The organism is Rathayibacter agropyri (assembly GCF_013249015.1).
GTDB classification, from domain to species: Bacteria; Actinomycetota; Actinomycetes; order Actinomycetales; family Microbacteriaceae; genus Rathayibacter; species Rathayibacter agropyri.
Genome location: NZ_JABRPL010000001.1, coordinates 227082 through 284752 on the forward strand (window position 1 = coordinate 227082; position 57671 = coordinate 284752).

Genomic DNA, 57671 nt, shown 5'->3' on the forward strand with positions numbered 1-57671 from the left:
CGGCGCTAGCCCGTGCCGTCTCGTCGGCCGAGGCAGCCAGGGACGGCGAGTTGATGCACTCCCTCGGTGCCCTCGACGTCCTGCGCATGGAGGCGGCGCCCGAGGCCCTGCTCCGGCGCTGGCAGAACGAGCAGGAACAGTGCGATGCACTGGGCGAGCGCCTTGGGCGGCGCCTCATGCTCGGTGATCGCGCACACCAGGCGGTGAGCGGGCTGGGTGTCTCCCTGGTGACGGTCGTCGCGTGGCTCGACACGGCAGATTCCCTCGCTGTCGCGGTGATTCCGCTGCTCGCGGGCGTCGTCCTCGCCGGCGTCACTGCCGTTCTCGAGGTCGTGCCCTCGGCCGCGACGCTCCGGCAGGCGTGGGGCGTCCTTGATGACGTCCCGCCGATCACCCAGCGCGTCGAGCAGAGAGACGATGCGTTAGTTCCCGGAGCGCTGCGCTGTACCCGCGCCGTCTCCGCCCTGGGCGCCATCGCAATCGACCTCGATGTGGAGCCGGGGGAGCACCTGGTGATCACCGGTCGCAGCGGTGTCGGCAAGTCGACGCTCCTGCGAATGCTCGCCGGTGTGGACGTGCCCGCAGCCGGCCGTGTCGCTCGCGGACCAGGACTGGTCGGCTACGTCCCGCAGCGACCCCTCTTCCTGGACGGCACCGTCCGCGACGCGCTCGCCTTCGGGCGCGAGCTTGACGACGACGCGCTTGCCGTGGCGCTCAGGCTGGTCGAACTCGATGAGGTCGTGCGTTCACGCGGTGGTCTCGACGCCACCGTGGTGCACGGCGGTGCCAACTTCAGCGGAGGCGAGCGCCAACGCCTCGCTCTCGCTCGTGCGCTCGCGGGTGCGGCGCCGGTCCTCCTGCTCGATGAAGCTCTGAGCGCCGTCGAAGACGGGCTCGCTGCCCGCATCCTCGCCCGCTTGCGCGACCGCACCGTCGTCTCGGTTGCTCACCGCGTCACCGACGTCCCGGAGGCGCGCCTTCTCGTGCTCGACGGGGAGGGCCTGCACGAGGCCGCGGGTCGGTCAGGAGCCGCGCGGGTGGACGCGCGATGAGCGCCACGCGCGAGGCGCAGGGGTCGGTCTTGGCCCCTCACCTTCGCTCGGCCGCGCGCGACGTGCGCTGGACTCTCCTGCTGGCGGCGGCGGCGACTCTCGCCGCGACCCTCCTGACCGGCTCGGCTCTGCTGGCCGCGATCGTGCTGGTCCCGCAGGGGAGGCTCGCCGAGGCACTGACAGCGGCAAGTGTTCTCGTGCTCATCGGTGCGCTCGTTGGCATCGTCGCCGATCGGGCCGGACTCTCGGCGCAGCGGCGACTCCTCGCCCGGCTGGAGGAGTCGGTGTGGTCGGCGCTCCTGCGGCAACCTCTGCACTTCTTCACGTCGCGCTCGATCCGCGAACTGCTCGGTTACGCGGGCAGCATGAGCATGGTCCGTCGCCTCCTGGGCCCGCACTCACTCGAGGCGCTTCTGGCCAGCCTCTCGGTCGCGGCGATAACGATGATGCTCGCCGTCATCGATCCGTGGCTGGCCACGCGGGCGCTCATCGTTATGACGGGCATCGGTGCCGTCGCGCTCCAGCTCTTCCATCGTCAGCAGAAGCAGGACCTCGCAGTGATGCAGGAGGTGGAGTCGGCCCAGGCCACTCTCTACCCCGCCCTGATCGGACGCGACGAGGTCGAGGTCTTCCGGGCGCACAGCCACGTGCAGGCGCAGTGGCAGGCGAGCTTCACCCGCCAGAAGGACGCCGACCGTGCGGGCTTGCGTGTCGCCGACCCGGCGACCGCGGTGCTGCAGGCGACGCCGGCGATCTTCCTCGCTGTGCTCTGCCCGGCGGTCCTTGACTCGGGCGGGGGAGCGGTGGGGATCGGCACTCTGGCGATCCTCGCCGTCCAGCTGGGATCGGCGGTCGCGCGGCTCATTCCCGTGGTCCCTGCGCTCTTCTCGCTCGCGCTTGCCGACCGCCGCCTGCGGCCTGTCCTCGGCGGGGAGCGGCAGACCCGCACGACCGAGTCGGCCGCTGTGCCCCAGCCGCAGGCGGCGAGCGGTGCCGCCGGGCGTCTCGACCTGCAGGACCTCCACTTCCGTTTCCCCGGCGCTTCCACTCCGCTGCTCTGCGGCGCGAGCGCCAGCGTGGCCCCTGGCGAGATGGTCGCCGTCATCGGTCCGTCAGGATCGGGCAAGTCAACGCTCCTGCACCTGGTACTCGGCCTCGCATCACCCGAGGGCGGCGCTGTCCTCCTCGACGGTGTCGATGTTTGCCGACTTCCCGAGCAGGATCTGCGCCGGCGTCTCGCCGTCGTCGCGCAGGGCGGTGGACTCCTGCGCGGCACGCTCCGCGAGGCGGTGACCGGCTTCCGGGAGGGGATCGACGACGCGGCGATCCGACTCGCACTGCGTCGCGCCGGGTTGGATGACCTCGTCGCGAGCCTCCCGATGGGCCTGGAGACGAGGATCAGCGACGGTCGCAGCGGTTTCTCCGGGGGAGAGGAGCAGCGGATCCTGCTGGCGCGAGCACTGGTCGGCGCACCCTCCGTTCTGCTGCTCGATGAGGCGACGAGTGCCCTCGACCCGACGACGGAGGCCGAAGTGGTCGCGGCGGTCGCGGAACTCCAGGTGACGCGGATCGTGGTGGCCCACCGCCTCAGCACGATCCTGTGCGCCGATCAGGTGCTGCTCCTGCGCGACGGTCGTCTCCACTGCGTCGCCACCCGCGACCCGCACCGTCTCGCCTCGCTCGTCGCGTCGGCCTCCCGCCGCGATCTCGAACCCTGCCCCCTTCTCACCCCGCAAGGAGTCCGTCCATGACCGTCCCCGTCCTGCGTTTCCGCCGCGACGAGAGCATCACTCCCGTTCCCGGTGACGGCGTCTTCATCACCTCTGAGCGCGGCGCAAGTAAGCGACTGCACGGTACGGCCGTCTCAGCCGCGTTTCCCCTCCTGGATGGCACGCTCAGCCGCGCCCAGGTCGTGGATCGGCTCGGCGCAGTGCTGGGCGAGCGTGCGGCGCACCACGCCGTGGAAGCACTGCTGAACTCCGGCCACGTGATCGAGGCGGACCCGGGAATCGACAGCGCGCGCGCTGGCTACTTCGAGCAGCTGGGCTTCGACGCCGACGACGCAGTTCGCCGACTCGACGCCGCGACGCTCGACGTCCTCGCCCTCGGTCGTGCCGGTGAACTCGACATCGACGCCGCCCTTCGGGGGACGGGCCTGCCCGTCACCCGCCACCGCGAGCTGCGCGAGGTACCGGAGTCGGCTCGCTTCCTCCTGGTCGTGACCGACGATTATCAGCGTGCCGAGCTCAGGAGCATCAATCGCGAGGCATGTCGACGGGGCCTGCCGTGGATGCCGGTGCGTCCGTACGGTGAGTCGGCGTGGTTCGGCCCGATGGTCACCCCGGGTGAGACTGCGTGCTTCGAGTGCCTGCACGTGCGCCTGCACAGCAAGAATCTCTCCCAATCGTACTTCCGACAGCGAGGGGCGCTGTGCGGTGACCCGGTGCCCACTGCTCTCGGGCTCGCCTCCGGGACAACGGCGGCCCTCGCGCTCGCAGCGCACGCGGTTGCTGTCCGGCTGGCTCGTCCGGCCGAGGTGCCCACGGAGGATGCCCGCCGGGCGGGCGACGTCACGACCGTGGACCTGGGCACCCTGCGCTCCGTCCGCCACCGACTTGACCCACGTCCGCAGTGCGCCGTCTGCGGCGACAGCACCCTCCAGACCGACAGGATGGCCGCGCCCGTGCGGTTGCAGTCGCGAGCGGCCGTGACCACGGGCGATGGGGGCCATCGCGCGATGAGCCCGGAGGACTTCACCGCCCGCTACCGGCACTTCGTGAGTCCGATCACCGGGCCCGTCAGCCACCTCACCGAGATGCCGCGCCACGGCGAGGACCTTTTCGTCTATACGGCCGGTCAGAACTTCGCCGTCCCCATGCGGGGTCTCGCCGATCTCCGGGCGGGGCTGCGAAGCCTGAGCTGCGGCAAAGGCAAGTCACGCGCTCAGGCCGAGGCGAGCGCCCTTGGTGAGGCCATCGAGCGCTACTCCGGCCTCTTCCACGGCGACGAGCCGCGGGTACTCGCCCGCTGGAGCGAGCTCGGCCCCGACCGCGCTGTGCATCCCAACACGCTGCACCACTTCAGCGAGGCGCAGTTCCGCAACCGCGACGACTGGAACGCTCGCCCGTCGCACTTCCACTGGGTGGGCGATCAGCTCGACCCGGACGCACAGATCGAGTGGACGCCGGTGTATTCGCTCACCCGCGAGCGCCACATCCTTGTCCCCACCTCCGCACTGTTCTACGCCTTCCAGCCGGAGGCGAGCCCGTTCAACGCCTCATCGAACTCCAATGGCTGCGCAGCCGGCTCGTCGCTGGAGGACGCCGTGCTGCAGGGCTTCATGGAGCTAGTGGAGCGCGACGCGACCGCGATCTGGTGGTACAACCGCCTCCGCCGGCGCCGGATCGACCTCGACAGCTTCGATGATCCGTACGTCTCAGCGTGGCGGGAGCAGTACCGTCGGCTCGGACGGGAAGCCTGGGTACTCGACATCACGACCGACCTGGGCATCCCCACGGTCGTCGCCGTGAGTCGGCGGACGGACAAGCCGGCGCAGGACATCCTCTTCGCCCTCGGCAGCCACTTCGACCTGGGAATCGCCGTGGGACGCGCGCTCAGCGAGATGAACCAGTTCCTCTCGCCGGTGGCCGATATGCCGTCGGACGGCACTGGTAGCTACCGCTTCGATGACGTGGCGCAGGTGGAGTTCTGGAAGACCGCCACCATCGAGGACAACCCTTTCCTCGCGCCAGACGACTCCCTTCAGCCGGTCCGCTCTGGCGACTACGAGGACCTGTCGACCGGGGATCTCGCGGCGGACGTGCGAACCGCCCAGCGCATCGTCGAGGAGGCGGGGATGGAGATGCTTGTACTGGACCAGACCCGCGTCGACATCGGCCTGCCCGTGGTGAGGGTGATCGTCCCGGGTCTTCGCCACTTCTGGCCGAGGTTTGCGCCGGGACGGCTCTACGAGGTCCCCGTGCGGAGGGGATGGCTCGACTCGCCCACTCCCGAGGACGAGCTGAACCCGATCGGGATCTTCATCTGATGGGCACCTTCACCGCCCGCGCGCAGAGCGTCCCCACGTCGCCGATGGGCAGCCGCACTCGGTCCCTCGGCCTGCGACCGGGAGTCGCGTTCGCCGATTCGGGAGACGGTCGCCTCACGGTGAGCGTCCGCGGCACCCCGGTAGCCCGTCTGACGGGGCTCTCGTCGGCTCTGTCCCGAGCCCTCGCCGACCTCGACTCGGCCGCCACCTCGATCCTGGACGAGGAGTCACTCGCCGCCGAGTTCGCTCGTCTGCCGCAGATGGTCCGCGGATGTGTCCTCACCGCCGTCCGACTCGGGAACCGGACTCTGGCGCTCGCCGAGCCCCTGCGGGCGGGGGAGTCTCCGATCGAACCGGTGCCGCTCGAGCCGGCTGACCTCGTCCGTTCTAGCCCCTTTTCGTACAGCCATCGACAGAACGACGAGCTGCTTATGGAGTCGCCCGTCGCCGGGTCTCGCGTCATCGCCCTCGATGACGGCCTGGGCCTCCTCCTCGCCGCGACCGCGCGTGCCTCTCGCGTCGATGACCTCGAGGGGCGGCTCGCCTGCGTCCTCCCCGCCTCGGCCGCGCGCGAGATCCTGGAGCTGATGCTCGGCGCGGGCGTCCTTGAGGTGGCGGAGCGCACATCCGGGACGTTCCCCAGCGAGACCGACCCGGTGTTGCGCCAGTGGGACTTCCACGATCTGCTCTTTCACTCCCGGTCCCGGTTCGGCCGCACGGCGGAGCCGTTCGGCGGGATTTTTCCGCACACCGGTCGCATCGAGCCCCGGCCAGCCGTCCGGGAGCGCCATGCGGGGCCGCTCATCGATTTGCCGGCGCCGTCGTTCACCGACGTCCTCCAGCGCGATCCGTCTCTCCTCCTGGCAATGGAGACCCGACACTCCTGCAGGACATTCGGCGAGCAGCCGCTGACCCTGGATGAGCTCGGCGAGTTCCTGTTCCGGACCGCGCGGGTCTCGGCGGTCCGTGAGCCTGGCCCGGGCCTGCTCTACCAGGCGTCCCATCGCCCGTATCCCAGCGGAGGCTCGGCCTACGAGCTCGAGCTGTATCTCACCGTGCGTCGTGCGGCAGGTCTCGAGCCCGGTAGCTACCACTACGAGCCCGACGCGCACCGCCTTCGACGGCTCGATACCTCCGGGACCGATCGTGAAGCACTGCTCGCGGCCGCCTCGCTCTCGGCCGGGGGCACCGTGCAGCCGGACGTGCTCCTCACCATCACCTCGCGGTTCCAACGGTTGCAGTGGAAGTACCGCTCGATTGCCTACGCCGTCTCGCTCAAGCACGTCGGGGTGCTGTATCAGACGATGTATCTCGTCGCCTCAGCAATGAAGATCGGGGCGTGCGGTCTGGGCAGCGGCGACAGCGAGGCGTCGGTTCGGGCGTTCGGTCTCGATTACCTCGAGGAGTCGTCGGTCGGCGAGTTCCTCCTCGGCTCCGCTCCGAGCGCCTCCCGGTCGCTGCCGTCTCCGCGCGACGAGGAAGACGATCAGGGCTTCCCGGGCGCCGACTGGGGCATCAGGGCCGCTCGCGCCCGCGCCTGAGAGGTGCGCGCGCAGGGCCGCGGCTCAGAGCCAGCCGGCGGTTCGTGCTGCGGTGACGGCCTCGGAGCGGGTTGTCGCGTTCAGTTTCGTCATGGCGTTCGACAGGTAGTTGCGCACGGTGCCCTGACTGAGGTGCATCGCTGCCGCGATCGCTGCCGTCCGCCGGCCCGCGGCGACGTGCCGGAGTAGCTCGATCTCGCGCTCCGTAAGCGGGTTGGCTCCCGCGCGAAGCGCTTCTGCCGCGAGCTGCGGGTCGATCGCCGTGCCGCCGGCGGCGACGGTCCGGATCCCCTCGGTGAGGCGCGAGCCGGTGGTCGACTTGACCAGGTAGCCGTTCGCGCCGGCGCTGAGCGCTCGCGGCACGTGTCCATGACCGGGAAGGGCAGTCAGCAGGAGAATCGCGCAGTCGACCCCCGCCGCCCGCAGATCGGCCGTGGCCTCGATCCCGTTGCGGCCGGGCATCTCGACGTCGAGCAGCGCGACGTCGGGTCGTAGCCGGAGGGCCGCCTCGACGACGAGGTCGCCGCGCGTCACGCGTCCGACGATCTCGAAGTCCGGTTCGATGCCGAGCAGCACCTCGAACGCCTCCGCGACGAGGTCGATGTCCTCGGCGATGAGAATGCGCAACGTCCTCACGTCAGCTCTCCCGATCGATCCGAGTGGACGGGGGGAGTCGATGGGGGTGAGGTCCGCCCATCGACGCCGACCGCAGCTGAGGAACGCAAGCCGCTGATGCCGACGGGGAGCCGCGCGAGCACACGGAACGTCCCGGGCTCCGGACTGCCGGCCTCCAGCACGCCCCCGATCGCCTCCCAGCGCGAGCGGAGGCTTTGCAGCCCCGTCCCGCGCGTGTTCCTCGCCGTGTTGACCGGGCAACCGTCGTTCGCGATCGAGAGTTCGAGCACCCCGTCATCCTCGCTCACCCGAACCCAGCAGCGCCGAGGGCGTGAGTATTTCAGCATGTTGGTCACCGCCTCGCGCACGATCACGGCAGCCAGTCGCTGCGTCTCTGTGTCGCCAGCGCCGTCGATTCGGCTGTCCCAAGCGATCCCGACCTGCTCGCAGAGTTCCTGCGCGCAGCGCAGCTCGACGTGGAGGTCGGCGGAAACGGGTCCGTTAGTGAGTGAGCGCAGCGCCGCCTGACCCTCAGCCACGATCGCGCTTGACGCACGCAGCTGCACCGCAGCCTCGTCAGTGCTCCCGAGCTCGAGGAGGCGCAGCACGGCCTGCTCGCGCAACGAGACGGCGACAAGAGTGCGGCCAAGGATGTCGTGCAGATCCCTCGAGATCCGGTAGCGCTCCTCGTCGACCCTGAGTCGCGCCACCTCCTCGCGGGTGTAGACGAGGCCGTCGGTGACGACGGCGAGGCGAATGGGGATGTACATCGCGAAGACAGTGAGCACGGGCATCGTCACGAGCAGGCTCAGATCGTCGACCGACCAGTCGGGCGTGCTGAAGACCTCAAGGACGAGGTTCGTCAGGACTGCGCAGAGCGCGATCAGCCCCGGCCCACCGCCGTAGGCGAGAAAAACGCACGCGGCCCAGACGCAGCTCAGAGTCCAGTCCGCCATCCATCCGCTTGCGAGGACGAGGGGCCCAACGACGATCAGCGCCAGGAGGAGAGAAGTTGTGCGGGGAGCACCGGACGCTACTCTCACCGACGCGACGGTCACGATCGCCACCACGATGATGAGGCCGAGCTGCGCAGCGACGGAGGTTGGCGACGGAGGGGTACTCGGCTTGGTAGCAATGATCATCGACACGATGAGGAGGAAGACAGCGATCAGGACGCTGCCAACGAAGCTGACGCGCGATTCCGCCGACAGCCGTCGCCATCGGATCACTGGTGTTCCCTCAAGTTCGTGCACTCGTGCAGCATACGGAAGCAAAGCTCGCCTCCGGCCGTCAAGAGATGGCGACAGCATCACCGAGAGATGCTGTGACCAGATCAGAACTCGCCTCTCCCGTGTCGTTCCTGGTCAGGGGAGTCGATGCTGGTCGCGTCGTGTCCGTTTTTGACGTGTCGCGAGTGGTGGCGCACTGCGCTGTGAGGGGGGAGGGTCAGCGTTCGCGCCGACGACGAGCGAGATTGCGCACCAGTCCGATCGCGCCGGCGCAGACGCCGAGAGCAATTCCGGCCACGAAACCGAACTGGTTGAGGAAGGTGGAGATGTCCACGGTGAGGTCCTTTCCGATCGGGGACGAGCAGTCACCGCGTCCGCGGGTCCCACCGAAAGAAGGAGTTGAAGAGCATGAGCCCGAGTCCCGCCCAGACCCCCAGAAGCACGAGGGCATGCCAGGTCGAGCCGAAGCCCTCCATCACGCCCAGTTGCCCGCCGACCGAGGAGCCGGAGACGTCGTAGCCGAGGTAGGCCGTGCGCACGGTGTCCACGATCTCGGCCGAGGGAACGTAGGGCCTCACAGAGTCCAGGACTGGCGTGTCCGGCATCGTGGCGAACGCGCCGGAGAAGAAGAGCAGGGCCGCCAGCACGGGCGTGACGATCCACGTGGCGATCTCGCCCGAGGGCAGCAGTCCCGACACTCCGAAGGCGAGCATCGCGAGGGCAGTGAGCCCCACCAGTACGACCACGATGAGGAGCGGCCAATTGGCCGGCCACTCCACGCCGAGCCAGAGGCGTCCGGCGACGATAACCACTGTCACCTGCACGACCGCCGGGATCGCGCTAGAAATTGCCTCCCCGAGCAGCACTGCGTGCGCGGGGACGGGAGCGCAGCGCAGGCGTTTGTAGATGCGCTGCTCCCGCCTCCTGGCCGCCGAATTGATGACGTTGTAGACGACGAAGACGAGGGCGACGGCCAGGCCGCCTGAGAGCAGCCATGACCGCGCCGACACGCCCTCGATCCGCGCGTCGACGTCGGCGAGGGCGGCGGGAAGAAGCCCGAACGCGAGCGGCATGACTGCTCCTACCAGGGCGAAGGCGACGTCCTTCCAGTACACGCGCTGGCTGAGGGCCACGTGCGCGGCCAGGAGGCGGAGGGTGCGCATCGCGGGAAGGGCAGAGTGCGTCGCAGCAGGGGGGGTCATCAGTGTCCTCCGTCGTGGGGGTTGTCCTCGGTGGCCAGCGTGAGGAAGAGGTCTTCGAGCGAGGAATGCGAGACCGTGATCGCGTCCAACTCGAGGCTCAGCCGCGACGCGCGCTCGAGGAGCCGGGTGAGGTCGGCTTGTGGGCCGGTGCTTGCGAAGCTCACCGCGCTGCTCCCAGCGCTCGGGCGCACGTCAGCGGCGAATCCTCGCAGCAACTCCTCCAGCTGTGTGCCGAGGGCCCTCGTCTCGAAGGCGACCGTGCTGGTGCGGTGAGAAGCAAGCACCTCGGTCAGCGTGCCCTGCACGCGGATCGTGCCGCGGTGCATGATCGCCACGCGGTCGGCGAGCTGCTCTGCTTCGTCGAGGTAGTGGGTGGTCAGGATGACGGTGAGTCCCTCATCGACAAGCGAGCGCACGATCTCGAGCGAGCGGCGACGGCCCTCCGGATCCATGCCCGTCGTCGGCTCGTCGAGGAACAGCAGCTCGGGGTGGCCGAGCAGCGCGAGAGCGAGGTCGAGTCGACGGCGCTCGCCTCCAGAAAGCTGCTTCACCCGGACGCGCGCTCGGTGTTCGAGGCCGACGAGATCAAGCGACTCCCCGATCGTCCGCGAGCGAGGGTAGAAGCGCCGCCACGAGCCCACAGTCTGCGCCACCGTCAGGTCCTCGAAGAAGCCTGCGTCCTGCAGCATGATCCCCTGGCGTGGTGCGATGCGATCGTGGTCGACGAGCGGGTCGGCGCCGAGGACCCGGACCGAGCCCTGCGTCGGCGCCCTGAAGCCCTCCAGCACGTCCAGGGTTGTGGTCTTGCCCGCCCCATTCGTGCCGAGCAGGCCGAAAACCTCGCCCCGGCGGACCGAGAAATCGATACCGTCCACAGCGCGGGAGCGCCCGTACTCGACGACCAGTCCTGCGACGGTCACGGCGGTGTCCTCGTCGTCGGCATCGCCGATCAACGGAGGCGAGAGTGGATTCGACGCGATCATCAGCCCAGGTTGGCTGGACTGCCGGTCCTCGAGCAGAGTGGGGTATCACCGGTATGGCATGACAGTTGTCATCTCTCGCGGCGGACCCGAGGTGAGACGGCGCCGTCAGCCGCCTGCGATGCGTCACGGGAGATCGGCGTCAATCCGCCCCGCGGTACCGGTGGTGGGACTCGAACCCACACGCCCTCTCGGGCAGAGCATTTTGAGTGCCCCGCGTCTGCCATTCCGCCACACCGGCTCATCACGACCCTGCTGAGAATACCGTAGGCTTCCGTGCGTGACTGACCAGGAACCCTCGTCGACCGCGCCCCGTCGGGTCGTCGTCGCCGAAGACGAATCGCTCATCCGCCTCGACATCGTGGAAATCCTCCGCGATAACGGATTCGAGGTCGTCGGTGAGGCCGGAGACGGCGAGACCGCTGTGGCACTCGCTACCGAGCTTCGTCCAGACCTCGTCATCATGGACGTCAAGATGCCTCAGCTCGACGGCATCTCCGCTGCCGAGCGCCTCTCGAAGGCGCATATCGCGCCGGTCGTCCTGCTCACTGCTTTCAGCCAAAAAGAACTCGTCGAGCGCGCCAGCGAAGCCGGTGCCCTCGCCTACGTCGTCAAGCCGTTCACGCCCAGCGATCTGCTTCCCGCGATCGAGATCGCTCTCTCGCGCTACGCCCAGATCCTCACCCTCGAAGCCGAGGTCGCCGACATGGTTGAGCGCTTCGAGACCCGCAAGCTGGTTGATCGCGCGAAGGGCCTGCTCAACGAGAAGATGGGGCTCACCGAGCCCGAGGCGTTCCGCTGGATTCAGAAGGCGTCGATGGACCGCCGCCTCACCATGCACGACGTCGCCCAGGCGATCATCGAGCAGCTCAGCCCGAAGAAGGCGTAGCGCCCGTTCGTTCACGGCCAGAGGCGGGTGCGCTCCCACGGGGAGTCGCCCGCCTCCGATGTTCCCGCCCGGTATTCGAGGCGCACATGGTCCTGCTCGGGCGCGGCCGACCCCTGCCAGAACTCGATCCGCTCCGGCACCACGCGGTAGACGGCCCAGTCGCGGTCGAGGGTCGCGGGGGAGCAGCCGACGGCGACGCTCGTCTGCAGAGTCACGAGGCCGAAGTCCTGAGCGGTCCGCATCGGCTCGCTCTGACGACCGACGAGGAGCGCCGTGCGTGCGGCCTCGGACCGGCGGCGGAAGTCATCGGCCGACTCCCGCGCCGAGGCCCGTTCGACGGTGCCCTCGACGCGGACTTGCCGACCCTGCACGGGCCAAAAGAAAGTCAGGGCCGCATGCGGGTTCTCGGCCAGTGCGCGTCCCTTCGGGCTCGATGCGTGCGTCGAGAACGCCCAGCCGGTGGTGTCGATGTCGCGCAGCACGAGAATCCGCGCCGAGACAGTTCCGTCGCCGGCGGCCGTCGACAGGGTGGCACCGTGGGGGAGTAGCTGCCCGGCGTTCTTCGCCTCCTCGAGCCACTGCGCGAAGAGCTCGATCGGGTCGGCGGGCGCCCCCTCCGCATCGAAGTCGGGCAGCTCCCGCGGCAGGGACGGGAGGCTCTTGAGGAGATCACGAACAGTCATCGCACCAGTGTCACCCCTGCTCGGGACTGCATAGTACGTATCTTCTCTGTGCTTGACAGCGTTGACGGCTTGACAGCGCCGACGGTTGCCGCTGGCAGCGAGACCTCCGCCTCCCGGCGCGGAGGAGAAACCCGGCCCTAGGTGCTCTCGGGACGGACGACTTACCGATCGCGGAGAATGTTCGTGATTCGTACGGTCGAGAGGCGGCGGCCTGCCTCGTCGCGGACGACGATTTCGTGCGTGGTCAGCGTCGAGCCGAGGTGAATCGCGTCGCACGTCGCGACGACGAAGCCGGAGGCGATGGAGCGGCTGTGGCTCGCGTTCAGCTCGATCCCCATCGCGAATCGGCCAGCACCCGCGTGCACGTTCGCCGCGATCGAGCCCATCGACTCCGCCAGCACCACGTGAGCACCGCCGTGCAGAATCCCCACCGGCTGGCGGTTGCCCTCGACGGGCATCGACGCGACGGAGTGCTGGGGGCTCATCTCGTGCCAGACGATGCCCATTCGCTCGGCGAGTTCTCCCATGCCGCGACCGATCGCGGTGACCAGATCGAGGGCCGGCGGGCGGATCCAGAACGTCTCGCTGGGGGGCTGCTCGGTCACGGTACTCCTCGTCCTGGAGCCTCGGAGCCGGTGCGGCGGACGGTCGCGACCGGGCCCGATCCGGTGTCGGAGGCGCTGTGTAGTCTGGCCCTGTGTCAGATCCGGAACAGCCTACCCTCCTGCTCGTCGACGGCCATTCCCTGGCGTTCCGGGCGTTTTACGCGCTCCCGGTCGACAGCTTCCAGACCCGCGACGGCCAGCACACGAACGCCATTCACGGCTTCCTGTCGATGCTCATCCTGCTGCTGAAGAACGAGAAGCCCACGCACCTCGGCGTCGCGTTCGACATCTCGCGCTACTCGTTCCGCACGCGGGAGTACCCCGAGTACAAGGGCACTCGCGGAGAGACTCCGCCCGAGTTCAAGGGTCAGGTCCCTCTTCTCGAGGAGGCCCTGCACGCCATGAACATTCGCACGGTCTCGAAGGAAGACTTCGAGGCCGACGACATCCTCGCGACGCTTGCGCGCCAGGGTGCCGAGGCGGGCTTCCGGGTCCTCGTCGTCTCAGGCGACCGCGACACGATCCAGCTGGTCACCCCCGAGGTCACCCTGCTGTACCCCTCCACCCAGGGAGTGTCGCAGCTCACCCGCTACGACCGCGACAAGGTGTTCGAGAAGTACGGAGTCGAGCCGCACCAGTACCCCGAGATTGCGGCGCTCGTCGGCGAGACCAGCGACAACCTGCCCGGAGTGGACAAGGTTGGTCCGAAGACCGCGGCGAAGTGGGTCAACCAGTACGGCACTGTCGCCGACATCATCGCCCACGCCGAGGAGATCAAGGGGGTCGTGGGCGAGAAGCTCCGCGAACAGAAGGAGAACGCGCTCCGCAATCGTCGTCTCAACCGCCTCGTGACCGACGTCGAATTGCCGCTTGGCCCGCACGACCTCACTCGCCGTGCCATCGACCCCGACGCGGTGCGCGAGATCTTCAGCCGCCTCGAGTTCAAGACGCTCCAGGAGCGCGTGCTCACGATCGCCGCCGAGGAGGGGGTCGATGGAGCAGCCGCTGCTCTCGCGGGCGATGTGGTCACGACCGCTGCCCCTGCCGTGCGCACGCTGGTCGACGAGGAGCTGGCGCACTGGCTCGACCGTGTCTCGGCGCAGGGCTCGGCGCCGGTTGCGGTGCAGGTGCAGCTCGGCGCCGATGGGCTCGAGGGCGTCGGTCTCGCGGTAGAGAAGGAGACGGCGTTCGTGCCCTGGGCCGCCGAACGCCCCGACTACACCGCGCTGGAAGACTGGCTTGCAGGTCCGGCACCCAAGTACTTCGCCGATGCGAAGCCGCAGATCAAGGCGCTTCGCGGTGCCGGCCTGCCGGTGGGGGGTCTCGCCTTCGACACGCGGGTCGCCTCCTGGCTGCTCCAGCCCTCCGGCCACCCCGCGACCCTGGCCGGGCAGGTCTCGCAGCACCTCGACGAGACGATGGCACAGGGCGACCCGAATCAGCTCGTCCCCACGGTCGAGCCGATGGGCCCTGCCACCGAAGCGTGGTACGCATTCCGGCTGGTTGGCGCTCTCACCGAGCGGCTCGGCGAAGGAATGCTGTCGGTGCTTGTCGACATCGAGCTGCCAATCGTGCAGGTGCTCGCGACGATGGAGCTCTCCGGCGTCGCAATCGACGCCGATGTTCTGGAGCGCCTGCGCGGGGAGCTGACCATCACCTCCGCCGAACTCGCGAGCCGCGCCTTCGCCGAGATCGGGCACGAGATGAACCTCGGCTCACCGAAGCAACTCCAGCAGGTCCTCTTCGAGGAGCTTGATATGCCGCGCACCCGCGCGACCAAGACCGGCTACACGACCGATGCTTCCGCCCTCGCCGACCTCCAGGAATCGCATCCGCACCCGTTCCTCGGCCTGCTGCTTGAGCATCGCGATGCGACAAAACTCAAGCAAATCATTGAGACGCTCGAAAAATCGATCACCGACGACCACCGGATTCACACGACCTACGACCAGACCGGAACCGCGACGGGCCGCATCTCGTCCAACGACCCCAACCTGCAAAACATCCCCGTCCGCAGCGAGGTCGGTCGCCGCATCCGCACCGCCTTCGTGCACGGAGCCGACGCGAGCACCCTGCTCACCGCCGACTACTCACAGATCGAGATGCGGATCATGGCGCACCTTTCCGGCGACGCCGGGCTGATCGAGGCATTCCACAGCGGCGAGGACCTGCACCGTTTCGTCGGCTCGCGCATCTTTGGCGTGGAGCCGGGCGAGGTGACCTCGGCCATGCGCAACAAGGTGAAGGCGATGTCCTACGGCCTCGCCTACGGGCTGAGCGCGTTCGGCCTCTCCAAGCAGCTGCGCATCTCGAGCGCTGAGGCCAAGCAGTTGATGACCGACTACTTCGTCCGCTTCGGTGCCGTGCGCGACTACCTCCGCAGCGTCGTCGAGCAGGCGCGTGAGACGGGATACACCGAGACGATCTACGGGCGCCGCCGGCCCTTCCCCGACCTGCAGAGCGGCAATCGGGTCCTCCGCGACAACGCCGAGCGAGCGGCTCTAAACTCTCCCATCCAGGGGTCAGCGGCCGACATCATGAAGTTCGCGATGATCCGGATCCAGTCCGATCTCAACGAGCGCGGGCTCGGCTCGCGGATGCTCCTCCAGGTGCACGACGAGCTCATCTTCGACGTCGCTCCCGGCGAGGAGGAGTCGCTCGAGGGCATCGTCCGCGAGCGGATGGCGGGCGCCGCCGATCTGAGCGTGCCCCTCGAGGTACAGGTGGGCCACGGCGCGAACTGGGACGTGGCGGCCCACTGACCGGCATGCGGCCGCCCGAGGAGCGCGCGCCCCTGGCTAGGCTCGAAGGCATGAGCACCGACATCCCCCGCGAGCCCACCGCAGTCGACCGGGTCGCTGAACGCTGGGTCGACACGCTCGTCGACCTCGACCCGACCCTCGGCACGGCGATCGGTCGGCCCGAGGCGAACAGCCGTCTGGGCGACTACTCGCCTGCGGGTCTCGAACACGTACGCGCCGCCTCCGCCTCCGCCCTCGCCGATCTCGAGCGCGCCGAGCCCGTCGATGACGTCGACCGCGTGACGCTTGCCGACCTCGGCGCCGAGTTGCGCCTCTCCCTCGAGAGCCACGAGGCCGGACTGCCGTTGCGCGACGTGAACGTCATCGCCTCACCCACGCAGGAGGTGCGCGACGTCTTCGACCTGATGCCGACCGACGAGGTCGCCGACTGGGAGGCGGTCGCCGAGCGGATGCTCGCCGTACCCGCCGCGCTCGCGGGGCACGCCGAGACCCTGCGCGAGGGCATCCGTACCGGAGTCGTTCCGGCGCGCCGCCAGGTGCTGCTCGTCGCCGAGCAGGCCGAGAAGATCGGCGCACCCAGGGGTTTCTTCGCCGCGCTGGCCGCCGAGGCCGCGCCAGCTGCGGGCTCGCTGCCCGCGTCGCTCGCGCAGCGGCTGGAAGACGGCGCCCGCCGGGCCTGCACCGCGTACGCAGGGCTCGCCCGGTTCCTGCGCGCCGAACTCGCGCCCGTCGCCTCCGAGCAGGACGCCGTCGGGCGCGAACTCTACGCACTGCGCTCGCGCCATTTCCTCGGTGCGGTCGTCGACCTCGACGAGACGTACGAGTGGGGGATCGAGGAACTCGCTCGCATGACGGCCGAGCAGGAGGCGATCGCGCGCGAGATTCTGCCCGGCGCCTCCGTTGCCGAGGCGATCGCGCACCTCGACACCGATCCGTCACGCACCCTGCACGGTGTCGACGCGCTTCAGCAGTGGATGCAGGAGACGAGCGACCGGTCGGTCCGCGAACTCGCCGGCACCGCCTTCGAGATCCCGGAGGAGGTGCGCCGTCTCGAGTGCCGCATCGCACCCACGCAGGAGGGCGGCATCTACTACACCGGCCCGAGCGATGACTTCTCGCGTCCCGGTCGCATGTGGTGGTCGGTGCCGGCCGGCGTGACCGAATTCGCGACCTGGCGCGAGCTGACCACGGTCTACCACGAGGGCGTGCCGGGCCATCACCTGCAGATCGGGCAGGCCGTCTACAACCGCGCGCGGCTCAACACCTGGCGCCGGCAGCTGGCCGGCACGTCCGGGCACGCCGAGGGCTGGGCGCTCTACGCCGAGCGACTCATGGAGCGCTTTGGCTACCTCGATGACCCGGCCGACCGCTTCGGCATGCTCGACGGTCAGCGGATGCGCGCCGCCCGCGTCGTCGTCGACATCGGGGTGCACCTGCAGAAGCGGATGCCCGGCTCCGATCACCTCTGGACCGCGGACTCGGCGCTGGAGTTCATGCGCGCCAATGTGAACATGGATGACGCCTTCGTGCGCTTCGAGGTCAACCGCTACCTCGGCTGGCCGGGGCAGGCTCCGTCCTACAAGATCGGGCAGCGGATCTGGGAGCAGCTGCGCGACGACGCCGAGGTCCGCGAGGGGGCAGCGTTCTCGCTCGCAGGCTTTCACCGGCGCGCGCTCGACCTCGGTGGAGTGGGCCTGGACACTCTTCGGGCGAGCCTCGCAGGCTGAGGGCGCACGGGCGAGTGTCGGCAGATTGCCACGCACCTCCCGGGATGACTAAAGTTGGGGAGTCACATCCGTGGCGCCGCTGTGCCTGTAGCGCGCGAGGAGGACCGGTCCGCCGGCCCGACGAGCGTCACCCGTCACGCGGGAGGCACATCCCTCACCATCGCGGTGGTCACCGTGTACGCGTGCCATCAGGCCCGCCGGTAACCGCCGCCCGAGACTTATCCATCCTGGAGCATCCCTTAATGACAACCGCAACGACCGACAAGGCAACCAAGCAGGTCGCGATCAACGACATCGGGTCTGCTGAAGACTTTCTTGCCGCGGTCGAAAAGACTCTGAAGTTCTTCAACGACGGTGACCTCATCGAAGGCATCGTCGTGAAGATCGACCGCGACGAGGTCCTCCTCGACGTCGGGTACAAGACCGAGGGCGTCATCCCCTCGCGCGAACTCTCTATCAAGCACGACGTCGACCCCTCCGAGGTCGTCAACGTGGGTGACAGCGTCGAAGCCCTGGTTCTCCAGAAGGAGGACAAGGAGGGTCGCCTGATCCTCTCGAAGAAGCGTGCTCAGTACGAGCGTGCGTGGGGTGACGTCGAGAAGATCAAGGAGTCCGACGGCGTCGTCACCGGTTCGGTCATCGAGGTCGTCAAGGGCGGTCTCATCGTCGACATCGGCCTTCGCGGCTTCCTCCCGGCCTCGCTCATCGAGCTGCGCCGCGTCCGCGACCTCACGCCATACCTCGGCCAGGAGATCGAGGCGAAGATCCTCGAGCTCGACAAGAACCGCAACAACGTGGTCCTGTCGCGTCGCGCGCTCCTCGAGCAGACCCAGTCCGAGAGCCGCACGACGTTCCTGAACAACCTGCACAAGGGTCAGGTCCGCAAGGGCGTCGTGTCGTCGATCGTCAACTTCGGTGCGTTCGTCGACCTCGGTGGCGTCGACGGTCTCGTCCACGTCTCCGAGCTCTCCTGGAAGCACATCGAGCACGCCTCCGAGGTCGTCGAGGTGGGCCAGGAGGTCACCGTCGAGATCCTCGAGGTCGACCTCGACCGCGAGCGCGTGTCGCTCTCGCTCAAGGCGACCCAGGAGGACCCGTGGCAGGTCTTCGCCCGTACTCACGCGATCGGGCAGGTCGCGCCGGGCAAGGTCACGAAGCTGGTTCCGTTCGGTGCGTTCGTGCGCGTCGCGGATGGCATCGAGGGCCTCGTCCACATCTCCGAGCTGTCGGGCAAGCACGTCGAGCTTGCCGAGCAGGTTGTCTCGGTCGGTGAAGAGGTGTTCGTCAAGGTCATCGACATCGACCTCGATCGTCGCCGCATCTCCCTCTCGCTCAAGCAGGCGAACGAGGGTGTCGACCCGGAGAGCACCGAGTTCGACCCGGCTCTCTACGGCATGGCGACGGAGTACGACGACCAGGGGAACTACAAGTACCCCGAGGGCTTCGACCCCGAGACCAACGAGTGGCGCGAGGGCTTCGAGTCGCAGCGCGAAGCGTGGGAGCTGGAGTACGCCGCTGCACAGGCTCGCTGGGAGGCCCACAAGGCGCAGGTCGTCAAGTCGCAGGAAGAGGCGGCCACCGTCTCCGAGGGCGTCTCGGTCGGTACCGGCTTCACCGGTGAGTCCGCCGTCGGTGGCACGCTCGCCGATGACGAGTCGCTCGCCGCGCTCCGCGAGAAGCTGTCCTCGACCAATTGATCACGAGCACATCGCATCGAACGGCCGGTCCCTCGGGGCTGGCCGTTCGGCGTCTCCCGACCATGCCGTGTGCTGGATAGGGTGGCTCCGTGCACCTCGTCGCCCTCACCGGAGGCATCGCCTCGGGCAAATCCACCGTCGCCCGCAGACTCGCCGAGCACGGGGCCGTCGTCATCGACGCCGACCGGCTCGCGCGCGAAGCCGTCGAGCCGGGGGAGCCCGCGCTCGCGGCGATTGCTGAGCGGTTCGGCCCGACCGTCATCCGCCCAGACGGGGCGCTCGACCGCGCAGCACTCGGCGCGATCGTGTTCTCGGATGCGGCCGCGCGGGCGGATCTGAACGCGATTACCCATCCGGCGGTGACCCTCCTCTCGCAGCGCCTCTTCGCGGCGGCGGCGGAGGCCGACCCGGACGCCGTGGTGGTCTACGACGTCCCGCTCCTCGCTGAGGGCCGCGGCTCGGGGGAGTTCGACGAGGTCGTCGTTGTGCACGCCCCGCAGCAGGTCCGCGTTGAGCGCCTGGTCTCCTTACGCGGCATGACGGAGGAGGACGCGCGCGCCCGGGTCTCCTCGCAGGCGAGCGACGAGGAGCGTCTCGCCCTCGCCGACGTCGTGGTCGACTCCTCCGGCACCCTGGACGAGACGCTCATGCGCACCGACGCGCTCTGGGAGCACCTCGCACGCTGACCCCGTACGATTCGCAGGGCCTCGTGCGATGTGCAGGACTTCTGAGCGCGGGAGCGCTCTCCGCCGCATCCCCGTGACTGATGGACGCCGAAACCCCTGCAAACCGCGCAGTGTCGGGCCCGGGGAGCACCGTTCGCCGGGAGCGCACCGCGCCCGCAGTGTCGGTGGTCGCGGCTACGCTTCAGACCATGGAGCCAACCCGTGCCGTGCACCCGTTCGAGGTCGTCAGCGAGTACAAGCCGAGCGGTGACCAGCCCGCGGCGATCGCCGATCTGAGCGCTCGGATCAACGCTGGCGAGACCGACGTCGTTTTGCTGGGCGCCACTGGCACAGGCAAGTCGGCCACCACGGCCTGGCTGGTCGAGGCGGTTCAGCGCCCGACCCTCGTGCTGGCCCACAACAAGACGCTCGCCGCGCAGCTCGCCAACGAGTTCCGCGAACTCTTCCCGAACAACGCGGTCGAGTACTTCGTGTCGTACTACGACTACTACCAGCCAGAGGCCTACGTCCCGCAGACCGACACCTTCATCGAAAAGGACAGTTCCGTCAATGCCGAGGTGGAGCGCCTGCGGCACTCGACCACGAACTCGCTGCTGAGCCGCCGCGATGTGATCGTTGTCTCCACCGTCTCCTGCATCTACGGCCTCGGCCAGCCGGAGCAGTATCTCGAGGCGATGGTGGCACTACAGGTCGGCCAACGTGTCGACCGCGACCGTCTGATCCGCAAGTTCGTCTCTATGCAATACGCGCGCAACGACGTCGATTTTGCGCGCGGCACTTTCCGGGTGCGCGGTGACACGATCGAGATTATCCCGATGTACGAAGAACTCGCGATCCGCATCGAAATGTTTGGCGATGAGATCGAGGCGCTGTACACGCTGCATCCGCTCACCGGCGACATCGTGCGCAAGCTCGAGTCCGTGTCGGTGTTTCCCGGCTCGCACTACGTCGCCAGCCAGGACGTCATGCACCGCGCGATCGACACCATTCAGCAGGAACTTGAGGTGCGTCTCGCCGATCTCGAGAAGCAGAACAAGCTGCTCGAGGCCCAGCGGTTGCGGATGCGCACCACTTTCGACCTCGAGATGATGCAGCAGATTGGTTTCTGCTCCGGCATCGAAAACTACTCCCGCCATATCGACGGGCGTGAGTCTGGTGAGGCTCCGCACTGCCTGCTCGACTACTTCCCCGACGACTTCCTGGTCGTCATCGACGAGTCGCATGTCACCGTTCCGCAGATTGGCGCGATGTACGAGGGCGACGCCTCCCGCAAGCGGACGCTCGTCGAGCACGGCTTCCGCCTGCCCTCGGCGATGGACAACCGCCCGCTGAAGTGGGAGGAGTTCAAGGCCCGCGTCGGTCAGACCGTCTACCTCTCGGCGACGCCGGGTCGTTACGAAATGGGGATCGCCGATGGCATCGTCGAGCAGATCATCCGGCCCACGGGCCTCATTGACCCGGAGATTGTGGTCAAGCCGACCAAGGGCCAGATTGACGACCTGCTCGAGGAGATCACGCGCCGAACCGAGCGCGACGAGCGCGTCCTCGTCACCACGCTCACCAAGCGCATGGCGGAGGAACTCACCGACTTCCTCACCGAGGCCGGCGTCCGCGTGCGCTACCTCCACTCCGACGTCGACACCCTCCGCCGGGTCGAATTGCTCTCCGAGCTGCGCGCCGGCGTCTATGACGTCCTCGTGGGCATCAACCTGCTCCGGGAGGGACTCGACCTGCCCGAAGTCTCGCTCGTCGCGATCCTCGACGCCGACAAGGAGGGCTTCCTCCGCTCGTCCACGTCGCTCATCCAGACCATCGGCCGCGCGGCCCGCAACGTGTCGGGTGAGGTGCACATGTACGCCGACCGGGTCACCGACTCGATGCGCCTCGCAATTGACGAGACCGATCGCCGGCGCGAGAAGCAGGTCGCCTACAATCTCGATCACGGCATTGATCCGACGCCGCTGCGCAAGAAGATCGCCGACATCACCGATGCCCTCGCTCGCGAGGGGGCCGATACCGCGAAGCTCCTCGCGGGGCGCGACTCGAAGAAGAAGAGCCCCACGCCCAACCTGCGCCGACAGGGTCTGGCGGCCAACGGCGGCAACGATCTCGAGGCGATCATCGCCGACCTCAACGGGCAGATGCTCCAGGCCGCAGGAGAACTCAAGTTCGAACTGGCGGCGCGGCTGCGCGACGAGGTCCAGGAACTCAAGCGCGAACTCAGGCAGATGGAGAAGGCGGGCCACCTCTCGTGATTCACAGGGATAGGGGCTTCGCGATCAGCGGCCAGCGAACGCTCCGAGCGATGTCGGTGGTGCCGCATACACTTTCGGAGTGTCGATCCTGAACGCCGTTACGGACCCTTCCTCCACCCCCTCTCCCTCCTTCCACCGTTTCGTCTCCTCACTTGACGAGTCGGTATCGAAGCTGGTGGTGAGTGGCGCGCGGGTACACAACCTGCAAAACGTCGACCTCGAGATCCCGCGTGACTCGATGGTGGTCTTCACCGGCCTCTCGGGCTCCGGCAAGTCGTCCCTCGCGTTCGACACGATTTTCGCCGAGGGACAGCGGCGTTACGTCGAGTCCCTTTCCGCCTATGCCCGCCAGTTCCTCGGGCAGGTGGACCGGCCCGATGTCGACTTCATCGAGGGCCTCAGCCCCGCAGTCTCGATCGACCAGAAGTCAACAAACCGCAACCCGCGCTCCACCGTCGGCACGATCACCGAGATCTTCGACTACATGCGCCTGCTCTGGGCGCGCATTGGCGTGCCGCACTGCCCCATCTGCAGCGAGCGGATCTCGGCGCAGACGGTCCAGCAGATTGCCGACCAGCTGATGGAACTCGAGTCCGGCACCCGCTACCAGATCCTCAGTCCCGTCGTTTCACAAAAAAAGGGCGAGTTCGTCGACCTTTTCAAGGAGCTGACCGCCGGCGGCTACTCCCGTGCGATGGTCGACGGGACCCTCGTCCAGCTGAGCGACCCGCCCACGCTCAAAAAGCAGTACAAGCACGACATCTCGGTCGTGGTCGATCGCCTCGTCGCCGGCCCCGACATCCTCGGCCGCCTCACCGATTCCCTCGAGACCGCCCTGCGCCTCACCGACGGGATCGTGCAGATCAACTTCGTCGACGGCGAGGGCGAGGGCGCCTGGACCACCTACTCCGAGAAGCTGTCCTGCCCGAACAACCACCCCATCTCCTTGACCGAGATCGAGCCGCGCACATTCTCCTTCAATGCCCCGTTCGGCGCCTGCCCGGAATGCTCCGGTCTGGGCACCCGGATGTCCGTCGATGACGAGTTGCTGTTGGGCGACCCCGACCTCAGCATCGCGGAGGGCGTCATCATCCCCTGGACCACGCAGGGCAAGGGCCTCTTCCAGTACTACGAGAAGCTGCTCGACGGCCTCTCCCGTGACCTCGGCTTCTCGCTCGCGACACCCTGGAAGCGCCTCAGCACCGAGGTGCAGCAGGCCGTCCTCCACGGCGACAACTTCGAAGTCAAAGTCAAATGGAAGAACCGCTATGGCCGCGAGATGAGCTACACCTCCGGCTTCGAGGGCGTCGTGCCCTATATCGAACGCCAGTTCGTTCAGGCCGAGACCGATGTCCAGCGCACCCGCTGGTCCGAGTTCCTCCGCGAGGTCCCCTGTCCGGTCTGCAAGGGCTCCCGGCTCAAGCCCGAGGTTCTCGCCGTCCTGGTGCACGGCGCAAGCATCGCGGATGTCGCCGACCTCAGCCTCGGCGACGCACAGGACTTCATGAGCCGGCTCGAGCTGACCGACCGCGAGGCCCACATCGCGGCGCAGGTGCTCCGCGAGATCCGCGCCCGCATCGACTTCCTCATCGAGGTCGGCCTCAACTATCTGAACCTTTCGCGCGCCGCCGCTTCCCTCTCGGGCGGTGAGGCACAGCGCATCCGGCTGGCGACGCAGATCGGCTCCGGGCTCACCGGCGTGCTCTACGTCCTCGACGAGCCCAGCATCGGCCTGCACCAGCGAGACAACCGCCGCCTGATCGACACCCTGATCAAGCTGCGCGATCTCGGCAACACACTGATCGTCGTCGAGCACGACGAGGACACCATTCGCACGGCCGACTGGATCGTCGACATCGGCCCGGGTGCAGGCGTCAACGGCGGCAAGGTCGTGCACTCGGGCTCCTATGCGTCGCTGCTCGAGAACACGCACTCCCTCACCGGCGACTACGTCTCCGGCCGCAGGGCGATCGACGTGCCGAAGAAGCGCCGCACCATCGACCGCAAGCGGATGATCAAGGTCGTCGGCGCGAACGCCAACAATCTGCAGAAGGTCGACGCGGAGTTCCCGCTCGGCACGTTCGTCGCAGTTACCGGAGTGTCCGGATCGGGCAAGAGCACGCTTGTCAACGACATCCTTTACCGGGTGCTCGCCAACCAGCTCAACGGCGCTCGCAAGGTGCCGGGCAAGCACACCCGCGTCACCGGTCTCGAGAACCTCGACAAAATCGTCCATGTCGATCAGAATCCGATCGGCCGCACCCCCCGCTCCAACCCCGCCACCTACACCGGCGTCTTCGACCGCATCCGCACCCTCTTCGCCGAGACGACGGAGGCGAAGGCGCGCGGCTACCTGCCCGGCCGTTTCAGCTTCAACGTCAAGGGGGGCCGCTGCGAGGCGTGCTCGGGCGACGGCACCATCAAGATCGAGATGAACTTCTTGCCCGACGTCTACGTCGCGTGCGAGGTCTGCGGGGGAGCGCGCTACAACCGAGACACCCTGACCGTGCACTACAAGGGCAAGAACGTCGCCGAGGTGCTCGACATGCCGATCGCCGAGGCGGCCGACTTCTTCGAGCCGATCACCGCGATTCACCGGTTCCTGAAGACGCTGGTCGAGGTCGGCCTCGGCTACGTGCGCCTCGGTCAGAGCGCGACGACCCTCTCCGGCGGCGAGGCCCAGCGGGTCAAGCTCGCGACCGAGCTCCAGCGCCGCTCGAATGGACGCAGTGTCTACGTGCTCGACGAGCCGACCACGGGTCTGCACTTCGAGGATGTCCGCAAGCTGCTTCTCGTGCTGAACAGTCTGGTCGACAAGGGCAACACGGTGATCACCATTGAGCACAACCTCGACGTGATCAAGTCAGCCGACTGGCTGATCGACATGGGCCCTGAGGGCGGCGCGGGTGGTGGCCAGGTTGTTGCGGTCGGCACCCCCGAGCGCGTCGCCAAGGTCAAGGGCAGCCACACCGGCATGTTCCTCTCCGAGATCCTTCGCTGACCTCGGTGACAGGCGAGCGAGAGGCATGACGCAGACAGTCGACTTCCGACCGAAGCCGGGCGAAATCCCGACCCTTCCTGGCGTGTACCGCTTCAGGGATGCCCGGGGCCGGGTGCTCTATGTGGGCAAGGCGAAGAACCTCCGCGCACGGCTGAGCAACTACTTCGCTCCGCTGCCGAGCCTGCACGAGCGCACCCGGCGGATGGTCACGTCGGCGTCCGGTGTCGAGTGGACCGTCGTCGGCACTGACGTCGAGGCGCTCCAGCTTGAGTTCACGTGGATCAACGAGTTCGACCCGCCCTTCAACGTCAAGTTCCGCGACGACAAGTCGTACCCGTACATGGCGGTGACGCTCGGCGACGAGGCGCCGCGGGTGATGGTCACCCGCAACGCCAAGATCGGAAAGGCCCGCTACTTCGGCCCGTACCCGAAGATCTGGGCGATTCACGAGACGATCGACCTGATGATCAAGGCGTTCCCCATCAGGACCTGCAACGACTCCAACTACAAGCGCGCGATGCAGAGCGGCAAGCCCTGCTTCGCCTCCCAGATCGGGCGCTGCGGCGGGCCCTGCTCCCACCGCGTCACTTTCGCGGAGCACCGCGAGATGGTCGACCGCTTCGTCGCCTTCATGGGCAGCCACGACCGGCGCATGATCGGCGAACTCGACAAGGAGATGCGCGAGGCCGCGGCGGCGATGGAGTATGAGCGCGCGGGCAAGCTGCGCGATCAGATCGCCGCTCTCGATGCGGTGCTGGCCAAGAGCGCGGTCGTGCTCAAGGACAACGTCGATGTCGACCTCTACGCGATCGTGCACGACGAGCTCGCTGCCTCTGTGCAGCAGTTCCGCGTGCGTGGGGGCCGCATCCGCGGCGAGCGCGGCTGGGTCGTCGACAAGGAACTCGACATGAGCACCGCCGAGCTCGTCGACACCGCCCTTCAGGCGGCGTACGAGACCGGCGACATCCCGCCCCGCGAGGTCGTGGTGCCGGAGCTCCCGGAGGACACGGAGGCTCTCGAGGAGTGGTTGGGCGGGATTCGCGGGGCGAATGTGCGCTTGCGGGCCGCGCAGCGCGGTGACAAGGCGGCGCTGCTCGAGACGGCGACGCAGAACGCTCAGCACTCGCTCATGCTCTACAAGACCCGCCGCTCCGCTGACTTCACCGCGCGCACCCAGGCTCTGGAAGACATCCGCGACGCCCTCGGGATGAGCGAGGCGCCACTGCGGATGGAGTGCTACGACGTGTCGCATCTCAGCGGCACGAACATTGTCGCGTCGATGGTGGTCTTCGAGGACGGTCTCCCTCGAAAGGACCAGTACCGGCGGTTCTCGATCGCGGAGTCGACCGACGACACCGAGTCGCTGCACCAGGTCTTGACGCGGCGGCTCGCCTACCTGCGTGAGCCCGTCGAGCCGGCAGCGATCGACCCTGAGACCGGCGAGGCGAGGCGCCGCAAGTTTTCCTACCCGCCGCAGCTGCTCATCGTCGACGGCGGTCAACCGCAGGTCGCGGCGGCGCAGCGGGCGCTAGACGAGTCCGGTGTGACGGGCATTACGCTGTGCGGCATCGCCAAGCGGCTCGAAGAGATCTGGCTGCCCGACTCCGACTTCCCCGTGATCCTGCCGCGCAACAGCGACGCACTGTTCCTCTTCCAGCGGATCCGCGACGAGGCGCACCGGTTCGCCATCACGCATCAGCGACAGCGGCGCAAGCGCGACATCTCGTCGCAGCTGGCCGAGGTGCCGGGACTCGGTGGCACGCGCGTGCGCGACCTGCTCAAGCACTTCGGCTCGGTCACGCGGCTGCGCGAGGCCAGCGAGACCGAGATCGCCGAGGTCAAGGGGATCGGCCCGGCGCTAGCCGGAGCGATCCACGCCTACCTCCACGCCGACCGGTCGAGCGTCTGAGCCACGCTCTAGGCTGGAGGCCGTCCTCCCGGGAGGCCGGCGAGCGCCCGGCACCCATCGCGGACGACCTTGATCACCTACGTCACAAGCCAGACGCTTCGCACAGCAGACGAGCACGGAGAGCACATGAGCACGGAGAGCGAGCAGCAGGATGTGCTGATCGTCACGGGTATGTCCGGTGCGGGCCGGTCCACGGCCGCCAACGCGCTGGAGGATCTCGGCTGGTACGTGGTGGACAACCTGCCGCCGCAGATGCTGCGGCCGCTTGTCGACCTCGCGAAGCGCGCGGGCGACACACTGCCCAAGATCGCGGCGGTCGTCGACGTCCGCGGACGCGACTTCTTCGAGGACCTCGGCGAGATCGTCCGCGAACTCCGCGCCGGAGTCGACCTTCGGATGGTCTTCCTCGAGGCAACGGACGCGGTGCTCGTACGCCGCTTCGAGCAGGTGCGGCGGCCGCATCCGTTGCAGGGGCACGGCACCCTGCTCGACGGCATCACGGCGGAGCGCACGCGACTCGCGCAACTGCGCGAGTCCGCCGATATCGTGATCGACACCTCCGACCTCAACATTCACCAGCTGGCCACGAGCATCACCGACCGCTTTGCTGAAGCCGGCCGCGCCGGGCTTCAGGTCACCGTGATGAGCTTTGGCTTCAAGTACGGACTCCCGACCGATGTCGACATGGTCGCTGATGCGCGCTTTTTGCCCAACCCATACTGGATCCCGGAGTTGCGCCCGCACACGGGCCTCGACGAAGAGGTGAGAGACTACGTGCTGGCCCAGCAGGGCGCCGAGGAGTTCATCGACTTGTACTCGCACGCTCTGCGCCCCGTGCTCGACGGTTACCAGCGCGAGAACAAGCGCCACGCGACCATCGCCGTCGGCTGCACGGGAGGCAAGCACCGCTCCGTCGCGGTCGCCGGCCGCATCGCCGCCCGGCTCGCTGAGCTGCCGGGAGTTGCCATCAGCGTGGCGCACCGCGACCTCGGCCGAGAATGATCCCCGCGCGCTCCGCCGCGCACCCGACGTAAGGAAGACTCCGTGGCCCTCACCGCAGACGTCAAGGGCGAACTGGTCGCGATCGTCTCGCGCAAGAACACCGTCCGTGCCGCCGAATTGGCGACCATCCTCCGGTTCTCCGGCGGACTGCACATCATCTCCAATCGCCTCGCGGTCGAGGTCGAACTGGACTCCGCCCCGCTGGCGACGCGCGTCCGCCGCGACCTCGCCGAGCTCTATGGCGTCCGGAGCGACGGCAGCGTCGTCTCGGCCGGCGGCTCGCGTCGCACAACGAGCTGGCTCGTCCGGGTCGTCGAAGGCGGCGATACGCTCGCCCGCCAGACCGGCCTGCTCGATCAGCGAGGCCGCCCGGTGCGCGGCCTGCCCAACCGGCTCACGACGGGGTCGCGGGAGGAGTTGGCTGCTCTCTGGCGCGGTGCCTTCCTCGCTCAGGGTTCTCTGACTGACCCCGGGCGTTCCGCCGCGCTCGAGATCGTCTGCCCCGGCATCGAGGCGGCGATGGCGATCGTCGGAGCGGCCGGCCGCCTCGGTGTGCAGGCCAAGTCGCGGGAAGTACGTGGCGTGCACCGTGTCGTCATCCGCGACGGTGAGAGCATTAGCGCGATGCTCACGCTCATGGGAGCAACCGCGACGGTGGCAAGCTGGGAAGAGTTGCGCCAGCGCCGGGAGGTGCGGGCAACGGCGAACCGTCTCGTCAATTTCGACGACGCGAATCTCCGCCGGTCGGCGCAGGCCGCGGTCGCCGCCTGCGCTCGGGTCGAGCGGGCAATGGAGATCCTCGGCGACGACATTCCCGAGCACCTCCGCTACGCCGGGCGCCTGCGCCTGGCCCACCGCGACGCGAGCCTCGACGAGCTCGGCCACCACGCGGACCCGCCGATGACGAAGGACGCGGTCGCCGGTCGCATCCGCCGCCTCCTCGCCATGGCCGATAAGCGGGCCTCGGACCTTGACATCCCGGGCACCGACGCGAACCTGCCCGCTGAACTCCGCGACCTCTAGGGCCGGAGAGGAGGCATCCGACGAACGCTGAGCGTCGGCTGCGTGAAGAGGGCAAGCCCTCCGAACGCGCGAGGGGCCGCTCGCTAGACTGAACGGGTTGCTCAGGACACTCCCGGCCCTCCTCCGCCTCGCAGCGGACGCCGAGACGCCGGCGGGTCGCACGGGAACGACGACCACGAATAGGAGATCGCACATGGCTGACTACACGCTCGCCGAACTGCCCTACGACTACTCGGCCCTCGAGCCGAACATCAGTGGACGGATCATGGAGCTCCACCACGACAAGCACCACGCGACGTACGTAGCGGGGGCAAACACTGCCCTCACCGCGCTGCAGGAGGCTCGCGACGGCAACACCCTCGCGAACGTCAACAAGCTCCAGAAGGACCTGGCATTCAACCTCGCCGGTCACGTGAATCACACCGTGTTCTGGAACAACCTCTCGCCGGACGGCGGCGACAAGCCCGTCGGCGAGCTTGCCGCGGCCATCGACGACAATTTCGGGTCGTTCGACAAATTCCGCGCCCACTTCACCGCCTCCGCCCTCGGCATCCAGGGTTCAGGCTGGTCGATCCTCGCCTGGGATTCGCTCGGCGAGAAGCTCATCATCGAGCAGCTGTACGACCACCAGGGCAACCTCGCTGCGGCGACGGTCCCGGTCCTCCTGCTCGACATGTGGGAGCACGCCTTCTACCTCGACTACGTCAACGTGAAGGCCGACTACGTCACGGCATTCTGGAACATCGTGAACTGGGCCGACGTCTCCGCGCGCTTTGAAAAGGCCCGCGAGAGGACCTCGGGCCTACTGCTACTGTCGTAGCGATCTCGGCGTCCCGGGCCTCGAACCCGGGGCGCCCGGTTGCCGGCTTCCACCCCTCCACTGCACCGTCGAGGTGCCTTCCCTCATCAGGAGATATCTGTGTCCGTCAAGATCGGCATCAACGGCTTTGGCCGTATCGGCCGTAACTTCTTCCGCGCGGCCCTCGCCAAGGGCAGCGACCTCGAGATCGTCGCGGTCAACGACCTCACCGACAACAAGGCCCTCGCGCACCTCCTGAAGTACGACTCCATCACTGGGCGCCTCGACGCCACCGTCGAGCTCGATGGCGACCGTATCGTCGTCAACGGCAAGCCGATCATCGTTCTCGAGGAGCGCGACCCCGCCAACCTCCCGTGGGGCGAGCTGGGCGTCGATGTCGTCATCGAGTCGACGGGCCGTTTCACGAAGTCGGAGGATGCGCGCAAGCACATCACCGCTGGCGCCAAGAAGGTCATCGTCTCGGCTCCCGCGACCGGCAGCGATGTGGCGACCCTCGTCCTCGGCGTCAACGAGAACACCTACGACCCCTCGACGCACGACATCATCTCGAATGCGTCCTGCACGACGAACTGCCTCGCGCCGCTCGCCAAGGTGCTGCTCGACACCTTCGGCATCGAGCGCGGCCTGATGACCACGGTTCACGCCTACACCGCCGACCAGAACCTCCAGGACGGACCGCACAGCGACCTGCGTCGTGCCCGCGCCGCCGCCGTCAACATCATTCCGACCTCGACCGGTGCCGCCAAGGCTCTCGGCCTGGTCCTCCCTGAGCTCGTCGGCAAGCTCGACGGCTACGCCCTCCGCGTTCCGGTGCCGACCGGTTCGATCACCGACCTCACCGTCGAGCTGACCAAGCAGGCGACAGTCGAGGAGATCAACGCGGCGTACAAGGCCGCGGCCGAGGGCGACCTCAAGGGCATCCTCAAGTACACCGAGGACCCGATCGTCTCGAGCGACATCGTCACCGATCCGCACTCGTCCATCTTCGACGCGGGACTCACAAAGGTCATCGGCAACCAGGTCAAGGTCGCCTCCTGGTACGACAACGAGTGGGGCTACTCCAACCGCCTCGTCGATGTCGCCGAGTTCGTCGCCGGCAAGCTCTAAGGCTCGGCGCAGTGACGCTCCGCACCCTGGACTCGCTGGGCTCACTCGCCGGCACGCGCGTCGTCGTCCGCTGCGATCTGAACGTCCCTCTGAAGGACGGAACGATCACGGACGACGGCCGCGTGCGCGCGTCGGTGCCCACGCTCCAGCGTCTCGTCGCCGAGGGCGCCCGAGTTGTGGTCATCAGCCACCTCGGCCGTCCTGACGGGAAGCCTGAGGCGAAGTACAGCCTGGCTCCGATCGCAGCCCGCCTCGGCGAGCTTCTCGACGCCCCCGTCTCGTTCGCGGAGGAGACCGTCGGTGACTCCGCGTCCGAGGCCGTCGCGGCCCTCCAGGACGGCCAGGTCGTCGTGCTCGAGAATCTCCGCTTCAACGCCGGCGAGACGAGTAAGGACGAGGCCGAGCGCCGCGCCTTCGCCGAGAAACTGGCCGCCTTCGGTGAAGCCTTCGTCTCAGACGGCTTCGGTGTCGTGCACCGCAAGCAGGCAAGCGTCTACGAGCTAGCCCAGCTGCTCCCGAGCGCTGCCGGCACGCTGATCGCGGCCGAGCTTGAGGTGCTCGAGCGGCTGACCGAGAAGCCCGAGCGCCCCTACACGGTGGTCCTCGGCGGTTCGAAGGTCTCGGACAAGCTCGGCGTCATCGAGCACCTGCTGCCCAAGGTCGATTCGATCCTCATCGGCGGCGGCATGCTCTTCACCTTCCTCAAGGCTCAGGGCCACGAGGTTGGCGCGAGCCTTCTCGAGGCCGACCAGGTCGGCACTGTCCTCGGCTACCTGGCGAAGGCGGAGGAGCTCGGGGTCGAGATCGTCCTGCCGACGGACGTGGTCGTCGCCTCGTCGTTCGGCCCCGACGCCGAGCATCACATCGCCGCTGCCGACGCCATCGAGAGCACGCCATTCGCGGAGAAGGGGCTCGGCCTCGATATTGGACCGGACACCGCGAGGCGCTTCGCCGAGATCGTCGCGGCGTCGAAGACGGTGTTCTGGAACGGCCCCATGGGTGTCTTCGAGCTCGAGCCGTTCGCGGCCGGCACGAAGACTGTCGCCCAGGCGCTCACCGAGGTCGACGGGCTGAGCGTCGTCGGCGGAGGAGACTCCGCCGCCGCCGTGCGCGCCCTGGGCTTCGAGGACGACCAGTTCGGCCACATCTCAACGGGAGGCGGAGCGAGCCTCGAATTCCTCGAGGGCAAACGTCTCCCCGGACTGGAGGTCCTCGGATGGTAGAAAGCACCCCCGCCCGCATCCCGCTCATCGCGGGCAACTGGAAGATGAACCTGGACCACCTCCAGGCCATCGCGTTCGTCCAGAAGCTCGCATGGAGCCTGAAGGATGCCGACCACGACTTCGACTCGGTCGAGGTTGCGGTGTTTCCGCCGTTTACCGACCTCCGGCCGGTGCAGATCCTCGTTGACTCGGACAAGCTGCCGCTGAAATACGGAGCCCAGGACCTCTCCAAGTTTGACAGCGGTGCCTACACCGGTGAGATCTCCGGGCAGTTCCTGAAGCAGCTCGACTGCGACTACGTGATCGTCGGCCACTCGGAGCGTCGGACGCTCCACGGTGAGACGGACGCGGACATCGCTGCCAAGTCGGCCGCTGCGGTCAAGCACGGCGTCGCTCCGATCATCTGCGTCGGAGAGACGGCGGAGGACCTTGAGAAGCACGGTCCCTCTGCGGTGCCGGTCGCGCAGTTGAAGGAGGCCCTCACCGGCCTCCCGGCGGACGCCGACCTCGTGGTGGCGTACGAGCCGGTCTGGGCCATCGGCTCCGGCCAAGCGGCGACGCCAGACCAGGCCCAGCAGGTCTGCAAGGCGTTGCGCGACGTGATCGCCGACGTCCTCGGGGCCGAGACCGCGGCGAAGACGCGCGTGCTCTACGGCGGGTCGGTGAAGTCCGGCAATATCGCCGGTTTCATGCGTGAGCCCGACGTCGACGGTGCGCTCGTCGGAGGCGCGAGCCTCCAGGTCGACGAGTTCGCGGCAATCGCTCGATTCCGCAACCACGTCGGGGTCTGAGTTTCTGCGACGAAGGGGCGGGCACATCCGGGCCCGCCCCTTCGTCGTCCCCGCCGCTCCCTGCGCGGCGGGGCGCGGTTGGCTTTGCGACGGGGAGCGTTGTGCAGAGCGGGGTGCGGTCGGCTACGACGATCCGCTGGAACGCGGATCTCCTCCAAGGGGGCCGCAATTGCGCCGTCTAGGGTGGGACGACGGTCTCTCCACTGGCCGATCTAAGGTGGGGCTCTGTTCTATCGCTCAGGCAGGAGAGTAGCTTCCCGTCGGAGTCAGCTTCTCGCAGGATGCATGCCGGAGAGCGGACCCGGTGCCGCCAGCAGCGAACGCGGCCGCACTCCGTGCTACGTCGATGCACAGAGGTCGGTCCCGCCCCGTGTCCCAGGCTGCGCGGAGATCCGAGTCGACGACGTTGGACTGATTGATTTCGTGCCGGCTGCACAGGTAGAGGACGAAGTCCTGGATCCGTGCCCGACTCATGCTGCCGTCAAAGCGGAGGATCTCAGCGATGTCGACCGCGCTGGTTAGGACCTCTCCTGAGCCCGTGGAGGCGCTCCCGATCAGCATTTGCGTGGACATCGGCTCGTCAACACCGGAGAGACGGCGACCTGCATCAGCCGGAAGCTCGACTTGAGAACTTGCACAGCGGTTGATCTGTCCGGAGACTCGGAGCTTTGAGTCTGGGTCGATCCGCCACTGCGACACGTAGACCTTCCACACGCCGATGCCGGTCTCGGTCGCGACGGCATGAGTGATCTCTTGTGTCGTGTCGGGACTGGTGAGCTCGAACGTTCCGTTCGCTCCCGGTCCGGCACTACGGGTCTCATGCGCTGAGTGCGAGGTGCGCGAGAACGGGCCTCTGGTCACCAGTGCTCCGGAGGCGTCCGCCGTCGCCGCCAGCATCGAGTAGGACTCGTCGCGGACTCGGGCGACGGTGAAGACCGTCGTCGTGCGCTGGAAGCGGAGAGCCGACGCGAGGGTCAGCTGGTCCTTCCGCCCGCGTGAGAAACGGATCGCCGGTGCACCGGCCGGTCCGTTCGCGAGGAAGGCTGGCCGTCGAGACGCGTTCGTCTGGACGAGTGTCAGGGGCGATGTCGCTCCCGGCGTCACGGGCACCTCCGCGACGGGATCACCGTCGTTCAGGTCGAGATCGCTGGCGCGGAACCAGTGCGTCGGGTTGAAGTTCCTCGGCGCAGCGACCACCTTTGGGTGGCCACTGGTCATCGTGACCGAGTTTGACGCCCAGGACGTGCCGAAGTTGTTCCGCGCGAAGATCACATAGGAGCGGCCCGTCGTCGTGTGGGAGTTCCTGTCTACGAATCCCACGATCCCCGGCGTGAAGACCGCGATGTCCGGAGAGATGCTGGTTGCCTTCTCCGGCGAATCCGCGGAGTGCAGCACGTACTGCCAGATGGCGGAGCCGGCGTCGGAGGGCGGAGCATCCCAGGTGATGTTGTTCCCGGTGGAGAGGGATTCGGCCCTGAGGACCGGTCGGCCAAGATGCTTGTCGCGTATCGCGACGGTGGTTGCAGGGACGGGTATCTCCCAGACCTCCGCCCTGCTTGGCGCGTTAGGAAAAACGGGATAGATCCGCACGACGTTGTCGCGGTCGAGGCATTCTGCGTCGGTATAGGCCCCCGAGGTACCCGTGACCGTCGCGGCAGTCAGCAGCGTGCCGGGTCCGACTGTCGAATCGGTCCAGTCTCGTCCGTCCTTCGTGACGTATATATGGAGTGCGGCGTCGGCGGAGAAGGAGGTGGATCGGCCGTCGTCCGAGATCAGACCGTAGTTCTCCCTGCCGGCTCGGTGGTCGTGGTCGTCGTGCGTCGATGCCACGATGACGAGCGTTCCATCGAGAGCGGTGACGATGGACGGCAGCCCGGCGTGGTGATCGGACGACCAGGTGCCGGCGGCATCCTTGCTGCCCGGGTTGTAGAGGCACGTCCGAGTCGTTGTCTTCGTGGCAGGATCCCACACCGCGCGCCACAGAGAGCGGTAGTCGGCCCGCTCTGGTGCTCCAAGCGCGCGACCGGTGTCGGATGCGTCCGCCGGTCGACGCGCCCAAGTGGCGACCACCACTACACGGCCTTCCCCGGTGACTCCAATCCTCGCGCCGACGCTGTCGTGGTTCGCGTCGTCTCCGGCGGTCTCGTAGGCGGGCCCCTCGAAGATCGGGAGGACGTTGGTGGCCCTGCCGTCCGCCGTGGTCGGCCGGAAGAGTTCGGTGATCTCGCTGTCGTCCTGCGGGTTGCGCCAAGTCGTCCCGCCGTCGGTGCTGCGCGCAAAGCCGATGTCGCGGCGCGGGAAGCCGGACTGCTCGACATCTTTATTGACCCGGAACTCGGTTGCGCAGTACATGATCGACGACCCCGCAATCGCACCCGCGCTGAAGGCGATCTCGTGGCCGTACGCACCGACCTGCTGACCGTCCGAGGGGTGACTGCTCAGGCCGTCGTTGAGTCCGTAGCTGCCGGCCTTCGACGTGTCGTAACGTGTCGTCGCGCGATGCACGGGCTGGAAGATGCGGCGGCTCTCATCCCAGGTGTAGAGGAGGGCCTGGTAGTCGGTGCCGCGCACCAGCAGATAGGTGGTCCCCGTAATGGGATCGCGGAAAAACCGACGGTAGGACGATGCGGTTCGGCCTCCCGCCGGTGACGGAACCGGCGTGAACGGAGCCGATCCGTGCTGCTCGAGTGAGGAGAAGCACGACAGTGGCGTGTTCGCCCAAGTTGACGACTTCGACACGTTGGCCAGCATGTGGAGTGGAGGATGCACGAGCACCGTTCCCTGGTCGCTGATGGTCACGCTCGCGCCCCGGTGTCCGGGGTTCGCGCCGTCGAACTCCCACCCGTTCGATCCGTCGGCGGGCTGAATCACGCGATAGCTCGCCGTCGATCCGTTCTTGGGGAGGCGCCAGAGCCCGAGTTCGGTGCGCGGGTGTTTCAACTTCGCGTCCCGGACCGCCATCCACGACCTGTCGGGGATCGAATCGGCGATGAAAATTGAATCCGCGTCGGACCAGATAGGTGTATAGAGAGCGACGCTCTGGGGCAGTCGCATCCCATCGAGCGTTCGCTCGCTCGCGGCGACAGAGATGACCTTGGTCACTTCAACGGTGCTCGGCGTGGGAGCACCACCCGTCACCTCCTGCCGAAGAGGTTGCGCGGAGGCCGCAGATAATTGGCCGAACGCGCCGACGGCACCGAGCGCAGTAGCGGTGACGACTGAGCGTCGCGAGATTGAGCAGTCCATGAGTGAGACCTTTCCGGCTCGGACGTTAGCGTCCGCCTCAGGATCGACCAAGGGTGGCGCGATCTTCCGTCGTGAAGGGCTGTCTTTCCGGGTAACTGCGGCCGGGTCGGCCGAGCCCATACAGCGGCCCGGACATGGGACGACGGATTCCTCGGGGATTCGCAGCCGCCGTTATACTCGTCGGGGCGCGCAACGCGCCGGAACTTCGAAAGGTACCGCGTGGACATCCTCCAGGTCGTGCTCCAGGTCATCCTGGGCATCACGAGCCTCCTGCTCACCATGCTGATCCTGCTCCATAAGGGGCGCGGCGGCGGTCTGTCCGACATGTTCGGGGGCGGAGTCACCTCTAACCTCGGCGCCTCGGGCGTCGCGGAGCGCAACCTCAACCGCATCACCGTGATCCTCGGCCTCGTCTGGCTCGCCTGCATCGTGGTGCTCGGCCTCATCACCAAATTCACTACCGGAGCATAGGGGTACTCGCAATGGCATCAGGCGGCAGTGCAATCCGCGGTTCGCGCGTCGGCGCAGGACCCATGGGCGAGCAAGACCGAGGCTTTCACGCGGAGCGGGTCGCGGTCTCCTACTGGGACGCGCTCGGCAACGAGACGGTTCGCCACTTCTCGGCGGCCCTCCCCGAGGACGAGATCCCCGAGGTGATCGACTCCCCGCAGTCCGGTCTTCCGGCCGGACGCGACCGGGCGAACCCGCCGCAGGTTGCCAAGGCCGAGCCGTACAAGACGCACCTCGCGTACGTGAAGGAGCGGCGCACCGAGGCCGAGGCGGCTCAGCTCCTCGAAGAGGCGCTGCAGCAGTTGCGTGCCCGTCGGGGCACCGCGACCCCCTCGTGATCCGCAGCGATAGCGAAATGCCGGAAGGCCCGCCCCGTGGGGGACGGGCCTTCCGGCGTTTCTGAGCCGAACCTCAGTAACTCGGCGCGATGAGCGACTCAGGAACCTCTGCCGCCGCCTCCTGGTCGACGAAGAACACGGTGCGCTTGCGCCCGAAGGCGCCCGAGGCCGGGACCTCGTTGGTGTTGGCGCCCGCAAGCGCGAGGCCGAGTGCCGACGCCTTGTCAGCGCCCGCGAGCACCATCCAAACCCGGTCCGACTGGTTGATCAGCGGCAGCGTGAGGGTGAGCCGCTCGGGCGGCGGCTTGGGCGAGTTCCGCACGGCGAGGACTCCGGGGACCGTCGAGCGGATGGCGGAACGCTCGGGGAACAGGGAGGCGATGTGCCCGTCCGGTCCCACCCCGAGGAAGGTGATGTCAAATCGCGGATAGTCCCGACCCTCGCCTGCATGTGCGCGAAGCTCTGCGTCGTAGGCGGCCGCCGCGGCGTCGAGGTCGAGGCCCTCGTCGGACGCCGGGTAGCGGTGCACGTTCTCGTCGGGCACGCCGAGGACGGTGAAGAGGTCGCCGGCCTGGACGTCGTTGCGGTCTTCGTGGCCGCGGGGAGCCCAGCGTTCGTCACCCCACCAGAAGTGCACGCGCGACCAGTCGACGTTCCCGGCCGCCGACGAGGAGGCGATCTCGTGGAGGGTCGCCGCGCCCATCGTGCCGCCGGTGAGCACGACGTTCACCGAGCCGAGGTCGTCGAGGACATCGATCGTCTTCGTGAGGAACCGGGCGGCGACGGATCCGGCGAGCGTCTGCTTGTCGCGGTGGACCAGGACGCGGCGTTCGGTGGTCATCTGAAATCTCCTTCGGGTTCGGGGCCAATCGGCGGATCGGCGCCGTATCGGGAAGCGCTGGGCGGTGTGTCCGTCTCCGGGTGCCCCGCCCCTCGGGAGGCATCCGGTACCTCAGGAGGCGCTGCGGGCCTCGGACTTCTCGGTGAGCATGTCGACCCCGCGAGAGATCACTTCACCGTACAGGTCATCCGGGTCGAGTCGGCGCAGTTCCTCCGCCAGGCAGTCCCGGAGGCTACGGCGGGGGAGCGAGATGTCGTGCACCGGCTGATCGGGCTGGGTGAGCGTCGCGACATTGGGCACGGAACGCTCAAGCTCGATGACTCCGGAGTCACGGATCATCCGTACGCCGTGGATCCCACTCGAGCCCGTCGCGCTGATCGTCAACTCGTGGTCGACGGGGATGTCGAGCTCGAGTTGCAACCAGGCGGCGAGGAGGATCGTCGAGGGCGAGTCGGGTGCGCCCGAGACCTCGACGGCTGTGATCGGCTCGTACGGCGGCTGGTCGAGTACCGCGGCGAGCTGAGCACGCCAGAGCGTGAGCCGCGTCCAGGCGAAATCGGTGTCGCCGGGAGCGTAGGTGGAGGCGAGATGATGCAGCGCCTCCGCCGGGTTCGACTGTGCTGACGCGTCGGTGATGCGGCGGGTAGCGATGCGACCGATCGGCGAGCGGGAGGCGTTCTCGGGCGCGCTGGTGGGCCACCAGGCGACGACCGGGGCGTCGGGAAGCAAGAGCCCGGTGACCAGGCTCTCCTCATCCTCGGCGGCATCCCCGTAGGGGCGCAGGACGACGACTTCGCTTGCCCCGGCATCGCCGCCCACCCTGATCTGGGCATCCACTCGGGCGGTCGCGTCGACCGGGACCGTCGTGGTTCCGTCGTCCTTCGAGACGACGATGACGCGCATCGGGTGCTCTCGAGAAGCGTGGTTCGCAGCCTCGATCGCCTCCTCCTCGTGGCCACGGGAGGTCGCGATAATGAGGGTCAACACGCGGCCGAGGGCGACAGCTCCACCCTCCTCGCGGATTTTGACCAGGGTCTTCGAGACCTCGCTGGTCGTGGTGTCAGGCAGATCGACGATCACGGGCGCCTCCAGGTGCGGCCGTCGCGAGCGAGGAGCTCGTCGGCGGAATCGGGGCCCCAGGTTCCGGGGCGGTACTGCTCGGGCTGACCCTGAGTGGCCCAATACTCCTCGATCGGATCGAGGATCTTCCAGGACAGCTCAACCTCTTCGTGCCGCGGGAACAGCGGCGGCTCGCCGAGGAGGACGTCGAGGATGAGGCGCTCGTACGCCTCGGGGCTCGCCTCCGTGAAGGCGTGGCCGTAGCCGAAGTCCATCGTCACGTCGCGCACCTGCATGCCTGCGCCGGGAACCTTCGAGCCGAAACGCATGGTCACTCCCTCGTCGGGTTGCACGCGGATGACGAGTGCGTTGTGACCGAGCGATGTGGTCTGACTCTCGGCAAAGAGCTGCTTCGGCGCGCGCTTGAACACGACCGCGATCTCGGTGACCCGTCGGCCGAGCCGCTTGCCGGCGCGCAGGTAAAACGGCACACCCGCCCACCGGCGTGTGCCGATGTCGAGTCGCATCGCCGCGTAGGTCTCGGTCGTCGAGATCGGGCTCATGCCGTCCTCCTCGAGGAAGCCGGGAACCTTCTCGCCGCCCTGCCAGCCGCCGGCGTACTGACCCCGCGCGGTGGCCTTCGACAGATCGGCAGGGAGGCGGACGGCGGCGAGAACCTTCTCCTTCTCCGCGCGCAGGTCGGCAGCGTTGAACGAGATTGGCTCCTCCATCGCGGTGAGGGCGAGCAGCTGTAGGAGGTGGTTCTGAATGACGTCGCGCGCCGCTCCGATGCCGTCGTAGTACCCCGCACGACCGCCGACGCCAATGTCCTCGGCCATGGTGATCTGCACGTGGTCGACGTAGTTCGAGTTCCACAGGGGCTCATACATCATGTTGGCGAAGCGCAGCGCCAGAATGTTCTGGACCGTCTCCTTACCCAGGTAGTGGTCGATCCGAAAGACGGAGTCGGGCGGGAAAACCGATTCGACCACATCGTTGAGCTCTCGGGCGGTTGTGAGGTCGCTGCCGAAGGGCTTCTCGATGACGACGCGGCGCCACTGGCCGTCCTTCTGCTCGGCGAGGCCGGAGTTACGCAGCTGCTCGGTGACCTGCGGGAAGGACTTCGGCGGGATGGAGAGGTAGAACGCGAAGTTGCCATTGGTCCCACGCTCGCGGTCGAGGTCGTCGACCGTCGTCTTGAGGCGGGCGAACGCGTCCGGGTCGTCGAACTCGCCCTGCACGAAGCGGATGCCCTGCGCGAGCTGTGCCCAGACCTCCTCGTGGAACTCGGTTCGAGCGTGCTTTTTCACGGAGTCGTGGACGACCTGTTCGAAGTCCTGGTCATCCCAGTCACGCCGGGCGAAGCCGACGAGGGCGAAGCCGGGGGGCAGGAGGCCGCGGTTGGCGAGGTCGTACACCGCCGGCATGAGCTTCTTGCGGGAGAGATCACCGGTGACGCCAAAGATCACGAGCCCGCTGGGTCCGGCGATCCGGTTCAACCGGCGATCGAAGCTCAGCCTCAGCGGGTTGAACTCGGGGGAGATGTCCACAGACATGTGCAGTGTCCTTCTGTGTGCCGGGAGGACCGGCGCACTGCTCTCGAGGAGGGAGGGGGAGGAGGGGACCCGCCGGGACGTGGTCGGCTCCGCATCCGGGAGACGATGCGGGCGTGACCGCGTGCTCGCCGCTGCGTGTCGGAGACCGGGAGCGGCGAGCACGGCGGCTCAGGTGTTGAGAGCCTCGAAGAGCATCTCGAGGTCCGTGTCCGGATCCGTCAGCGTCAGAGTCAGCACCGGGCGGCCATGCTCGGCGAGCACGCTCGCGTCGCCCGCGGCCTGCGCGAGGATCAGCTGGCCGAAAGTGAAGGGACTCTCCGGGATCTCGAGATCGACGTCGGCGCGTTCGGTGATCTGGAGGAACACGCCCGTCGGCGCGCCACCCTTGTGATACTGGCCGGTCGAGTGGAGGAAGCGCGGGCCCCAGCCGAAGGTGACGGGGCGCTGCGCCTGTGCGGCGAGCAGGTCGCGGACGCCCTCGAGCTGCGGGAGCGCGAGGCGGTCGACGTAGGCCTGGATCGAGACGTAGCCGCCGTCGCTCAGCTGGGCGAGGAGGCGATCGACGGCTGCGGAGACGGTGGAGACACCCTCGGTCACGCTGGCGGTGCCGGTGACCTCGATGCCCGCGTCCGTGAACGCCGGGGCCTCGGGCGCGGGCCGCTTCTCGAGCAGGGCACGGGTCGCGATTTTGGCCGACTCGACGTCGGGCTGGTCGAAGGGGTTGATACCCAGCAGGCGGCCCGCGACCGCGACCGCGTATTCCCAGGTCAGCATCTGCGCGCCCAGCGAGCCCGAGAGGAGGATCTCGCCCTCGTGGCGGTCCCGCGGGAACAGGTGCAGCGCGGTGGCGTCCTCGACCAGACGGACGACCTGCACGTCAGGCAGGTTCTCCGAGAGTTCCGGAGCGAGGGTGCCAAGGACGACGGGGAGGATGCCCGTGCCGTCCTTGCCGGTCGACTCGGCGATGAGCTGCTCCGCCCAATCGGCGAAGCCGACGATGTCGGTCCCGTCGGCGACGATCGCGAGCTTGTCGCGGCGCGGGCTCGTTGCGGCGATCGCCGCTCCGAGGACCAGGCCCGGGTTCTCCGGGCTGTCGACGGCGAGCCCGAGCGAGGCCTCGGCGGCCTCGTCGAGGAGAGCCTCGATGTCGGCGCCGGCCAGCCCGGAGGGCACCAGTCCGAATGCTGAGAGCGCCGAGAAGCGCCCGCCGATGTTCGGGTCGGCGTTGAACACGCGGTATCCCGCGTCGCGGGAGGAGGAGTCCAGCGGCGACCCCGGGTCGGTCACGATGACGATGCGCTCGAGCGGGTCGATGCCTGCCTCGGTGAATGCCCTCTCGTAGGCCTTCTTTTGACTCGCGGTCTCGACGGTGGAGCCGGACTTCGACGAGATCACGACCACGGTCGAGGCGAGACGGTCGTTCAGGGCCGCGAGCACCTGCCCGGGAGCGGTGGAGTCGAGGACCGTGAGCTCGACGCCTGCGGTCCGGGTGATGACCTCGGGGGCGAGCGAGGAGCCGCCCATCCCGCCCAGCACGACGTGGTCGACGCCCTTGGCCTGAAGCTCCTTCCGGAGGGCGAGGATCTCGGGCACCAGCGGACGGGAGACCGTGGTCGACTCGGTCCATCCGAGGCGCTTCGCCGCCTCGTCCTCCGCAGCGGCGCCCCACAGCGTGGGCACCTGGGCGGTGATACCGGAGGCGACCTCGTCGGCGACGAGTTCAGGAACGATGCGATCGACGGCCTTCTCGGCGTCTCCGCTGACGTGGATCTGGATCGACATGATTAGGCCTGCTCCTTCGCGCCCTCGAGAGCCGCGGTGACGGTGTCGAGCAGCTCGTTCCAGGACACGACGAACTTCTCGACGCCCTCCTTTTCGAGCAGCTCCGTGACGTCGGCGTACGACACGCCCTGCGCCGCGACGGCGTCGAGGACGGCGTTTGCGTCGGCGTAGGAGCCGGTCACGGTGTCGCCGGTGATCGTGCCGTGGTCGAAGGTCGCCTCCAGGGTCTTCTCGGGCATCGTGTTGACGACGCCGGCTGCGACGAGCTCGGTCACGTAGAGGGTGTCGGGAAGATCCGCCGACTTCACGCCGGTCGAGGCCCAGAGCGGACGCTGGCGGTTGGCGCCGGACTCCTGCAGCAGCAGTGCGCGCTCGGTGGCGAACGCCTCCACGAACACCTCGTAGGCGAGCTGCGCGTTGGCCACACCCGCCTTGCTCTTCAGCGCACGGGCCTCGTCGGTGCCGACGGCGTCGAGCTGCTTGTCGATCTCGGTGTCGACGCGCGAGACGAAGAACGAGGCGACGGAGTGAATGGTCGACAGGTCGATGCCCGCCTCCTTGGCCTTTTCGAGGCCGGCCAGGTACGCGTTGATGACGGCGCGGTAGCGGGCGAGCGAGAAGATCAGGGTCACGTTGACCGAGATACCGGAGCCAATGACCTCGGTAATGGCCTCGAGCCCCTCGACGGTCGCCGGGATCTTGATCATCGCATTAGGGCGGTTGACCTTGGTCCAGAGCGCTCTAGCCTCTTCGATCGTGCCTTGCGCGTCGTGCGCGAGACCGGGCTCGACCTCGATCGAGACGCGGCCGTCGTAGCCGTTGGTGGCGTCGTAGATCGGGCGGAAGATATCGGCTGCCGCCGCGACGTCGTCGGTCGTGATCTCGAAGACGGCGTCGGTGACCGACGTGTCGGCAGCGGCCAGCTGGCGAACCTGCTCGTCGTACGACTCCCCGTTGGTCAGGGCCGCCGCGAAGATCGTGGGGTTGGTGGTGACTCCGACGACGTTCTTCTCGTCGATGAGCTTCTGCAGCCCGCCGGAGGAGATCCGGGAGCGCGAGAGGTCGTCGAGCCAGATGCTGACGCCGGCGGCGGAGAGGTCTGCGGTGGGGGTGTTCTCGGTCATGTCTCTTCTTCTTCTGGGTAGGTGGTGCGTGGCGTGGGAGGGAGCCGGGGCTCCGACGGCGAGGGCCGCGTCCGTGACGGACGCGGCCCTCGGGGTCAGGAAGCTGCGAGCGACTCCCGAGCGGCGGCCAGTGCCGCCTCGGTGGTAATCCCGAACTCGCGGAACAGGGTCTTGTAGTCGGCCGACGCGCCAAAGTGCTCGATCGAGACCGAGCGACCGGCGTCTCCGACATACCTCTCCCAGCCGAGGCTGAGGCCGGCCTCGATGGAGACGCGGGCCTTCACGGAGGAGGGCAGCACCTTCTCGCGGTACTCGGCGTCCTGCTCCTGGAACCATTCGAGCGAGGGGGCCGAGACGACGCGGGCGTTGATGCCCTCGCCCTTCAGGGTCTCGCGTGCCTCGACGGCGATCTGGACCTCCGAGCCGGTTGCAATGAAGATCACGTCCGGGGTGCCGTTCGGCGCCTCGGCCAGGATGTAGGCCCCGCGTGCGACGTTCGAGGCGGACGCGAACGTCTCGCCCTCGGCATCTCCCTCGCCGCGCTCGAACACCGGAATGTTCTGACGGGTGAGCGCCAGGCCGGCCGGGCCCTCGCGGCGCTCGAGAATGGTCTTCCAGGCGTAGGCCACCTCGTTGGCATCGCCGGGGCGGACGATGTCCAGGCCCGGAATCGCGCGGAGGGTCGACAGCTGCTCGATCGGCTGGTGTGTCGGGCCGTCCTCGCCGAGGGCCACGGAGTCGTGCGTCCAGACGTAGATCGTCGGCGCCTTCATCAGCGCGGCGAGACGGACCGCCGGGCGCATGTAGTCCGAGAAGATCAGGAACGTGCCGCCGAAGGGACGGGTGTTGCCGTGCAGGACGATGCCGTTCAGGATCGCGCCCATGGCGTGCTCGCGGATGCCGAAGTGCAGCACCCGGCCGCCCTTCGTGCCGGTCCACTCGTGCGTCGAGAACTCCGACGGGACGAACGAGCCCGCTCCCTCGATCGTCGTGTTGTTCGACTCCGCGAGGTCCGCCGAGCCGCCCCAGAGCTCGGGCACGACGCCGGCGAGAGCGTTGACGACCTTGCCGGACGCGGCGCGGGTCGACACCTCCTTGCCGGGTTCGAAGACGGGAAGCGCCTCCTGGACTCCCTCGGGCAGCCCACCCGAGAGCACCCGGTCGAGCAGCTGCTTCTTTTCCGGGTTCGCCGACGCCCACGCGTCGAACTGCTTGGTCCACGCAGTGTGCTGCGCCTGGCCGCGCTCGACAGCCTTGCGTGTGTGCTCGAGGACCTCGTCTGCCACGTCGAAGGTCTTCTCCGGGTCGAATCCGAGCACCTCCTTGAGGCCGCGGAGCTCGTCGGCGCCGAGTGCCGAACCGTGGATCTTGCCGGTGTTCTGCTTCTTTGGCGAGGGCCAGCCGATGATCGTGCGCAGGATGATGAGCGAGGGCTTGTCGGTCTCGCCCTTCGCGGCCTCGATCGCGGTGTACAGCTCCGCCACGTCCTCGTGGTACTCGCCGGTCTTCTTCCAGTCGACGACCTGGACGTGCCAGTCGTAGGCCTCATAGCGTGCCTTGACGTCCTCGGTGAAGGCGATGTTGGTGTCGTCCTCGATCGAGATCTGGTTGGAGTCGTAGAGAACGACCAGGTTGCCGAGCTGTTGGTGGCCCGCGAGCGAGGACGCCTCGCTGGTCACGCCCTCCTGCAGGTCGCCGTCACCGGCGATGACGTACACGAAGTGGTCGAAGGGTGAGGTGCCAGCGGCCGCCTCCGGGTCGAACAGGTCGCGCTCGAAGCGGGAGGCATAGGCGAAGCCGACGGCGGAGGCGAGGCCTTGGCCGAGCGGTCCGGTGGTGATCTCGACGCCGTCGGTATGGCCGTACTCAGGGTGTCCGGGGGTCTTCGAGCCCCAGGTGCGTAGCGCCTTGAGGTCGTCGAGCTCGAGGCCGTAGCCGCCCAGGTAGAACTGGACGTACTGGGTGAGCGACGAGTGGCCAACCGAGAGGATGAAGCGGTCGCGCCCGATCCAGGTCGCGTCCGAGGGGTCGCGGCGCATCACCTTCTGGAACAGGAGGTAGGCGGCCGGCGCGAGGCTCATGGCCGTTCCGGGGTGGCCGTTTCCGACCTTCTCGACCGCATCCGCGGCGAGAACCCTCGCCGTGTCGACTGCCTTCTCGTCAATGGATTCCCATTGCAGTTCTGACACTTGGTACTGACCCTTCTCGAGACGTGGGGCGTACGGGGACCGTCCGCCCTCTCGCATGGTGGAGCACGCCGCATGACGACGTCGACACGATGCTCCGGCGACGACCCTCTCGGCCTCGTGCCGATGATCATCGGGCGGACTCGGGCGCGTGCCGTGTGCTCTGGCGAGCGATGTCGAGTATACGGAGGGGGTACCCCACCGACCGGGGGTTGCGTGGTCGCATATGTCCGCTCCTGTTTGGACAAGCGTGCACGCGGGCCCTCCTCGCCAGCCCTCGCATTACACTCGTTCGGGATCGTGGATGTTAGAGGAGCAATGGACGTAGCCGTAGAGACCACCGCCGTCGAACGAGGCGGGCCGTCGCGGACGGTGCTCTCACGCAAGCTGAAGGCCTTCGTTGCCCTGACGAAGCCCCGGGTGATCGAGCTGCTCCTCGTCGTGACCGCTCCGACGATGATTCTGGCGCAGGGCGGTATCCCGGACCTGCTTCTCGTTGTCAACGTTCTGATCGGTGGAGCGTTGAGCGCGGGTTCCGCAGGAGCGTTCAACTGCTACTTCGACCGCGACATCGACCGGATCATGAAGCGGACGAAGAACCGTCCGCTCGTGACCGGCGAGATCTCGGACCGCTCGGCTCTCGTTTTCGCCAGCGCGATCGGCGTCTTGTCGATCCTCTGGCTCGGTCTCACCGCGAATTGGCTGTCGGCAGGCCTCTCTCTCGCAGCGATCCTGATTTACGTCGTCTTCTACACGCTCTTTCTCAAGCGCCGCACCCCGCAGAACATCGTGTGGGGCGGCATCGCCGGTTGCATGCCGGTCTTGATCGGCTGGGCGGCGGTCACGAACTCGCTCGACTGGGCGCCCGTCATCCTCTTCTCGGTGATCTTTCTGTGGACTCCGCCGCACTACTGGCCCCTCTCGATGAAGTATCGCGACGACTACCAGGCGGCCGGCGTGCCCATGCTCGCCGTCGTTCGAGGGCGCACCATCGTCGGTCTCCAGGTGATCCTTTACGCGTGGGCCACTGTTGCCTGCTCGCTCCTGCTGATCCCGGTCGCCGAGATGGGCATCCTGTACACGGTCGTCGCGCTGGCCGGGGGAGTGTGGTTCGTCGCCGAGACTCACCGGCTGTACAGCCTCGCGATTCGTCACGAGCACGTCTCGCCGATGCGCGTGTTCCACGGGTCGATCGGATATCTCACGTTGCTGTTCCTCGCCGTCGGCATCGATCCGCTGCTGCCCTTGTGATGGTGACGCCCTTCTCGCTCTTGGCCGAGCGCATCACCCTCGGGCCGCGCGCCCTGCGCTGGGGTTCGACCGCGGCGCTGGTGGCGAGCATCCTCATCATCTTTTTCGGCGGAGTCGTGCGACTCACCGGCTCGGGGCTCGGTTGCCCGACCTGGCCTGCGTGCGACGCGGGGTCGCTCACCTCGACGCCCGAGCTCGGGATTCACGGATTTATCGAGTTCACCAACAGAGCCTTCACCGGCGTCCTCATCGTCGCCGTCGGCTGGGCGATCACCGCCGCTCGCCTGCAGAAGCCGCGCGACCGCACCATGACGCGCCTCGCCTGGTCGCAGTTCTGGCTCGTCGTCGCGAACGCCCTCGCGGGCGGCGCGACCGTGCACTCCGGACTCAATCCGTACATCGTCGCCGGCCATTTCGTTCTCGCCATCGCGCTGCTCACGACCACGGCGCTGACATGGCACCGGGCGCACCGCTCGCAGTCGACCTCGTTTGAGCCGGGCGGGGTGACGCGTGGGACGAGCATCGTTCTGGTCGCGGTCACCCTGCTGGTGATCCTCGTCGGGACCCTTGTGACCGGGACGGGACCGCACGCGGGCGACTCGGCCGAGGTGCCGAGAATGCACTTTCACTGGGAGAGCGTGACCGTGGTTCACGGTGTGCTCGGCTCGGCCCTGGTGGTCCTCGGTGCGGTACTGCTGGCGCTGCTGACCCGCGCCGAGCAGTCCGAGCTCGCCCGCCGCAGGGTCGTGACCTTCCTCGTTGTGGTGCTTTTGCAGGCGGTCGTCGGCGTCGTGCAGTCGCTGACGGCGCTTCCGGAGACGCTGGTCGCCGTGCACCTGCTGGGCTCTGCGCTTGTCTGGGTCGGAGCCGTTCGCGTGCTGCTCGATGTCAACCCGGGGCTCTTCACCGTTCGCGCTCAGCGACGAGAGGCGGCGCGGGAGCTCCAGCCCGTCCGGTGATCGGCCGCGCGGCGCTCGGAGGAGCGCAGATGCTGGCGCAGCCGTAGCAGCGCACCGGGGAGTGCTCGCGCGGGGAGCCCGCGGTACAGCGCCGTGGCGAGCGGGCCGAAGCAGAGAGCGGTCTGTGGCGCGAGGCCGAGCGTGAGCAGAGCGGTCAGGAGGCGGAGGGGGAGCGGAGTCCAGTCGTCGTTCGTCATGATCCGATCCCATCACGGACCACCGACACTCGTATGGCCATGCGAGTCTGGCAGTGCATTAGCCACCTCTCCGGGCGACACCCAGCTGCAGAGGTTCCGCTGGGAGCTGCGGGACCGTAGAATGAGAAGCTGGTTCAGATCCAGCGTGTGGCGCGCTCGACCGCGCAGAGGGCGCGGGGATCGACTCCGATGGCCCGACGAAGCGCCGCAGCACACCTCCGGAATCCCAGGGACACTCATCACCCCTCCGCACATCACATCGATCGTGCGACCGGCCGGAGAGCACCCGCGGGTCATCCCCCGGGGGAATGACTCCGGGACCCGACCGGTTAGCAGTGGGTAGGAAACGAGGTACACATGTCAGACATCCTGATCGACCGCCCCGAGCTCGAGAGCCTGGGCGTCTACGAGTTCGGCTGGTCCGACTCGGACTCCGCCGGGGCCTCCGCACGACGCGGGATCTCGCCCGAGGTCGTCTCCGACATCTCAGCGCTCAAGAACGAGCCTGCTTGGATGCGTGACCGTCGCATGAAGGCGCTGAAGCTGTTCGAGCGCAAGCCGATGCCGACCTGGGGCGCCGACCTCTCGGACATCGACTTCGACAACATTAAGTACTTCGTCCGCTCGACCGAGAAGCAGGCCCAGACCTGGGACGACCTTCCGGATGACATCAAGAACACGTACGAGAAGCTCGGTATCCCCGAGGCGGAGCGCCAGCGCCTCGTCGGCGGCGTTGCGGCCCAGTACGAGTCCGAAGTCGTCTACCACCAGATCCGCGAGGACCTGGAGGAGCAGGGCGTCATTTTCATGGACACCGACACTGCGTTGCGCGAGCACCCCGAGATCTTCGAGGAGTATTTCGGCACCGTCATCCCCGCGGGCGACAACAAGTTCGCGGCGCTGAACACCGCGGTCTGGTCCGGCGGCTCGTTCGTCTACGTTCCCAAGGGCGTCCATGTCGACATCCCACTTCAGGCGTACTTCCGTATCAACACCGAGAACATGGGCCAGTTCGAGCGAACCCTGATCATCGCCGACGAGGACAGCTACGTCCACTACATCGAGGGTTGCACGGCGCCGATCTACAAGTCGGACTCGCTGCACTCGGCGGTCGTCGAGATCATCGTGAAGAAGAACGCCCGCGTGCGGTACACGACGATCCAAAACTGGTCGAACAACGTGTACAACCTCGTCACCAAGCGCGCGATCGCGCACGAGGGAGCGACGATGGAGTGGATCGACGGCAACATTGGCTCGAAGGTCACGATGAAATACCCGTCGATCTTCCTGGTCGGTGAGCACGCCAAGGGCGAGACTCTCTCGGTCGCGTTCGCGGGCCCCGGCCAGCACCAGGACGCCGGCGCGAAGATGGTGCACATGGCGCCGTACACGCAATCGTCTATCGTCTCGAAGTCGATCGCGCGCGGAGGCGGCCGGGCTGGCTACCGCGGCGAGGTCCGGGTGGATGCGAATGCGCACCACTCAGCCAACACCGTGCGCTGTGACGCGCTCCTGGTCGACACGATCTCGCGCTCCGATACCTACCCGGCGATCGATATTCGTGTCGACGACGTGCAACTCGGACACGAGGCCACCGTCTCGAAGGTCAGCGAGGAGCAGCTCTTTTACCTGATGTCGCGCGGCATGCCGGAGGACGAGGCCATGGCCATGATCGTCCGCGGCTTCATTGAGCCGATCGCGCGTGAACTGCCCATGGAGTACGCCCTCGAGCTGAACAAGCTCATCGAGATGGGGATGGAGGGCAGCGTCGGTTGACGTCTGCCTCCCCCCTCGAAGGGGCGTCCGGACGGGGCGCCCCGCACCCATCGAAAGGAACCACCGCCTGATGACGGTCCCCACGAGCGCCGCGACGACCCCCACGATCGACGGCGCGGCCGCCGCCGAGCGTCTGGGCATCAGCGCCCACTCCGACGGGGCGTTCACGCCTGTGCAGACACGCTCTGAGCGCTTCGCGTCGGCCGACGTCGCGGCCTTCGAGGCGGTCACCGGTCGTGAGATCGCCTGGAAACTGACGCCCGTCGCGCGTCTGGGCGACCTGATTGACGGCCCGCTCGACGGCTCGCCGACTCCGATAGAGCACACCGCCGTCGAGGGCATCGATGTCTCCTGGGTCGGCCGCGACGACGAGAGGATTGGCACGGCCGGTCTGCCCGAGGATCGCGCGGCAGCGAACGCGTGGTCGAGCTTTGAGCAGGCACTCGCCGTGCGCGTCACGGGCGAGGGGGAGAAGGTGGTGACCCTGGTTCGCTCCGATCTCGGTTCCGCTCCCCGCGCCGCGCACACGATCATCGAGGCAACCCCCTACGCGCGCGCCGTGGTCGTGCTGCAGAACGAGGGCGAGGCCACACTCGCTGAGAACGTCGAGATCCTCGTCGGCGAAGGTGCCCAGCTCACCGTTGTCACCGTGCAGGAGTGGGCGGACGACGCCCGACACCTGGCGAACCACTTCGTCCGAGTAGGGCGCGACGCGAAGGTGAAGCACATCGTGGTCACCCTCGGCGGCTCCATCGTGCGCGTGAATCCTTCCGCTCACCTCGTTGAGCGAGGTGCCGATGGCGAACTGTTCGGTCTGTACTTCGCCGACGGCGGCCAGCACCTCGAGCAGCAGGTCTACGTCGATCACGACGCCCCCGACACCCGTAGCCGCGTCACCTACAAGGGTGCACTGCAAGGCGAGGGCGCGCGCACCGTCTGGATTGGCGATGTGCTGATCCGCAACAGCGCAACCGGCACCGACAGCTACGAGCAGAACCGCAACCTGGTTCTCTCCGACGGCACGCGAGCAGACTCCATCCCGAACCTCGAGATCGAGACCGGAGACATCGCCGGGGCGGGCCACGCCTCGGCGACCGGCCGCTTTGACGACGAGCAGCTCTTCTACCTGCAGTCGCGCGGCATCCGCGAAGACGAGGCGCGTCGACTCGTCGTCCGCGGCTTCCTCAGCGAGATTGTGCAGCAGATCAAGATCACCGAGCTGGAGGACCGGCTGCAGCGTGCGATCGAGGCCGAGCTCGCCGGCAGCGCCGGCCAGACCGGGTCCGCGCGGAGGATTCCCGCATGAGCAACGCTGCGATGATCTGCTCGGTGTCCGAACTGATCCCCAACCAGGCCATCCGCGTCGAGGTTGATGGAGTAGCGATCGCGGTCGTACAGGACTCCGCCGGCGACATCCACGCGATCGGCGATACCTGCACGCACGGCGAAATTTCCCTGTCCGAGGGCTTTGTCGAGGGCGAGAGCCTCGAGTGCTGGGCGCACGGCTCCCAGTTCTCACTCCGCACCGGGGCCCCGCTGAACCTGCCGGCCTACGAGCCGGTTCCCGTCTTCGTTGTCGAGATCATCGACGGCGACGTCTACATCGACCCGACCGTCACAAAGGAAGTCTGAATGTCCGTTCTCCAGATCAGCGATCTCCACGTCAGCGTCGAGACCGAGCAGGGGACCAAGCAGATCTTGCGCGGCGTCGATCTCACTATCAACAAGGGTGAGATCCACGCGATCATGGGCCCCAACGGGTCCGGCAAGTCCACCCTTGCCTACACGATTGCCGGGCACCCGAAGTATCACGTCGATGGCGGCTCCATCACGCTCGACGGCGTCGAGGTGCTCGAGATGACCGTCGACGAGCGCGCTCGCGCCGGCCTCTTCCTCGCCATGCAATACCCGGTCGAGATACCGGGAGTGACCAACACCAACTTCCTCCGAACAGCCAAGACTGCGATCGACGGCGAGGCGCCCGCCATTCGCCACTGGACGAAGGACGTCAAGACTGCGATGGCGAACCTCCGCATGGACCCGTCTTTCGCGGCGCGTAACGTCAACGAGGGCTTTTCGGGCGGCGAGAAGAAGCGCAACGAGATCCTCCAGCTGGAGTTGCTCGCGCCGAAGTTCGCCGTGCTGGACGAGACCGACTCCGGACTCGACGTCGATGCGCTCAAGATCGTCTCTGAGGGTGTCAACCGCGCTCACCAGAGCACCGGACTCGGTGTGCTGCTGATCACGCACTACACGCGAATCCTGCGCTACATCCAGCCCGATTTCGTGCACGTCTTCGTCGCCGGACGCGTCGCAGAGCAGGGCGGCAAGGAACTCGCGACGCGACTCGAGGACGAGGGCTACGACCGCTTCCTTACCTCGGCGACGGTGTAACCGTGGCCGTCACCACACTCGATCCCAAGCTTTTCGACCAGGTCGAGGAGGCGCTCAAGGACGTCATGGATCCGGAGCTCGGCGTGAACGTCGTCGACCTGGGCCTCATTTACGACCTGGGCTGGGACGACGAGAACGACGCCCTCGTCATCCACATGACGCTCACTTCTGCGGGTTGCCCTCTGACCGACGTGCTTGAGGAGCAGACTGCGGAGTCGCTCGACGGCATTGTCGAAGCTTTTCGGATTAATTGGGTGTGGATGCCTCCGTGGGGTCCCGACCGGATCACGGAGGACGGCCGCGACATGATGCGTGCCCTCGGCTTCTCCATCTGAGCACGACCCGACGAACGTCGAAGGGCCGGGAGGAATCGTCCTCCCGGCCCTTCGACGTTCGTGAGGTGGCTGCTCAGCGGCGTCGCTCAGCGAGCGCGTCGGCCCCACGCCATGCGACAGGAAGGAGGACCGCGGCGATGACCGCTTTGACCGCCCCACCGAGGAGGAACGGGTAGAACCCGCCGACGAGGGTCGCCTCGATATCGCTCGGGTAACCGAGGGCGTGCAGGCTCACGGCGAGCCAGGGCAGGCCGACGGCGAACACGACCAGCGAGCCCCCCGCGAAGGTTGCCAGCGCCTTCGGGAACCGGCGCTCCCACGACCGCTCGGACAGCCAGCCGACGACTCCGGCGGCGACCACAAAGCCCACGATATAGCCGAAGCTCGGCGATGCGGCGGCTGCGAAGCCAGTGAGATGCCCGCCGTCGCTCTGCGGAGCGTAGACGGGAAGGCCGACGAGGCCGAGGACGAGGTAGAGAGCGAGGGACGATGCACCGCGCATCGCGCCGAGCGCAGAGCCAACGAGCAGCACCGCGAGTGTCTGCCCAGTAATCGGCACCGGCCACATGGGCACCGTGACTTGCGCCAGGCCCGCGGTCAACGCGGCACCCCCGAGCACGAGAGCCAGGTCGGTCGTGAGGGAGCGTGCGACGATCCGGTCGGCGAGGACCGGCCGGGACAGACCGAGCGTGAGTGTGGACATGGGTCCTCCAGAGACCGGGCCGCCGGGGCGACGAGGAGCGAGAGCGTCGAGCGGGACCGGAACTCTGTCTGCCCGGCGGCGCAGCATTTATACTATGGGGCTGCTGTCTCGCAGCCCCTTCCCTCACTCCTCCCGAACCGAACGCCATTTCTTGGCGGGAACGGACAGAACTGTGCTCAGCGTGCACGACCTCGAACTCCGAGTCGGCGCCCGACTCCTGATGGAGAATGTCTCCTTCCGGGTCAGCGACGGCGACAAGGTCGGCCTCGTCGGCCGCAACGGAGCAGGGAAGACGACGCTGACGAAGGTGCTCGCGGGCGACGTCATCGCCTCGAAGGGCACGGTCGACCGCGGCGGCGAGATCGGCTACCTGCCGCAGGATCCGCGCTCGGGCGACCCGGAGGAGCTCGCGCGGACGCGCATTCTGGACGCGCGGGGGCTCGGCCAGCTCGTCCTCGGCATGCAGGAGGCGACGATTGCCATGTCGAGCAGCGACACCGCCGTCAGCGAGGCCGGGATGAAGAAGTACGGCAACCTCACCGACCGCTTCCTCGCCCTGGGCGGGTATGCGGCGGAGGCGGAGGCTGCGTCAATCGCGAGCAACCTCAATTTGCCGGACCGTATCCTCGACCAGCCGCTGAAGACGCTCTCCGGTGGTCAGCGTCGCCGGATCGAGCTGGCCCGGATCCTGTTCTCGGACGCGAGCACACTCATCCTCGATGAGCCGACGAACCACCTGGACGCCGACTCCGTTGTGTGGCTCCGCGAGTTTTTGAAGAACTACCGCGGCGGCTTCATTGTGATTAGTCACGACATCGAGCTCGTCGGCGAGACCGTGAACCGCGTGTTCTACCTCGACGCCAACCGCCAAGTCATCGACGTCTACAACATGAACTGGAAGAACTACCAGCGACAGCGCGCCGCTGACGAGGAGCGCCGTAAGAAGGAGCGCGCCAACGTGGAGAAAAAGGCCGGGGCCCTGCAGCTCCAGGCCGCCCGCTTCGGTGCCAAGGCCTCGAAGGCCGCCGCCGCGCACCAGATGGTGGCGCGTGCCGAGAAGATGCTCAGCGGCCTTGAGGAGGTGCGCGCGGTCGACCGCGTCGCCAAGCTACGCTTCCCGACTCCGATGGCCTGCGGCCGCACGCCATTGCACGCCGAGAACCTCTCGAAGAGCTACGGCTCCCTCGAGATCTTCACCGCTGTCGATCTCGCGATTGACCGGGGCTCGAAGGTCGTCATCCTCGGGCTCAACGGTGCGGGAAAGACGACGCTGTTACGCATCCTCGGTGGAGTCGATCAGCCGGATACCGGCGTGATCGAGGCGGGCCACGGCCTCCGCATCGGCTATTACGCGCAGGAGCACGAGACCATCGACGTCAAGCGCTCGGTGCTCGAGAACATGGTCTCGGCCAGCCCGAACCTCACCGAGACCGAGGCGCGCCGCGTGCTGGGCTCGTTCCTGTTCACGGGAGATGACTCCCACAAGCCGGCGGGCGTGCTCTCGGGCGGCGAGAAGACGCGGCTCGCTCTGGCGATGATCGTCGTCTCGGGCGCGAATGTGCTGCTGCTCGACGAGCCCACCAACAACCTCGACCCGGCGAGCCGCGAAGAGATCCTCGACGCTCTTGCACACTACGAGGGAGCGGTCGTCCTGGTTAGTCACGACGAAGGTGCCGTCGAGGCGCTGAACCCGGAGCGCGTCCTGATCATGCCCGAGGGCACTGAGGACCACTGGGCGGCCGACTACCTGGACCTCATCACGTTGGCCTAGCAGTACTGCCCTGCGGTGAATCGCGGTGGCCGCGCGGGCGCGGAGTGAGGGTAGTGGCCGATCCGCGGGGAGCGCTGGCCCGCTGACTCCGATGCGTCGCGCAGGGAAGATGGCGCTCTGCCGATGAGGTTCGGGCAGGCGCCGTCGCGGCGCCGCGCTGCCGTCGCCGCGTCCGGTGAGGACGCGAGGGACTCTCGGTCAGTGCCGGAGCGACACCGAGCGCGACATGGGCATGATCGGCCCCGACGGCGCTGCAGCACGTGCGGGGATCGGCTCATGACGGGGAAGTTCACGGCTTTCGCGCCCGAGCGCGCCCGCCGTCCTAGGTGAAGACGCCTCTGTCGCCCCTCAGCATCGGCGTGCCAACTCGATACGTATACATCTTAACTTGACTCACTCTGTGGTCTGGGTACGCTCTCGTCGTTCGATAGTTAGACGCACATGAAAATTAGCGAGAGGCGGCAGCGTCATGAGTCGAGATCCCCGTGCAGGCCGCCCGCAACGAACCGCTCCACTCGCAGACCGGCTCAGAACTCTGACGTCGGGACGGCGCACCATCAACTTCCATGCGCTCCCACTACGCGGCGTTCGACGGTCACTGCCGCCGGAACTGGATGATCGCTACGCCGCGCTGCTCGACGGGGGCACGAGTGATGTGAGCTTCTCTGGTCGTGCTCTCGATTCGTTCTTCGCTCCGGTCGGCCCGCTCGCGGCTGCTCAGGAGGCGGCGGCCGTCGCCTTCGGCGCAGACTCCACCTACTTCGTCACCGGAGGCACGACCCAGTCGAACCGCATCGCGCTGGATGCACTCGGCGGGCCGGGATCCCGGCTGTTGCTCGATGGCTCCTCCCATCAATCGATGACCTTCGCCTCGACGGCTCTCGGAATGGAGGTGACGACGGTGAACGAGGTTCAGCGTGGCTCCGTCATGAGCCCGGATCTGGACAGCATCGCCGAGCAGCTGCGATCCGCTTATCGCGCGGGGCGCCCGTTCACCATCGTTGCCATCACTGCCTCGTCCTACGACGGTCGCATCCTGCGGTTCGATCATGTTCTGCCCCGACTCATGGAAGCGTCCCCGGGGACGGCGATCCTCATCGATTCTGCCTGGACAGCCATCCATTCGTTCCACAAGGACGTCGTCCAGTACACAGCGTTACGCGCGGCGCGGGATCTCCGACTGCGGGGAGCCACACTTCCTCGGATCATCGTCACCATGTCCGCGCACAAGTCCATGTGCGCTCTGCGGCAGGGCTCCTATCTCCACGCTCTCGGTACCGAGGTCGACCCGAGCATCCGACGGGCGGTCTTCACGAATCACACCACCTCGCCCTCCTGGACAATGCTCGCGTCTCTTGATCTGGCACGCCTGCATGCGGAGATGGTGGGGCAGGCCGCCGTGTCGTCCGCCATTCGGCTCCGCGAAGATTTCGCGTCCTCGATCCGGACGGATCCCCTTCTCCAGCAGGTGATCCGCAATGCCAACACGGTCGATGAATCGTCCGGCGTCTTCTTCACCGATCCGATGCGGATGACTCTGGACGTCAGTGATCTGGGCGAGTCCGGTCGAATTCGACAGCGGCTCTTCGACGAGTTCGGGATCTACATCGCGCGCTGCAGCCCCGCCGGTCTCACCCTCCACTTTCACATCGGAGTGGACGCGTCCGATGTCGCTGCTCTGCTCGGGGCGTTGCATTCGCTGGCTCGCGAGCGACGGATGGCGGCACAAAGCGAGATCAGCCGCTTCGCGATCGGATCCCTCGTCGACTGCCATGTCATCCCTTACCCGCCCGGCGTTCCTATCGCGGGCCCGGGTGATGTCTGGACCAGCGCGCACGATCGGACGCTGCGCGAGGAAGGCAGCGCCGGAGCCGAGATCTTCTACATCCCCACCCGTGATGTCAGGGGAAATATCGAATGATCACTCTCGACGTCATCCGCCGCCATGCCCGCGCCATGCCGACTGCCATCGCCCTGGAGCATGCGGACACTCGGCTTACCTGGCGGGATTACGCCGCAGAGGTCGAACGGATCCTCCCGTGGGTCGACGCTCAGCTGCACTCCGACCTCGACGTTGTCGCTGTCGAATCCGACGTCAGTGCCGCCGTCTTCGTTTGTACGAGTGCGGTGGCCACTCTGGGGGTCCCCTGGGTCGCGCTCGACCCCGCTCAGTCGCCGGCAGTCAGGGAGGAGCAGCTGCGGGCGGTCGAACCGACGATGCTCCTCCGTACCCTTGACGAGCGGCTGGTCATCACGACCAGCGCCGGAGCGGTGAAGTACGCGGACATCCCGACTCTGACGGGGACGCCGATATCGCGCCAGCGAGATTTCCGAGCCATCGGGTTCACCTCGGGCACGACCGGCACGCCCAAGCTGGTACTTCGCGACACACCCAGCGAGAAGCGACGCACTGCGATGTTCATCGCGCGATTCGGCTTCAACAGGACCGACCGGTTCCTTCTCTGCCTTCCGCTCTCGCACGCTTCTAGTCACGGCTGGGCCAGAACCTTTCTCACGGCCGGGTCCTCGGTCGTCATCGAGCAGCCGGATTCGACCGCGGTGGCGACTCAGATCACGGAGAACGCGATCACCGCCACGCTCCTCGTGCCGCCGATGCTCACGCAGGTCCTGGCGGAACTGGCGAGTCGCAGTCACGGCCAGCGCCTGCGCTCCAGCCTGCGTTTCCTCCTGACCGGAGGGCGACATGTTCCAGCCACGCTCGTTGGACAGGTGCACAGCGCCCTCGGCCCCGTCCTGCACTCCTACTACGGCACGACCGAGACCGGCGTGAACGTC

At 67.5% G+C, this 57671-nt stretch carries 45 protein-coding genes and 1 tRNA gene (2 of these 46 cut by a window edge); 30 read left to right on the forward strand and 16 right to left on the reverse strand.

All coding sequences use genetic code 11. The annotated features are described in order from the left end of the window. The 4 genes in view from HRF29_RS01105 to HRF29_RS01120 are tightly spaced (each overlapping or abutting the next) and all read left to right on the forward strand, a layout consistent with a single transcriptional unit that may run on beyond the window. Positions 1-1052, forward strand: the 3' portion of a protein-coding gene (locus HRF29_RS01105; protein WP_173243402.1) for a cysteine peptidase family C39 domain-containing protein. Its footprint begins 952 nt before the window's first position; only the last 1052 of its 2004 coding nucleotides appear in the window; the start codon falls outside the window, past its left edge; it ends in the stop codon at positions 1050-1052. Then, the gene (locus HRF29_RS01110; RefSeq protein ID WP_173243405.1) at positions 1049-2803 is read left to right on the forward strand and encodes an ATP-binding cassette domain-containing protein; all 1755 of its coding nucleotides are present in this window, start codon (positions 1049-1051) and stop codon (positions 2801-2803) included. The genes HRF29_RS01105 and HRF29_RS01110 overlap by 4 nt, the downstream gene beginning before the upstream one ends. Next, on the forward strand, positions 2800-5100 hold the full coding sequence (locus HRF29_RS01115; protein WP_173243408.1) for a TOMM precursor leader peptide-binding protein: 2301 nt from the start codon (positions 2800-2802) through the stop codon (positions 5098-5100). Before HRF29_RS01110 ends, HRF29_RS01115 begins: the two co-directional genes overlap by 4 nt. Next, complete coding sequence (locus HRF29_RS01120; protein WP_173243411.1) at positions 5100-6641, forward strand: SagB/ThcOx family dehydrogenase; 1542 nt, start codon at positions 5100-5102, stop codon at positions 6639-6641. Before HRF29_RS01115 ends, HRF29_RS01120 begins: the two co-directional genes overlap by 1 nt. A gap of 24 nt (positions 6642-6665) precedes the next feature. On the opposite strand, the gene HRF29_RS01125 is transcribed toward HRF29_RS01120, so the two are convergent. The 5 genes from HRF29_RS01125 to HRF29_RS01145 form a co-directional block, all read right to left on the reverse strand. Beyond that, a complete protein-coding gene (locus tag HRF29_RS01125) occupies positions 6666-7277 on the reverse strand; it encodes a response regulator (protein ID WP_173243414.1) in 612 nt (203 codons plus the stop codon). Next, entirely contained in the window at positions 7274-8485 is a 1212-nt protein-coding gene (locus HRF29_RS15250; protein WP_173243418.1) for a histidine kinase, read from the reverse strand. Before HRF29_RS15250 ends, HRF29_RS01125 begins: the two co-directional genes overlap by 4 nt. Positions 8486-8850: 365 nt before the next feature. After that, a complete protein-coding gene (locus tag HRF29_RS01135) occupies positions 8851-9687 on the reverse strand; it encodes an ABC transporter permease (RefSeq protein ID WP_173243421.1) in 837 nt (278 codons plus the stop codon). Beyond that, a complete protein-coding gene (locus HRF29_RS01140; RefSeq protein WP_173243424.1) occupies positions 9687-10670 on the reverse strand; it encodes an ABC transporter ATP-binding protein in 984 nt (327 codons plus the stop codon). Before HRF29_RS01140 ends, HRF29_RS01135 begins: the two co-directional genes overlap by 1 nt. A 155-nt stretch (positions 10671-10825) precedes the next feature. Beyond that, a tRNA-Leu gene (locus HRF29_RS01145) sits at positions 10826-10908 on the reverse strand. Between the two features lie 39 nt (positions 10909-10947). Between HRF29_RS01145 and HRF29_RS01150 the strand changes: the two genes are divergently transcribed. Next, entirely contained in the window at positions 10948-11556 is a 609-nt protein-coding gene (locus HRF29_RS01150) for a response regulator (protein WP_173243428.1), read from the forward strand. Between the two features lie 11 nt (positions 11557-11567). Here HRF29_RS01150 and HRF29_RS01155 read toward each other — a convergent pair whose 3' ends face one another. Then, positions 11568-12239, reverse strand: coding sequence for a pyridoxine/pyridoxamine 5'-phosphate oxidase (locus HRF29_RS01155; protein ID WP_173243431.1), 672 nt, complete (start codon positions 12237-12239; stop codon positions 11568-11570). Between the two features lie 161 nt (positions 12240-12400). Beyond that, positions 12401-12766, reverse strand: a complete 366-nt coding sequence (locus HRF29_RS01160; RefSeq protein ID WP_173245797.1) for a PaaI family thioesterase — start codon at positions 12764-12766, stop codon at positions 12401-12403. 170 nt (positions 12767-12936) lie between these two features. Between HRF29_RS01160 and polA the strand changes: the two genes are divergently transcribed. The 13 genes from polA to tpiA all read left to right on the forward strand — a co-directional run bounded on the left by polA (position 12937) and on the right by tpiA (position 32847). Further along, complete coding sequence (gene polA / locus HRF29_RS01165) at positions 12937-15606, forward strand: DNA polymerase I (protein WP_173243434.1); 2670 nt, start codon at positions 12937-12939, stop codon at positions 15604-15606. 50 nt (positions 15607-15656) lie between these two features. Then, positions 15657-17333, forward strand: a complete 1677-nt coding sequence (locus tag HRF29_RS01170; RefSeq protein WP_173243438.1) for a DUF885 domain-containing protein — start codon at positions 15657-15659, stop codon at positions 17331-17333. A gap of 242 nt (positions 17334-17575) precedes the next feature. Then, on the forward strand, positions 17576-19030 hold the full coding sequence (gene rpsA / locus HRF29_RS01175) for a 30S ribosomal protein S1 (RefSeq protein WP_173243440.1): 1455 nt from the start codon (positions 17576-17578) through the stop codon (positions 19028-19030). Positions 19031-19119: 89 nt separating this feature from the next. Beyond that, on the forward strand, positions 19120-19716 hold the full coding sequence (gene coaE / locus HRF29_RS01180) for a dephospho-CoA kinase (RefSeq protein ID WP_173243443.1): 597 nt from the start codon (positions 19120-19122) through the stop codon (positions 19714-19716). 188 nt (positions 19717-19904) lie between these two features. Continuing rightward, a complete protein-coding gene (gene uvrB / locus HRF29_RS01185) occupies positions 19905-21971 on the forward strand; it encodes an excinuclease ABC subunit UvrB (RefSeq protein ID WP_173243446.1) in 2067 nt (688 codons plus the stop codon). A gap of 175 nt (positions 21972-22146) precedes the next feature. Beyond that, positions 22147-24972, forward strand: a complete 2826-nt coding sequence (gene uvrA / locus HRF29_RS01190; protein ID WP_343043656.1) for an excinuclease ABC subunit UvrA — start codon at positions 22147-22149, stop codon at positions 24970-24972. Positions 24973-24997: 25 nt separating this feature from the next. Then, a complete protein-coding gene (gene uvrC, locus HRF29_RS01195; protein WP_173243449.1) occupies positions 24998-26881 on the forward strand; it encodes an excinuclease ABC subunit UvrC in 1884 nt (627 codons plus the stop codon). A 126-nt stretch (positions 26882-27007) separates the two neighbouring features. Then, entirely contained in the window at positions 27008-27883 is an 876-nt protein-coding gene (rapZ, locus tag HRF29_RS01200; protein WP_173243452.1) for an RNase adapter RapZ, read from the forward strand. A 42-nt stretch (positions 27884-27925) separates the two neighbouring features. Next, complete coding sequence (whiA, locus tag HRF29_RS01205) at positions 27926-28906, forward strand: DNA-binding protein WhiA (RefSeq protein ID WP_173243454.1); 981 nt, start codon at positions 27926-27928, stop codon at positions 28904-28906. 193 nt (positions 28907-29099) lie between these two features. Next, positions 29100-29726 (forward strand): superoxide dismutase, encoded by a 627-nt coding sequence (locus tag HRF29_RS01210; RefSeq protein ID WP_173243457.1) that lies wholly within the window; start codon positions 29100-29102, stop codon positions 29724-29726. Between the two features lie 99 nt (positions 29727-29825). Then, positions 29826-30833, forward strand: a complete 1008-nt coding sequence (gene gap / locus HRF29_RS01215; protein WP_173243460.1) for a type I glyceraldehyde-3-phosphate dehydrogenase — start codon at positions 29826-29828, stop codon at positions 30831-30833. 11 nt (positions 30834-30844) lie between these two features. Then, entirely contained in the window at positions 30845-32056 is a 1212-nt protein-coding gene (locus HRF29_RS01220; protein WP_173243463.1) for a phosphoglycerate kinase, read from the forward strand. After that, entirely contained in the window at positions 32050-32847 is a 798-nt protein-coding gene (gene tpiA, locus HRF29_RS01225) for a triose-phosphate isomerase (protein WP_173243467.1), read from the forward strand. The genes HRF29_RS01220 and tpiA overlap by 7 nt, the downstream gene beginning before the upstream one ends. A gap of 237 nt (positions 32848-33084) precedes the next feature. Here the strand turns inward: tpiA and HRF29_RS01230 are convergent, their stop codons facing one another. Next, positions 33085-36093, reverse strand: coding sequence for a hypothetical protein (locus HRF29_RS01230; RefSeq protein ID WP_173243470.1), 3009 nt, complete (start codon positions 36091-36093; stop codon positions 33085-33087). 219 nt (positions 36094-36312) lie between these two features. Between HRF29_RS01230 and secG the strand changes: the two genes are divergently transcribed. Both secG and HRF29_RS01240 read left to right on the forward strand, forming a co-directional pair. Further along, the gene (gene secG, locus HRF29_RS01235; RefSeq protein WP_068207965.1) at positions 36313-36564 is read left to right on the forward strand and encodes a preprotein translocase subunit SecG; all 252 of its coding nucleotides are present in this window, start codon (positions 36313-36315) and stop codon (positions 36562-36564) included. An 11-nt stretch (positions 36565-36575) separates the two neighbouring features. Next, a complete protein-coding gene (locus tag HRF29_RS01240; protein ID WP_173243473.1) occupies positions 36576-36941 on the forward strand; it encodes an RNA polymerase-binding protein RbpA in 366 nt (121 codons plus the stop codon). Between the two features lie 73 nt (positions 36942-37014). Here the strand turns inward: HRF29_RS01240 and pgl are convergent, their stop codons facing one another. The 6 genes from pgl to tkt all read right to left on the reverse strand — a co-directional run bounded on the left by pgl (position 37015) and on the right by tkt (position 45492). Next, positions 37015-37782: a 6-phosphogluconolactonase gene (gene pgl / locus HRF29_RS01245; protein WP_173243476.1), complete on the reverse strand. Its 768-nt coding sequence runs from the start codon at positions 37780-37782 to the stop codon at positions 37015-37017. 111 nt (positions 37783-37893) lie between these two features. After that, positions 37894-38862, reverse strand: a complete 969-nt coding sequence (locus tag HRF29_RS01250) for a glucose-6-phosphate dehydrogenase assembly protein OpcA (protein WP_173243479.1) — start codon at positions 38860-38862, stop codon at positions 37894-37896. Next, on the reverse strand, positions 38859-40397 hold the full coding sequence (gene zwf, locus HRF29_RS01255; RefSeq protein WP_173243482.1) for a glucose-6-phosphate dehydrogenase: 1539 nt from the start codon (positions 40395-40397) through the stop codon (positions 38859-38861). The genes HRF29_RS01250 and zwf overlap by 4 nt, the downstream gene beginning before the upstream one ends. Positions 40398-40565: 168 nt before the next feature. After that, a complete protein-coding gene (locus tag HRF29_RS01260; protein WP_173243485.1) occupies positions 40566-42179 on the reverse strand; it encodes a glucose-6-phosphate isomerase in 1614 nt (537 codons plus the stop codon). Between the two features lie 2 nt (positions 42180-42181). Beyond that, positions 42182-43303 (reverse strand): transaldolase, encoded by a 1122-nt coding sequence (gene tal / locus HRF29_RS01265; protein WP_173243488.1) that lies wholly within the window; start codon positions 43301-43303, stop codon positions 42182-42184. A 95-nt stretch (positions 43304-43398) separates the two neighbouring features. Then, complete coding sequence (gene tkt, locus HRF29_RS01270; RefSeq protein ID WP_173243491.1) at positions 43399-45492, reverse strand: transketolase; 2094 nt, start codon at positions 45490-45492, stop codon at positions 43399-43401. Between the two features lie 315 nt (positions 45493-45807). Here tkt and HRF29_RS01275 point away from each other — a divergent pair, with 315 nt between their 5' ends. Together HRF29_RS01275 and HRF29_RS01280 are read left to right on the forward strand one after the other, a co-directional pair. Next, complete coding sequence (locus tag HRF29_RS01275; protein ID WP_173243494.1) at positions 45808-46740, forward strand: heme o synthase; 933 nt, start codon at positions 45808-45810, stop codon at positions 46738-46740. Further along, positions 46740-47699, forward strand: a complete 960-nt coding sequence (locus tag HRF29_RS01280) for a COX15/CtaA family protein (RefSeq protein WP_173245803.1) — start codon at positions 46740-46742, stop codon at positions 47697-47699. The genes HRF29_RS01275 and HRF29_RS01280 overlap by 1 nt, the downstream gene beginning before the upstream one ends. Here HRF29_RS01280 and HRF29_RS01285 read toward each other — a convergent pair. Next, a complete protein-coding gene (locus HRF29_RS01285; protein ID WP_173243498.1) occupies positions 47657-47896 on the reverse strand; it encodes a hypothetical protein in 240 nt (79 codons plus the stop codon). The genes HRF29_RS01280 and HRF29_RS01285 overlap by 43 nt on opposite strands. Before the next feature lie 357 nt (positions 47897-48253). Between HRF29_RS01285 and sufB the strand changes: the two genes are divergently transcribed. The 5 genes from sufB (at position 48254) to HRF29_RS01310 (ending at position 52401) form a co-directional block, all read left to right on the forward strand. Then, a complete protein-coding gene (gene sufB / locus HRF29_RS01290) occupies positions 48254-49672 on the forward strand; it encodes a Fe-S cluster assembly protein SufB (RefSeq protein WP_173243501.1) in 1419 nt (472 codons plus the stop codon). Between the two features lie 70 nt (positions 49673-49742). Then, on the forward strand, positions 49743-50978 hold the full coding sequence (gene sufD / locus HRF29_RS01295; protein ID WP_173243504.1) for a Fe-S cluster assembly protein SufD: 1236 nt from the start codon (positions 49743-49745) through the stop codon (positions 50976-50978). After that, positions 50975-51304: a non-heme iron oxygenase ferredoxin subunit gene (locus HRF29_RS01300; protein ID WP_084415858.1), complete on the forward strand. Its 330-nt coding sequence runs from the start codon at positions 50975-50977 to the stop codon at positions 51302-51304. The genes sufD and HRF29_RS01300 overlap by 4 nt, the downstream gene beginning before the upstream one ends. Continuing rightward, a complete protein-coding gene (gene sufC / locus HRF29_RS01305; RefSeq protein ID WP_173243507.1) occupies positions 51305-52066 on the forward strand; it encodes a Fe-S cluster assembly ATPase SufC in 762 nt (253 codons plus the stop codon). 2 nt (positions 52067-52068) lie between these two features. Next, positions 52069-52401: an iron-sulfur cluster assembly protein gene (locus HRF29_RS01310; protein ID WP_173243510.1), complete on the forward strand. Its 333-nt coding sequence runs from the start codon at positions 52069-52071 to the stop codon at positions 52399-52401. Positions 52402-52474: 73 nt separating this feature from the next. Here HRF29_RS01310 and HRF29_RS01315 read toward each other — a convergent pair whose 3' ends face one another. Next, entirely contained in the window at positions 52475-53104 is a 630-nt protein-coding gene (locus tag HRF29_RS01315; RefSeq protein WP_173243513.1) for a biotin transporter BioY, read from the reverse strand. A 172-nt stretch (positions 53105-53276) separates the two neighbouring features. Between HRF29_RS01315 and HRF29_RS01320 the strand changes: the two genes are divergently transcribed. The 3 genes from HRF29_RS01320 to HRF29_RS01330 form a co-directional block, all read left to right on the forward strand. Continuing rightward, a complete protein-coding gene (locus tag HRF29_RS01320) occupies positions 53277-54875 on the forward strand; it encodes an ATP-binding cassette domain-containing protein (RefSeq protein ID WP_173243516.1) in 1599 nt (532 codons plus the stop codon). A 655-nt stretch (positions 54876-55530) separates the two neighbouring features. Continuing rightward, positions 55531-56796 carry an aminotransferase class I/II-fold pyridoxal phosphate-dependent enzyme gene (locus tag HRF29_RS01325; RefSeq protein WP_173243519.1) on the forward strand — a complete coding sequence of 422 codons (1266 nt, stop codon included), beginning with the start codon at positions 55531-55533 and terminating at the stop codon, positions 56794-56796. After that, positions 56793-57671 carry the 5' portion of a class I adenylate-forming enzyme family protein gene (locus HRF29_RS01330; protein WP_173243522.1) on the forward strand. Its footprint extends 594 nt past the window's final position, so 879 of the gene's 1473 nt are visible here — the first part of the coding sequence; its start codon is at positions 56793-56795; its stop codon lies beyond the right edge, outside the window. The genes HRF29_RS01325 and HRF29_RS01330 overlap by 4 nt, the downstream gene beginning before the upstream one ends.

What these genes read in the sequence shown, in the direction of transcription:
- pgl (WP_173243476.1), bottom strand. Translation starts at nt 37,782, where the DNA reads ATGACCACCGAACGCCGCGTCCTGGTCCACCGCGACAAGCAGACGCTC.
- HRF29_RS01210 (WP_173243457.1), top strand. Translation starts at nt 29,100, where the DNA reads ATGGCTGACTACACGCTCGCCGAACTGCCCTACGACTACTCGGCCCTC.
- HRF29_RS01240 (WP_173243473.1), top strand. Translation starts at nt 36,576, where the DNA reads ATGGCATCAGGCGGCAGTGCAATCCGCGGTTCGCGCGTCGGCGCAGGA.
- uvrB (WP_173243446.1), top strand. Translation starts at nt 19,905, where the DNA reads ATGGAGCCAACCCGTGCCGTGCACCCGTTCGAGGTCGTCAGCGAGTAC.
- HRF29_RS01260 (WP_173243485.1), bottom strand. Translation starts at nt 42,179, where the DNA reads ATGTCGATCCAGATCCACGTCAGCGGAGACGCCGAGAAGGCCGTCGAT.
- HRF29_RS01230 (WP_173243470.1), bottom strand. Translation starts at nt 36,093, where the DNA reads ATGGACTGCTCAATCTCGCGACGCTCAGTCGTCACCGCTACTGCGCTC.
- HRF29_RS01170 (WP_173243438.1), top strand. Translation starts at nt 15,657, where the DNA reads ATGAGCACCGACATCCCCCGCGAGCCCACCGCAGTCGACCGGGTCGCT.
- sufC (WP_173243507.1), top strand. Translation starts at nt 51,305, where the DNA reads ATGTCCGTTCTCCAGATCAGCGATCTCCACGTCAGCGTCGAGACCGAG.
- tpiA (WP_173243467.1), top strand. Translation starts at nt 32,050, where the DNA reads ATGGTAGAAAGCACCCCCGCCCGCATCCCGCTCATCGCGGGCAACTGG.
- HRF29_RS01160 (WP_173245797.1), bottom strand. Translation starts at nt 12,766, where the DNA reads ATGGGAGAACTCGCCGAGCGAATGGGCATCGTCTGGCACGAGATGAGC.
- HRF29_RS01120 (WP_173243411.1), top strand. Translation starts at nt 5,100, where the DNA reads ATGGGCACCTTCACCGCCCGCGCGCAGAGCGTCCCCACGTCGCCGATG.
- uvrC (WP_173243449.1), top strand. Translation starts at nt 24,998, where the DNA reads ATGACGCAGACAGTCGACTTCCGACCGAAGCCGGGCGAAATCCCGACC.
- sufD (WP_173243504.1), top strand. Translation starts at nt 49,743, where the DNA reads ATGACGGTCCCCACGAGCGCCGCGACGACCCCCACGATCGACGGCGCG.
- zwf (WP_173243482.1), bottom strand. Translation starts at nt 40,397, where the DNA reads ATGTCTGTGGACATCTCCCCCGAGTTCAACCCGCTGAGGCTGAGCTTC.
- HRF29_RS01280 (WP_173245803.1), top strand. Translation starts at nt 46,740, where the DNA reads ATGGTGACGCCCTTCTCGCTCTTGGCCGAGCGCATCACCCTCGGGCCG.
- HRF29_RS01140 (WP_173243424.1), bottom strand. Translation starts at nt 10,670, where the DNA reads ATGATCGCGTCGAATCCACTCTCGCCTCCGTTGATCGGCGATGCCGAC.
- sufB (WP_173243501.1), top strand. Translation starts at nt 48,254, where the DNA reads ATGTCAGACATCCTGATCGACCGCCCCGAGCTCGAGAGCCTGGGCGTC.
- HRF29_RS01300 (WP_084415858.1), top strand. Translation starts at nt 50,975, where the DNA reads ATGAGCAACGCTGCGATGATCTGCTCGGTGTCCGAACTGATCCCCAAC.
- HRF29_RS01315 (WP_173243513.1), bottom strand. Translation starts at nt 53,104, where the DNA reads ATGTCCACACTCACGCTCGGTCTGTCCCGGCCGGTCCTCGCCGACCGG.
- HRF29_RS01285 (WP_173243498.1), bottom strand. Translation starts at nt 47,896, where the DNA reads ATGACGAACGACGACTGGACTCCGCTCCCCCTCCGCCTCCTGACCGCT.
- HRF29_RS01110 (WP_173243405.1), top strand. Translation starts at nt 1,049, where the DNA reads ATGAGCGCCACGCGCGAGGCGCAGGGGTCGGTCTTGGCCCCTCACCTT.
- HRF29_RS01135 (WP_173243421.1), bottom strand. Translation starts at nt 9,687, where the DNA reads ATGACCCCCCCTGCTGCGACGCACTCTGCCCTTCCCGCGATGCGCACC.
- HRF29_RS01155 (WP_173243431.1), bottom strand. Translation starts at nt 12,239, where the DNA reads ATGACTGTTCGTGATCTCCTCAAGAGCCTCCCGTCCCTGCCGCGGGAG.
- HRF29_RS01115 (WP_173243408.1), top strand. Translation starts at nt 2,800, where the DNA reads ATGACCGTCCCCGTCCTGCGTTTCCGCCGCGACGAGAGCATCACTCCC.
- rapZ (WP_173243452.1), top strand. Translation starts at nt 27,008, where the DNA reads ATGAGCACGGAGAGCGAGCAGCAGGATGTGCTGATCGTCACGGGTATG.
- rpsA (WP_173243440.1), top strand. Translation starts at nt 17,576, where the DNA reads ATGACAACCGCAACGACCGACAAGGCAACCAAGCAGGTCGCGATCAAC.
- tal (WP_173243488.1), bottom strand. Translation starts at nt 43,303, where the DNA reads ATGACCGAGAACACCCCCACCGCAGACCTCTCCGCCGCCGGCGTCAGC.
- HRF29_RS01275 (WP_173243494.1), top strand. Translation starts at nt 45,808, where the DNA reads ATGGACGTAGCCGTAGAGACCACCGCCGTCGAACGAGGCGGGCCGTCG.